The 55,762-nt window shown below is 67.8% G+C and carries 58 protein-coding genes and 1 pseudogene (1 of these 59 cut by a window edge); 36 read left to right on the top strand and 23 right to left on the bottom strand.

The window, feature by feature from the left end; translation table 11 throughout:
* The 3 genes in view from A5708_RS16590 to A5708_RS16580 are tightly spaced (at most 13 nt apart) and all read right to left on the bottom strand, a layout consistent with a single transcriptional unit that may run on beyond the window.
* Positions 1-331: the start of an alpha/beta hydrolase gene (locus A5708_RS16590; protein WP_065029672.1), read on the bottom strand. The gene continues 1,460 nt to the left of window position 1, outside the view; only the first 331 of its 1,791 coding nucleotides appear in the window; it begins with the start codon at positions 329-331; the stop codon falls past the left edge of the window.
* A gap of 9 nt (positions 332-340) precedes the next feature.
* Entirely contained in the window at positions 341-1,123 is a 783-nt protein-coding gene (locus tag A5708_RS16585) for an enoyl-CoA hydratase (RefSeq protein ID WP_065029671.1), read from the bottom strand.
* Positions 1,124-1,136: 13 nt separating this feature from the next.
* Positions 1,137-2,174 carry an enoyl-CoA hydratase/isomerase family protein gene (locus A5708_RS16580; protein WP_065029670.1) on the bottom strand — a complete coding sequence of 346 codons (1,038 nt, stop codon included), beginning with the start codon at positions 2,172-2,174 and terminating at the stop codon, positions 1,137-1,139.
* 225 nt (positions 2,175-2,399) lie between these two features.
* On the opposite strand from A5708_RS16580, the gene A5708_RS16575 reads away from it, so the two are divergent.
* On the top strand, positions 2,400-3,251 hold the full coding sequence (locus A5708_RS16575; protein ID WP_065029669.1) for a Bax inhibitor-1/YccA family membrane protein: 852 nt from the start codon (positions 2,400-2,402) through the stop codon (positions 3,249-3,251).
* A gap of 157 nt (positions 3,252-3,408) precedes the next feature.
* Here the strand turns inward: A5708_RS16575 and A5708_RS16570 are convergent, their stop codons facing one another.
* Positions 3,409-4,626, bottom strand: a complete 1,218-nt coding sequence (locus A5708_RS16570; protein ID WP_064953992.1) for an acetyl-CoA C-acetyltransferase — start codon at positions 4,624-4,626, stop codon at positions 3,409-3,411.
* A gap of 93 nt (positions 4,627-4,719) precedes the next feature.
* Entirely contained in the window at positions 4,720-5,682 is a 963-nt protein-coding gene (locus A5708_RS16565; protein ID WP_155766048.1) for an SGNH/GDSL hydrolase family protein, read from the bottom strand.
* A gap of 244 nt (positions 5,683-5,926) precedes the next feature.
* Between A5708_RS16565 and A5708_RS16560 the strand changes: the two genes are divergently transcribed.
* The 4 genes from A5708_RS16560 (at position 5,927) to A5708_RS16545 (ending at position 10,444) form a co-directional block, all read left to right on the top strand.
* On the top strand, positions 5,927-6,994 hold the full coding sequence (locus A5708_RS16560; RefSeq protein WP_065029667.1) for an alpha/beta hydrolase: 1,068 nt from the start codon (positions 5,927-5,929) through the stop codon (positions 6,992-6,994).
* Positions 6,995-7,056: 62 nt separating this feature from the next.
* The gene (locus tag A5708_RS16555) at positions 7,057-8,463 is read left to right on the top strand and encodes a cystathionine beta-synthase (RefSeq protein ID WP_065029666.1); all 1,407 of its coding nucleotides are present in this window, start codon (positions 7,057-7,059) and stop codon (positions 8,461-8,463) included.
* A 98-nt stretch (positions 8,464-8,561) separates the two neighbouring features.
* Positions 8,562-9,266, top strand: coding sequence for an RDD family protein (locus tag A5708_RS16550; RefSeq protein WP_065029665.1), 705 nt, complete (start codon positions 8,562-8,564; stop codon positions 9,264-9,266).
* 11 nt (positions 9,267-9,277) lie between these two features.
* On the top strand, positions 9,278-10,444 hold the full coding sequence (locus A5708_RS16545) for a cystathionine gamma-synthase (protein ID WP_065029664.1): 1,167 nt from the start codon (positions 9,278-9,280) through the stop codon (positions 10,442-10,444).
* A 60-nt stretch (positions 10,445-10,504) separates the two neighbouring features.
* Here A5708_RS16545 and greA read toward each other — a convergent pair whose 3' ends face one another.
* Both greA and A5708_RS16535 read right to left on the bottom strand, forming a co-directional pair.
* Positions 10,505-10,999, bottom strand: coding sequence for a transcription elongation factor GreA (gene greA / locus A5708_RS16540; RefSeq protein WP_064953998.1), 495 nt, complete (start codon positions 10,997-10,999; stop codon positions 10,505-10,507).
* Positions 11,000-11,220: 221 nt separating this feature from the next.
* Positions 11,221-11,655 carry a DUF4307 domain-containing protein gene (locus tag A5708_RS16535; RefSeq protein WP_065029663.1) on the bottom strand — a complete coding sequence of 145 codons (435 nt, stop codon included), beginning with the start codon at positions 11,653-11,655 and terminating at the stop codon, positions 11,221-11,223.
* Between the two features lie 122 nt (positions 11,656-11,777).
* Between A5708_RS16535 and mca the strand changes: the two genes are divergently transcribed.
* The 4 genes from mca (at position 11,778) to A5708_RS16515 (ending at position 15,533) form a co-directional block, all read left to right on the top strand.
* On the top strand, positions 11,778-12,650 hold the full coding sequence (gene mca, locus A5708_RS16530; RefSeq protein ID WP_065029662.1) for a mycothiol conjugate amidase Mca: 873 nt from the start codon (positions 11,778-11,780) through the stop codon (positions 12,648-12,650).
* Positions 12,647-12,958, top strand: a complete 312-nt coding sequence (locus A5708_RS16525) for a hypothetical protein (RefSeq protein WP_065029661.1) — start codon at positions 12,647-12,649, stop codon at positions 12,956-12,958. Before mca ends, A5708_RS16525 begins: the two co-directional genes overlap by 4 nt.
* Positions 12,945-14,960 (top strand): thioredoxin domain-containing protein, encoded by a 2,016-nt coding sequence (locus A5708_RS16520; protein WP_065029660.1) that lies wholly within the window; start codon positions 12,945-12,947, stop codon positions 14,958-14,960. The genes A5708_RS16525 and A5708_RS16520 overlap by 14 nt, the downstream gene beginning before the upstream one ends.
* A gap of 189 nt (positions 14,961-15,149) precedes the next feature.
* Positions 15,150-15,533, top strand: coding sequence for a nuclear transport factor 2 family protein (locus tag A5708_RS16515; protein ID WP_065029659.1), 384 nt, complete (start codon positions 15,150-15,152; stop codon positions 15,531-15,533).
* Here the strand turns inward: A5708_RS16515 and trhA are convergent.
* Positions 15,530-16,303, bottom strand: coding sequence for a PAQR family membrane homeostasis protein TrhA (trhA, locus tag A5708_RS16510; protein WP_065029658.1), 774 nt, complete (start codon positions 16,301-16,303; stop codon positions 15,530-15,532). The genes A5708_RS16515 and trhA overlap by 4 nt on opposite strands.
* 171 nt (positions 16,304-16,474) lie before the next feature.
* Here trhA and A5708_RS16505 point away from each other — a divergent pair, with 171 nt between their 5' ends.
* The 3 genes from A5708_RS16505 to A5708_RS16495 all read left to right on the top strand — a co-directional run bounded on the left by A5708_RS16505 (position 16,475) and on the right by A5708_RS16495 (position 19,354).
* Entirely contained in the window at positions 16,475-17,263 is a 789-nt protein-coding gene (locus A5708_RS16505) for a (2Z,6E)-farnesyl diphosphate synthase (protein ID WP_064882012.1), read from the top strand.
* A gap of 47 nt (positions 17,264-17,310) precedes the next feature.
* On the top strand, positions 17,311-18,681 hold the full coding sequence (locus A5708_RS16500) for a hypothetical protein (RefSeq protein ID WP_065029657.1): 1,371 nt from the start codon (positions 17,311-17,313) through the stop codon (positions 18,679-18,681).
* Positions 18,682-18,931: 250 nt separating this feature from the next.
* Positions 18,932-19,354: a hypothetical protein gene (locus tag A5708_RS16495; RefSeq protein ID WP_065029656.1), complete on the top strand. Its 423-nt coding sequence runs from the start codon at positions 18,932-18,934 to the stop codon at positions 19,352-19,354.
* A gap of 36 nt (positions 19,355-19,390) precedes the next feature.
* Here A5708_RS16495 and coaA read toward each other — a convergent pair whose 3' ends face one another.
* Positions 19,391-20,329 (bottom strand): type I pantothenate kinase, encoded by a 939-nt coding sequence (gene coaA, locus A5708_RS16490; RefSeq protein WP_064881943.1) that lies wholly within the window; start codon positions 20,327-20,329, stop codon positions 19,391-19,393.
* Between the two features lie 114 nt (positions 20,330-20,443).
* On the opposite strand from coaA, the gene A5708_RS16485 reads away from it, so the two are divergent.
* From A5708_RS16485 to A5708_RS16465, 5 genes are all read left to right on the top strand, one after another.
* Entirely contained in the window at positions 20,444-21,913 is a 1,470-nt protein-coding gene (locus A5708_RS16485) for a glycine hydroxymethyltransferase (protein WP_065029655.1), read from the top strand.
* A 123-nt stretch (positions 21,914-22,036) separates the two neighbouring features.
* Positions 22,037-22,864, top strand: coding sequence for an acyl-ACP desaturase (locus A5708_RS16480; protein ID WP_065029709.1), 828 nt, complete (start codon positions 22,037-22,039; stop codon positions 22,862-22,864).
* A 252-nt stretch (positions 22,865-23,116) separates the two neighbouring features.
* Positions 23,117-24,418 carry a PhoH family protein gene (locus A5708_RS16475; RefSeq protein ID WP_065029654.1) on the top strand — a complete coding sequence of 434 codons (1,302 nt, stop codon included), beginning with the start codon at positions 23,117-23,119 and terminating at the stop codon, positions 24,416-24,418.
* 57 nt (positions 24,419-24,475) lie between these two features.
* Complete coding sequence (locus A5708_RS16470; RefSeq protein ID WP_065029653.1) at positions 24,476-25,351, top strand: polysaccharide deacetylase family protein; 876 nt, start codon at positions 24,476-24,478, stop codon at positions 25,349-25,351.
* 150 nt (positions 25,352-25,501) lie between these two features.
* On the top strand, positions 25,502-26,944 hold the full coding sequence (locus A5708_RS16465) for an adenylate/guanylate cyclase domain-containing protein (RefSeq protein ID WP_081292985.1): 1,443 nt from the start codon (positions 25,502-25,504) through the stop codon (positions 26,942-26,944).
* Between the two features lie 16 nt (positions 26,945-26,960).
* Here the strand turns inward: A5708_RS16465 and A5708_RS16460 are convergent, their stop codons facing one another.
* From A5708_RS16460 to glpX, 3 genes are read right to left on the bottom strand one after another with little or no spacing between them, the layout of a single operon-like run.
* A complete protein-coding gene (locus tag A5708_RS16460) occupies positions 26,961-27,980 on the bottom strand; it encodes a hypothetical protein (RefSeq protein WP_065029651.1) in 1,020 nt (339 codons plus the stop codon).
* A gap of 52 nt (positions 27,981-28,032) precedes the next feature.
* Positions 28,033-29,439 carry a class II fumarate hydratase gene (locus A5708_RS16455; protein ID WP_065029650.1) on the bottom strand — a complete coding sequence of 469 codons (1,407 nt, stop codon included), beginning with the start codon at positions 29,437-29,439 and terminating at the stop codon, positions 28,033-28,035.
* Between the two features lie 33 nt (positions 29,440-29,472).
* Positions 29,473-30,552, bottom strand: a complete 1,080-nt coding sequence (gene glpX / locus A5708_RS16450) for a class II fructose-bisphosphatase (protein WP_155766043.1) — start codon at positions 30,550-30,552, stop codon at positions 29,473-29,475.
* Positions 30,553-30,606: 54 nt separating this feature from the next.
* Between glpX and A5708_RS16445 the strand changes: the two genes are divergently transcribed.
* The 3 genes from A5708_RS16445 to A5708_RS16435 are packed head-to-tail and all read left to right on the top strand — an operon-like array spanning position 30,607 to position 33,705.
* Positions 30,607-31,305 (top strand): DUF4245 domain-containing protein, encoded by a 699-nt coding sequence (locus tag A5708_RS16445; RefSeq protein WP_065029649.1) that lies wholly within the window; start codon positions 30,607-30,609, stop codon positions 31,303-31,305.
* 32 nt (positions 31,306-31,337) lie between these two features.
* Entirely contained in the window at positions 31,338-32,135 is a 798-nt protein-coding gene (locus A5708_RS16440; protein WP_065029648.1) for a dienelactone hydrolase family protein, read from the top strand.
* Positions 32,136-32,160: 25 nt separating this feature from the next.
* Positions 32,161-33,705, top strand: a complete 1,545-nt coding sequence (locus A5708_RS16435; protein WP_065029647.1) for a carboxylesterase/lipase family protein — start codon at positions 32,161-32,163, stop codon at positions 33,703-33,705.
* Here the strand turns inward: A5708_RS16435 and A5708_RS16430 are convergent.
* The 4 genes from A5708_RS16430 to A5708_RS16415 form a co-directional block, all read right to left on the bottom strand.
* The gene (locus A5708_RS16430) at positions 33,702-34,802 is read right to left on the bottom strand and encodes an NAD-dependent epimerase/dehydratase family protein (RefSeq protein ID WP_065029646.1); all 1,101 of its coding nucleotides are present in this window, start codon (positions 34,800-34,802) and stop codon (positions 33,702-33,704) included. The genes A5708_RS16435 and A5708_RS16430 overlap by 4 nt on opposite strands.
* Positions 34,803-34,863: 61 nt before the next feature.
* Positions 34,864-35,133 carry an exodeoxyribonuclease VII small subunit gene (locus tag A5708_RS16425; RefSeq protein WP_065029645.1) on the bottom strand — a complete coding sequence of 90 codons (270 nt, stop codon included), beginning with the start codon at positions 35,131-35,133 and terminating at the stop codon, positions 34,864-34,866.
* Positions 35,123-36,379, bottom strand: a complete 1,257-nt coding sequence (gene xseA / locus A5708_RS16420; RefSeq protein ID WP_065029644.1) for an exodeoxyribonuclease VII large subunit — start codon at positions 36,377-36,379, stop codon at positions 35,123-35,125. The genes A5708_RS16425 and xseA overlap by 11 nt, the downstream gene beginning before the upstream one ends.
* Positions 36,376-36,975 carry a lipid droplet-associated protein gene (locus A5708_RS16415; RefSeq protein ID WP_065029643.1) on the bottom strand — a complete coding sequence of 200 codons (600 nt, stop codon included), beginning with the start codon at positions 36,973-36,975 and terminating at the stop codon, positions 36,376-36,378. Before A5708_RS16415 ends, xseA begins: the two co-directional genes overlap by 4 nt.
* 89 nt (positions 36,976-37,064) lie before the next feature.
* Between A5708_RS16415 and A5708_RS16410 the strand changes: the two genes are divergently transcribed.
* Positions 37,065-38,075 (top strand): 4-hydroxy-3-methylbut-2-enyl diphosphate reductase, encoded by a 1,011-nt coding sequence (locus A5708_RS16410; RefSeq protein WP_065029642.1) that lies wholly within the window; start codon positions 37,065-37,067, stop codon positions 38,073-38,075.
* Here A5708_RS16410 and A5708_RS16405 read toward each other — a convergent pair.
* Entirely contained in the window at positions 38,072-39,304 is a 1,233-nt protein-coding gene (locus tag A5708_RS16405; protein ID WP_196772660.1) for a DUF6542 domain-containing protein, read from the bottom strand. The two genes, A5708_RS16410 and A5708_RS16405, sit on opposite strands and share 4 nt — an antisense overlap.
* A gap of 142 nt (positions 39,305-39,446) precedes the next feature.
* On the opposite strand from A5708_RS16405, the gene ychF reads away from it, so the two are divergent.
* The 8 genes and pseudogenes from ychF to A5708_RS16375 all read left to right on the top strand — a co-directional run bounded on the left by ychF (position 39,447) and on the right by A5708_RS16375 (position 44,307).
* On the top strand, positions 39,447-40,538 hold the full coding sequence (ychF, locus tag A5708_RS16400) for a redox-regulated ATPase YchF (protein ID WP_065029641.1): 1,092 nt from the start codon (positions 39,447-39,449) through the stop codon (positions 40,536-40,538).
* Between the two features lie 332 nt (positions 40,539-40,870).
* On the top strand, positions 40,871-41,218 hold the full coding sequence (locus A5708_RS16395) for a limonene-1,2-epoxide hydrolase family protein (RefSeq protein WP_065029640.1): 348 nt from the start codon (positions 40,871-40,873) through the stop codon (positions 41,216-41,218).
* Positions 41,219-41,301: 83 nt separating this feature from the next.
* Positions 41,302-41,614 (top strand): annotated as a pseudogene (locus A5708_RS27595) (VOC family protein); the annotation flags it as partial.
* 31 nt (positions 41,615-41,645) lie between these two features.
* Positions 41,646-42,044 (top strand): VOC family protein, encoded by a 399-nt coding sequence (locus A5708_RS16390; RefSeq protein ID WP_065029639.1) that lies wholly within the window; start codon positions 41,646-41,648, stop codon positions 42,042-42,044.
* A 61-nt stretch (positions 42,045-42,105) separates the two neighbouring features.
* Positions 42,106-42,489: a hypothetical protein gene (locus A5708_RS26890; RefSeq protein WP_196772659.1), complete on the top strand. Its 384-nt coding sequence runs from the start codon at positions 42,106-42,108 to the stop codon at positions 42,487-42,489.
* A gap of 82 nt (positions 42,490-42,571) precedes the next feature.
* A complete protein-coding gene (locus A5708_RS16385; RefSeq protein WP_065029638.1) occupies positions 42,572-42,931 on the top strand; it encodes a hypothetical protein in 360 nt (119 codons plus the stop codon).
* A 188-nt stretch (positions 42,932-43,119) separates the two neighbouring features.
* The gene (locus A5708_RS16380; RefSeq protein WP_065029637.1) at positions 43,120-43,608 is read left to right on the top strand and encodes a C40 family peptidase; all 489 of its coding nucleotides are present in this window, start codon (positions 43,120-43,122) and stop codon (positions 43,606-43,608) included.
* A 375-nt stretch (positions 43,609-43,983) separates the two neighbouring features.
* On the top strand, positions 43,984-44,307 hold the full coding sequence (locus A5708_RS16375) for a putative quinol monooxygenase (RefSeq protein WP_065029636.1): 324 nt from the start codon (positions 43,984-43,986) through the stop codon (positions 44,305-44,307).
* A 7-nt stretch (positions 44,308-44,314) separates the two neighbouring features.
* Here the strand turns inward: A5708_RS16375 and A5708_RS16370 are convergent, their stop codons facing one another.
* The gene (locus tag A5708_RS16370) at positions 44,315-44,995 is read right to left on the bottom strand and encodes a guanylate cyclase (RefSeq protein ID WP_065029635.1); all 681 of its coding nucleotides are present in this window, start codon (positions 44,993-44,995) and stop codon (positions 44,315-44,317) included.
* A gap of 152 nt (positions 44,996-45,147) precedes the next feature.
* Here A5708_RS16370 and A5708_RS16365 point away from each other — a divergent pair, with 152 nt between their 5' ends.
* Positions 45,148-45,357, top strand: coding sequence for a hypothetical protein (locus A5708_RS16365; RefSeq protein ID WP_065029634.1), 210 nt, complete (start codon positions 45,148-45,150; stop codon positions 45,355-45,357).
* On the opposite strand, the gene A5708_RS16360 is transcribed toward A5708_RS16365, so the two are convergent.
* Complete coding sequence (locus tag A5708_RS16360; protein ID WP_065029633.1) at positions 45,309-46,142, bottom strand: adenylate/guanylate cyclase domain-containing protein; 834 nt, start codon at positions 46,140-46,142, stop codon at positions 45,309-45,311. The two genes, A5708_RS16365 and A5708_RS16360, sit on opposite strands and share 49 nt — an antisense overlap.
* A gap of 121 nt (positions 46,143-46,263) precedes the next feature.
* Here A5708_RS16360 and A5708_RS16355 point away from each other — a divergent pair, with 121 nt between their 5' ends.
* A complete protein-coding gene (locus A5708_RS16355) occupies positions 46,264-47,673 on the top strand; it encodes a glucose-6-phosphate dehydrogenase (protein WP_065029632.1) in 1,410 nt (469 codons plus the stop codon).
* A gap of 13 nt (positions 47,674-47,686) precedes the next feature.
* On the top strand, positions 47,687-48,709 hold the full coding sequence (gene gnd / locus A5708_RS16350; protein WP_065029631.1) for a phosphogluconate dehydrogenase (NAD(+)-dependent, decarboxylating): 1,023 nt from the start codon (positions 47,687-47,689) through the stop codon (positions 48,707-48,709).
* Between the two features lie 91 nt (positions 48,710-48,800).
* Here the strand turns inward: gnd and A5708_RS16345 are convergent, their stop codons facing one another.
* Positions 48,801-49,664, bottom strand: coding sequence for an alpha/beta fold hydrolase (locus A5708_RS16345; RefSeq protein WP_065029630.1), 864 nt, complete (start codon positions 49,662-49,664; stop codon positions 48,801-48,803).
* 121 nt (positions 49,665-49,785) lie between these two features.
* Here A5708_RS16345 and A5708_RS16340 point away from each other — a divergent pair, with 121 nt between their 5' ends.
* The 3 genes from A5708_RS16340 to A5708_RS16330 all read left to right on the top strand — a co-directional run bounded on the left by A5708_RS16340 (position 49,786) and on the right by A5708_RS16330 (position 52,537).
* A complete protein-coding gene (locus A5708_RS16340; RefSeq protein ID WP_065029629.1) occupies positions 49,786-50,262 on the top strand; it encodes a VOC family protein in 477 nt (158 codons plus the stop codon).
* A 108-nt stretch (positions 50,263-50,370) separates the two neighbouring features.
* Positions 50,371-51,279, top strand: coding sequence for an alpha/beta fold hydrolase (locus tag A5708_RS16335; protein WP_065029628.1), 909 nt, complete (start codon positions 50,371-50,373; stop codon positions 51,277-51,279).
* A 16-nt stretch (positions 51,280-51,295) separates the two neighbouring features.
* Positions 51,296-52,537, top strand: a complete 1,242-nt coding sequence (locus A5708_RS16330; protein ID WP_065029627.1) for a WS/DGAT domain-containing protein — start codon at positions 51,296-51,298, stop codon at positions 52,535-52,537.
* Here the strand turns inward: A5708_RS16330 and A5708_RS16325 are convergent, their stop codons facing one another.
* Both A5708_RS16325 and A5708_RS16320 read right to left on the bottom strand, forming a co-directional pair.
* Positions 52,538-53,152 carry a hypothetical protein gene (locus A5708_RS16325; protein ID WP_065029626.1) on the bottom strand — a complete coding sequence of 205 codons (615 nt, stop codon included), beginning with the start codon at positions 53,150-53,152 and terminating at the stop codon, positions 52,538-52,540.
* Positions 53,149-54,723, bottom strand: coding sequence for a pyruvate, phosphate dikinase (locus tag A5708_RS16320; protein ID WP_065029625.1), 1,575 nt, complete (start codon positions 54,721-54,723; stop codon positions 53,149-53,151). The genes A5708_RS16325 and A5708_RS16320 overlap by 4 nt, the downstream gene beginning before the upstream one ends.
* Before the next feature lie 221 nt (positions 54,724-54,944).
* On the opposite strand from A5708_RS16320, the gene A5708_RS16315 reads away from it, so the two are divergent.
* Positions 54,945-55,466, top strand: a complete 522-nt coding sequence (locus A5708_RS16315) for a DoxX family protein (protein ID WP_065029624.1) — start codon at positions 54,945-54,947, stop codon at positions 55,464-55,466.
* Here the strand turns inward: A5708_RS16315 and A5708_RS27260 are convergent.
* A partial coding sequence (locus tag A5708_RS27260) for an HNH endonuclease signature motif containing protein (protein WP_231117934.1) occupies positions 55,467-55,762 on the bottom strand: 296 nt, incomplete at its 5' end.

Raw genomic sequence — 55,762 nt, 5'->3', positions numbered from 1 at the left:
ACCGCACCAGCCAGACCGAAAAGACTCCCAGCCCATAGCCGATGGCGCCGGAGAGTCCGCTGACCAGCCCCTGGAACAACGGGCCGCGAGGCAGCAGCGACGGTGTCAGCGACAGCCAGATGAAGATCACGCCGACCGCGGTGCCGGTGAACGTGTAATGCCGTACCCACCAAGGCCTTTCGGTCCATGGGAGGGTGGGGGCCGCGCGCCCGGCTCGCGGCGCGGGTGCCGGTCGCGGTGCGGCGTCCGGCTCGGGCGCCGCCGACCCCTCGACGACGTCCGCCGGCTCTTGCTCTGCCTCGGTGGGTGTCGCGGAAACCGGTTCGCTCATGCAAGCGTCCTAGCGGTGGGTGAAGTTCGGCGGGCGCTTCTCGACGAAGGCCGCCATCCCTTCGGACTGATCGTCGGTCGCGAACGTCGAGTGAAAGAGCCTGCGCTCGTACAGAAGTCCCTCGGCCAGGGTGGATTCGAACGCGCGGTTGACAGCCTCTTTGGCCATCCGGGCCGCCGAGCGCGACATCTGCGAAATGGTGGTCGCGACGGCCTTGGCCTCGGTCAGCAGGTCGTCGGCCGGCACCACTCGCGAGACCAGACCGCTTCGTTCGGCTTCTTCGGCGCCGATGGTGCGGCCGGTCAGGATGAGGTCCATCGCCTTGGCCTTGCCGATGGCTCGGGTCAGCCGCTGTGAGCCGCCCATCCCGGGCAGCACCCCGAGTTTGATCTCCGGCTGGCCGAATTTCGCGGTGTCGGCGGCGATCAGCACATCGCACATCATCGCGAGTTCGCAGCCGCCACCCAGCGCGTGCCCGGCCACCGCGGCGATCGTCGGGGTGCGGACCGCGGCGAGCTTGCTCCACGGCGCGAAGAAGTCGGCGCCGAAGGCGTCGGCGAACGTCAGCCCGGACATCTCCTTGATGTCGGCGCCGGCGGCGAACGCCTTGGCCGAGCCGGTGATGATGATCGCCCCGATACCGGGATCGTCATCGAAATCTGCTGCCGCGCTGGTGACTTCATTCATCACCTGGGTGTTCAAAGCGTTGAGGGCCTTCGGCCGGTTCAGGGTGATGATGCCGACACGCTCTTCGCGCTCGACGAGGATGGTCTCGTAATTCGTGTCCGTCATCCAAACCGCCTTTCTAGAAACTCAAGTCGTCGTCGACCGGGGCGAAATACGCCTCGACGTCGGCCTCGGTGACCGCCGGCAGCTGCCCCGGCGACCATTGCGGATTGCGATCCTTGTCGATCAGCTGCGCGCGGATGCCCTCGACCAGATCGTGCGAGCGCAGCGACGCCGATGACACCCGATAGTCCTGCACCAGAACGTCTTTCAGTGTCGCGAGCTTGGCGGCGCGGCGTACCGCCTCCAGGGTCACCGACAGCGCGATCGGGGAACGGGTGGCGATCAGGTTGGCGGCATCGTCGGCCGGACCCGCGTCGTGCCCGCGCAGGGCGGCGACGATGTCCGCGACGGTGTCGCCGGCATAGCATTCGTCGATCCAGTTGCGCTGCGCGGCAAGCTCACTGGCCGGCGGCTCGGTCGCGTACTTGGCGAGTGCGCCCTCCACGCCGTCGGAGACCACAGCGCGGCGGAACGCCTCGAGGTCGCCGTGCGCGACGTAGTGGTCGGCGAAACCCATGGCGATGGCGTCGGCTCCGGAGAACGGCGCCCCGGTCAGCGCGGCGTGCAGACCCAGCCCGCCGGGCGCGCGAGACAGCAGGTAGACACCGCCGACGTCGGGGATGAAGCCGATGCCGACCTCGGGCATGGCGATCTTGGAGGTATCGGTGACCACCCGGGTGTTCGCATGGGCGCTGACGCCGACGCCTCCGCCCATCACGATGCCGTCCATCAACGCGACATACGGCTTGGGGAACTCGGCGATCTGCGCGTTGAGCAGATACTCGTCGCGCCAGAAGCGTCGCGCGTCGACCCCGTCCTCGCGCGCGCTGTGATAGATCGAGACCACGTCGCCACCGGCGCACAGTCCGCGTTCGCCGGCGCCCGACAGCACCACCGCGCGCACCGCGTCGTCGCCCGCCCAGTCGGTGAGGATGGCGGTCAGCGCGTCGACCATCGGCTGATTCAGCGAGTTGATCGCCTTCGGCCGGTTGAGCGTGATCAGGCCGACGCTGCCCTCGACCTCGGTCAGAACCTCATCGGATTCGTCGGTCACGCCCTCGCCTCCCTTGAGCCGGTCCAGGCCGGTCCAGCCTCGAGGAAGAAATCTAGATCGTCACGACCGGCGCGGTGCCCGCGGGTAAGGGTTATCTTTAACGCGACGACAACTGCGGAGGCTGTATCCACCGGAAAACGCCCAGGTCCGCTGGGAACCAGGGTGCAACGCCGATCGTTGAGATTGTGTTCGCACAGCTCGAAGCCAATTAGAGAGGATCCGACGGTGCGGGAGACAAGCAACCCGGTATTTCGTTCGCTGCCTAAGCAGAGGGGCGGATACGCGCAATTCGGCACTGGCGCGCCCCCGATGCAGGGCTATGGAGCCGACCCCTACGCGGCTCCTTACCAGGCCCCTTACCAGGAGGCCAAAGCTTCGCGTCCGCTGACCATCGACGACGTCGTCACCAAGACCGGCATCACGCTGGCCGTGCTGGCGGTGTCCGCTGTGGTCTCCTACTTCCTGGTCGCCCGCGATGTCGCGCTGGCCATGCCGCTCGCCCTGGTCGGCGGGCTGGGCGGCCTGGTCCTGGTGCTGGTGGCCACCTTCGGCCGCAAGCAGGACAACCCCGGCATCGTGTTGAGCTACGCGGTGCTCGAGGGTCTGGTCCTGGGCGCCATCTCGTTCGTCTTCGCCAACTTCTCGGTGTCGAACGCCAACGCCGGGGCGCTGATCGGTGAGGCGGTGCTGGGCACCTTCGGGGTGTTCTTCGGCATGCTCGTCGTCTACAAGACCGGGGCCATCCGGGTGACGCCCAAGTTCACCCGCATGCTGGTCGCCGCGATGTTCGGCGTGCTGGCCCTGATGCTCGGCAACTTCGTGCTGGCGATGTTCCACGTCAACGGCGGCACCGGCCTGGGCCTGCGCAGCGGCGGCACGGTGGCGATCATCTTCTCGCTGGTGTGCATCGCGATTGCGGCGTTCAGCTTCCTGATCGACTTCGACGCGGCCGACCAGATGGTCCGCGCCGGCGCGCCGGAGAAGGCGGCATGGGGCATCGCGCTCGGCCTGACCGTGACGCTGGTCTGGCTGTACATCGAGATCCTGCGTCTGCTGAGTTATCTGCAGAACGACTAGCTCTGCCACAGAGAAAAACCGGCACGCCCGTTGGCGTGCCGGTTTTTTCGTGTGCCGGTTGTGAGCTGACGGCGTTGAGTGTGCGCTGAGGGCGGGATTGCTCGGCGTGTCACCGCCGCGGTTTCACACTCAACGCCGGGCTTCACGCCCGAGCGGCTTAGCTCAGCCGCTCGATCACCATCGCCATGCCCTGGCCGCCGCCGACGCACATGGTCTCCAGACCGAAGGTCTTGTCGTGCGTCTGCAGGTTGTTGAGCAGCGTCGTGGCGATGCGGGCGCCGGTCATGCCGAAGGGGTGGCCCAGCGCGATCGCACCGCCGGACACGTTCAGCTTGTCCTCGTCGATGCCCAGCTCGCGGGCCGATCCCAGCACCTGGACGGCGAACGCCTCGTTGATCTCGAACAGGTCGATGTCGCTGACTGACAGCTTGGCGCGCGCCAGCGCCTTCTTGGTCGCCTCGATCGGACCCAGGCCCATGATCTCCGGGGACAGGCCGCTGACCCCGGTGGACACGATGCGCGCCAGCGGCGTCAGGCCCAGTTCCTTGGCCTTGGTGTCGCTGGTGATCACCACCGCGGCGGCGCCGTCGTTGAGCGGGCACGCGTTGCCCGCCGTCACCGTGCCGTTGGGCCGGAACACCGGCTTGAGCTGGCTGATCTTCTCGTAGGTGGTGCCGGGACGCGGGCCGTCGTCGGTGCTCACGGTGGTGCCGTCGGGCAAGGTCACCGGGGTGATCTCGCGCTCGAAGAAGCCGCTCTTGATCGCCTCCTCGGCGCGGTTCTGGCTGCGCACCCCCCAGTGGTCCTGGTCCTCGCGGCTGATGCCGGTCAGCAGCGCCACGTTTTCGGCCGTCTGCCCCATCGCGATGTAGACGTCGGGGATGTTGTCGTCGGCGCGGGGGTCGTGCCACTCCTCGGCGCCCTCGGCCGCGGCGGCCGACCTCTCCTGGGCCTCACCGAACAGCGAGTTCTTGGTGTCCGGCCACGAGTCGGCGCTGCCCTTTGCGAAGCGGGACACGGTCTCCACACCAGCGGAGATGAAGGCGTCGCCCTCACCGGCCTTGATCGCGTGGAAGGCCATCCGCGAGGTCTGCAGCGACGATGAGCAGTACCGGTTGACGGTGGTGCCCGGCAGGAAGTCGAAGCCGAGTTCGACGGCGATGACCCGCGCCAGGTTGTAGCCGGACTCGCCGGCGGGTTGGCCGCAGCCCAGGATCAGGTCGTCGATCTGGTGCGGGTTCAGGGCGGGCACCTTGTCGAGCGCGGCGCGCACGATCTGGACGGTCAGGTCGTCGGGGCGCATGTTGACCAGCGACCCCTTCATCGCGCGGCCGATCGGCGAGCGAGCAGTTGAGACAATGACGGCTTCAGGCATGGTGGTTCCCTTCAGATCCCTGCAGATCCCACAGATGGGGCTGGCTCGCTTCACCTTCGGGCGGTAGGTCCACCCCGACGGGCGAGAACAAATCTAGTCGCTGCCGACCTCGGGGCACGAAGACGGGGCAGGTCCGGGCGCCGGACGCCGCCACAGCCGCGACATCACGCTGGTGCGGGTGTGCCGCTGACCGAGCACCGGCGTCGCCGCCGGCACCGGCGAACTCACCGGCGGACGCTCCACCTCCTCGCCCAGCGCGTCGCAGAGGGCGAGCAGCAGCGCGTCGGCCGCGAGCGCATAGGCCGGTGCCGAGGGGTGGTAGCCGTCGGCGGAGAACATCGCGTCGGGGGTGGCGCGGAATTGCGGCGCCATCAGCTGCGCCAACGGCACGGGCACGCCGCCCGCCGACCGGACCGCCGCGGTCTGGGCGCGCGCAAGCTGCAGGCAACGCTCGTGCGCCAGCGACCGCAGCGGCTGCGGAATGGCGCTGATGAACCCGAGGTCCGGGCAGGTGCCCACGATCACCACGGCGCCGCGGGCGCGCAACTTGCGGACGGTCAGCCCCAGCCGCTGCGCCGACTGGCTGATGCCGTTCAGCGCTGTCACGTCGTTGGCGCCGACCATGATCACCGCGATGTCCGGCGGCGGGCCGGCCACGAACATCGCGTCGACCTGACCGCACACCCCCTTGGAGGTGGCGCCCACGATCGCCTTGGTGCTCAACCGGATTCGTTTGCCGGTCTGCTCGGCGAGGCCGCGGGTGATGCGTACCCCGGGCACTTCGTCGGCGCTCATGCAGCCATATCCGGCGGCGGTCGAGTCACCGAAGATCATCAGGTGCTGGTCGACCGCCATACCGCGATGCCACCGTTCCACCGCGCCGCCGCCGCGCACGTACACGCCGTCCGCACGGGGCGGGATGTCCCAGGACTTGGGGATGATCGTGCGCGCGTGAGAGGCCTGGCCGACCAACAGACTGCGTGCCCCCAGGTAGGCGGTTCCTGTCGAGGCCAGCGCGCCCGCTGTGGCCAGGGCGATCGCCGAACGACGTGGCACCCGCATGGTCACGCATTCAAGTTTAAAGCCGCTGTGAGTTTCGCGCGGGTTGCTGGAAAACGAACTGATTACGGTGCGAAGCAAAACTGGTATCGAATCAGCTATTTCATACGTTGTACTAAGCAACGCCTGTCAAGCTGATGTCAAGGGGTTGGCTGAGCGCTTTGGCAAACGGCTGAACCAAGACGCTCGGTCGCCTCGTCACATGCTGTATCGCACTACAACGGCGTAGGAAGTGTTGAGCATGACTGCACCTAGCAAGGAATCGGGGTCACCGGCAACTACCGTCCGGCCCCATGACGTCCTGAGAGCGCGTCGAGCCCAGTCGCGCAAATTCGCCATCAGCGACGGGGCACCCGTCGAAGTCCTGGAATCCGGGCCCAGCGTCGCCGCGCGACTGGCGAACCTCACCTCGCGTCTGACGATCCGGCCGATCCTGTCCGTCGGCAGCCATGTCCCCAACCTGCCCTGGCCCTGGGGTCTCATCGACCTCACGGCACGGGTGCTCATCCCGGCGTCGGCCACCGTTCGCGAGACCATCAAGCTGCCCCACGCGTCGGCGCAGCTGGTCCGCGCGCCCGGGGTGCTGCCCGCCGACGGCACTCGCCGCGTGATCGTCTACCTCCACGGCGGCGCGTTTCTGACCTGTGGGGCGAACTCGCACGGCCGGCTCGTCGAGGCCCTCTCCAAGTTCGCCGACTCGCCCATCCTGGTGGTCAATTACCGTCTGCTGCCGAAGAATTCGGTCGGGATGGCGCTCGAGGACTGTCACGACGCGTACCGATGGCTGCGCCGGCGCGGGTACGAACCCGACCAGATCGTGTTGGCCGGTGACTCCGCGGGCGGCTACCTGGCGCTCACGCTGGCCCAGCGCCTGCAGGAGGAGGGTGAGGAGCCCGCTGCGCTGGTGGCGATCTCGCCCCTGCTGCAGCTGGCCAAGGAACCCAAGCAGGCCCACCCCAACATCGAGACGGATGCGATGTTCACGGCGGGGGCGTTCGATGCGCTCGCCGAGCTGGTGGCCGGCGCGGCCAGGAAGAACATCGTCGACGGGAAGCCCGAAGAGATCTACGAGCCGCTGGAGCACATCAAGCCGGGCCTGCCGCGCACGCTGATCCACGTGTCGGGCTCCGAGGTGCTGTTGCACGACGCGCGGCTGGCGGCGAGCAGGCTGGCAGCGGTGGGCGTGCCGGCCGAGGTGCGGGTGTGGCCCGGGCAGATCCACGACTTCCAGCTGGCCGCACCGATGGTCCCCGAGGCCGTCCGCTCGCTGCGGCAGATCGGCGACTATATCCGCGAGGCCACCGGCTAGACGCGACAGACCGCGCGGAGAGTAGTTGTGCGCCGTGCGAAACCGCCTGAGACGATGAACGCATGCGGATCGCGCAGCACATCAGTGACCTCATCGGCGGCACACCGCTGGTGCGTCTGAACTCCGTCGTCCCCGAGGGTGCCGGCATCGTGGCGGCCAAGGTCGAATACCTCAATCCCGGTGGCAGCTCGAAGGACCGGATCGCGGTGAAGATGATCGACGCCGCCGAGGCCAGCGGGCAGCTGCGGCCCGGCGGCACCATCGTCGAACCCACCTCGGGCAACACCGGCGTCGGGCTGGCCCTCGTCGCCCAGCACCGCGGCTACAAGTGCGTGTTCGTCTGCCCCGACAAGGTCAGCGAGGACAAGCGCAACGTGCTGATGGCCTACGGCGCCGAGGTCGTCGTGTGCCCGACCGCCGTTCCGCCCGAGCACCCGGACAGCTACTACAGCGTCTCCGACCGGCTGGTCACCGAGATCGACGGCGCATGGAAGCCCGACCAGTACGCCAACCCGGAAGGCCCGGCCAGCCACTACGCCACCACCGGCCCGGAGATCTGGGCCGACACCGACGGCAGGGTCACCCACTTCGTCGCCGGGATCGGCACCGGCGGAACGATCACCGGCGCGGGCCGCTACCTCAAAGAGGTGTCCAACGGTGCGGTGCGCATCATCGGCGCCGACCCCGAGGGATCGGTGTACTCCGGCGGCACCGGCAGGCCCTATCTGGTGGAGGGCGTCGGTGAGGACTTCTGGCCGCAGGCCTACGACCGCACGGTGCCCGACGAGATCATCGCCGTCTCCGACTCCGATTCGTTCGACATGACCCGGCGGCTGGCCCGCGAGGAAGCGATGCTGGTCGGCGGGTCGTGCGGGATGGCGGTGGTCGCCGCGCTCAAGGTCGCCGAGCAGGCCGGCCCGGACGCGATCGTGGTGGTGCTGCTGCCCGACGGCGGACGCGGCTACATGTCGAAGATCTTCAACGACGCCTGGATGTCGTCCTACGGTTTCCTGCGCAGCCGCCTCGACGGCTCGACCGATCAGTCCAGGGTCGGCGACGTGCTGCGCCGCAAGTCCGGCGAGTTGCCCGACCTGGTGCACACCCACCCGTCCGAGACCGTGCGCGACGCCATCGGCATCCTGCGTGAGTACGGGGTGTCGCAGATGCCGGTGGTCGGTGCCGAGCCGCCGGTGATGGCGGGGGAGGTCGCGGGCAGCGTCTCCGAGCGGGAACTGCTGTCGGCCGTCTTCGAGGGCCGGGCGAAGTTGGCCGACGCGGTAGCGCTGCACATGAGCCCGCCGCTGCCGATGATCGGCGCGGGGGAGTCGGTCAGCGCGGCCGGCAAGGCGCTGCGCGATTGGGACGCGCTGATGGTGGTCGAGGAAGGCAAACCGGTCGGCGTGATCACCCGCTATGACTTGCTGGGTTTCCTCTCCGACGGACCTCGCGGGCTGTCCGGGCGCCGCTAGTTCGCGGCCCCGCGCGTCTCGCCGGGGCGCGACGCGCTCGGGTACTCTTTCGGCTGTCCCAGCTAGGGGTCCAGCTGACCCGGAGTGGAAGGTTGCCCATGACCGATCAACCGCCGCCCGGCGGCGCTTACCCGCCACCTCCCTCGTCGCCCGGGCCACCGGGCGGTCAGCCGTCTCCGCAGGCGCCCGCCGGCGGTTCCTATCCGCCGCCCCCGCCGCCGCCCGGCGGGTCGTACCCGCCGCCCCCGCCGTCGGCCGGCGGATACGCGCCGCCGCCACCCGGGCCGGCGATCCGCACGCTGCCGACCGAGGACTACACGCCGTGGCTCACCCGCGCGCTGGCGTTCATCATCGACATCCTCCCGTACGTCGTGGTGCACGGGATCGGCACCGCGATCCTGGTCGCCACCCAGCAGACCGCCTGCATCACCGACGTCACGCAGTACGCCGTCAACCAGTACTGCGCCACCCAGAACTCGACCGTCGGCATGGTGGCGCAGTGGCTGGCGTCGATAATCGGGCTGTTCTATCTGATCTGGAATTACGGCTACCGGCAGGGCACCACCGGGTCGAGCGTCGGCAAGTCGGTGCTGAAGTGCAAGGTGGTCAGCGAGATCACCGGTCAACCCATCGGGTTCGGGTTGTCGGTGGTGCGCTCGCTGGCGCACTTCGTCGACGCGATCATCTGCTTCATCGGTTTCCTTTTCCCGCTGTGGGATTCGAAGCGTCAGACGCTGGCGGACAAGATCATGACGACGGTGTGCTTGCCGATCGACGGCGCTGAGAGGCCGGCCGTCACCTAGGCTGATCGTCGATGAGCGACGACCGCACCGGACACCCCGAGTTCACCGGGCTGGCCACCAAAGCGATTCACGCCGGTTACCGGCCGGATCCGGCGACCGGCGCGGTGAACGCCCCGATCTACGCCAGCAGCACCTTCGCCCAGGACGGTGTCGGCGCCCTGCGCGGCGGGTTCGAGTACGCGCGCACCGGCAACCCGACCCGCGCCGCGCTGGAGGCCGCGCTGGCCGCGGTCGAAGACGGCGCCTACGGCCGGGCCTTCGGTTCGGGCATGGCCGCCACCGACTGCGCCCTGCGTGCGGTGCTGCGCCCCGGCGACCATGTGGTCATCCCGAACGACGCCTACGGCGGCACCTTCCGGCTGATCGACAAGGTCTTCACCCGGTGGAACGTCGAGTACACGCCGGTGGCGCTGCACGAGCTGGACGCCGTCGCCGCCGCGATCACGCCGCGAACCCGGCTGATCTGGGCGGAAACCCCGACCAATCCGCTGCTGTCCATCGCCGACATCGCCGCGCTGGCCGAACTGGGCCAACAGAATTCGGCAAAGGTCTTGGTGGACAACACTTTTGCCTCGCCCGCGCTGCAACAGCCGTTGACGCTGGGCGCCGACATCGTGCTGCACTCGACCACCAAATACATCGGTGGGCACTCCGACGTGGTGGGCGGCGCGCTGGTCACCAACGATCAGGAGCTGGACGAGGCGTTCGCCTTCCTGCAGAACGGCGCTGGTGCGGTACCCGGCCCATTCGACGCCTACCTGACGATGCGCGGCCTGAAGACACTGGTGTTGCGCATGCAGCGACACAGCGAAAACGCTTCTGCGGTAGCGGAATTCCTTGAAGGCCACCCGGCGGTGAGCGCGGTGCTCTATCCCGGCCTGCCCTCTCACCCCGGCCATGAGATCGCCGCGCGGCAGATGAGTGCCTTCGGCGGCATGGTTTCGGTCCGCATGCGCGGCGGCCGCGAGGCCGCCCGCGATCTGTGCGCCAAGACCCGAGTGTTCATCCTGGCGGAATCGCTGGGTGGGGTGGAGTCGCTGATCGAGCACCCCAGCGCGATGACGCACGCCTCGACGGCCGGGTCGCAATTGGAGGTCCCCGACGATCTGGTGCGCCTGTCGGTCGGCATCGAAGACATCGCCGACCTGCTGGCCGATCTCGATCGCGCCTTGGGCTAGACGCCCCGATCAGGAGTGCGGATGCCCGGCTGGCCGGGCACTCGCGGAAGTGAGGCTAGATCAGGAGTGGTAGGGCTCCGCGCTGACCAGCGTGACCTCGACGGTGTTGCCGTTGGGCACCACGTAGGTGCGGGTCTCGCCTTCCTTGGCGTCGATCAGGGCGCCGCCCAGCGGTGAATTGGGCGAGTACACCTCGAGCTTGCCGTCGTTGACGCCCTCCTGGCGGGTGGCGATCAGGAAAGTCTCCGTGTCGGACTTGTCGCCGTTGTAGTAGACCTTCACCACCGAGCCGGGCAGTGCGACGCCGGACTGCTTGGGCGCCTCGCCGACCTTGGCGTTGTTGAGCAGATCCTGCAGCTGACGGATGCGGGCCTCCTGCTGACCCTGCTCTTCACGGGCGGCGTGGTAGCCGCCGTTCTCGCGCAGGTCACCCTCCTCGCGGCGGTCGTTGATCTCCGCGGCGATGACCGGACGATTCGCGATCAAGTGATCGAGCTCGGCCTTGAGTCGATCGTGTGACTCCTGGGTCAGCCAGGTCACGGAAGTGTCCGTCATCTCGTCGTGCTCCTCGTATGTTGTTTCGCGAGTTCGCGTTAAGTCCTGTTAGCTCCGCCGCCCCGGAGCGTGCGGGTCCCTCCCCGTGTGCTGCCGGCTCCGTTTTGCTCACGGTCGCTAATGCAGCAACACGGCCCCAACCGGAACCGTGCATTCATCCATGTTACCACCGCGCAAACATTTGATGACCCCATATTCGCAGTTCGCCGTGGATCGGGCGGTCACGCCGGGCGCAGGTAGGCGGGCACATCGGTGCCGCAACCATAGATGTCGGCCACCACCGGCGGTTCGAAGGATTTCACCGTCGTGGTCACCTGAACAGTAGCCGCGTCCGACGGCGGGACCAGCAGCTCACGTCGGCCCGTCTCGCTGCCGTCCTGCGCGCGGACCCGCACGATGCAGTCCACCGGCCGCGACGGATCCGATCGCGTCACGCTGATCGTTATCGAGGCCGTCTGGTCGTCGATCACCCGGTAGCCGGCCATCGTGCCCTTGACGTCGCTCGTGCCGAACCGGTGATAACCGATGACGGCGATGACGAGTCCCGCCGCGATCACCAACGCGCCCAGTGCGGCGATCACCCACCGCCGGGGGATACGCGACAGCCGGGAGCGTCCGTAGCGGGCCTCCGGACGAGAAATCGGGGTTTCGGTCATACCTGGTTGTGCCTGTTTTGCCTGGTTGTCGACCGCCGGGCACGAGCCGACGGCATGCGACGAAGTCGGAACTGGAATTATAGGGTCAGACCGGGCGACCACCAGAGGTGACAAGGGAGCACGTGAGCGAATTGCGGTTGATGGCGGTGCACGCCCACCCCGACGACGAGTCCAGCAAGGGCGCGGCCACCCTGGCCCGCTACGCCGACGAGGGCCACCGGGTGCTGGTGGTGACGTTGACCGGCGGCGAGCGCGGCGACATTCTCAACCCGGCGATGGACCTGCCCGAGGTGCATGGACACATCGCCGAAATCCGCCGTGACGAGATGGCCAAGGCCGCCGAGATACTCGGGGTTGAGCACACCTGGCTGGGTTTCGTCGACTCCGGGCTGCCCCAGGGTGACCCGCCGCCGCCGTTGCCCGAGGGCTGTTTCGCGCTGGTGCCGCTGGAGGAGTCGGTCGAGGCGCTGGTCCGCGTGGTCCGCGAGTTCCGTCCGCACGTGATGACCACGTACGACGAGAACGGCGGCTACCCCCACCCCGATCACATTCGCTGCCACCAGGTTTCGGTCGGCGCGTTCGAGGCGGCAGGCGATTACCGGCTCTTTCCGGACGCCGGTGAGCCGTGGACGGTGTCGAAGCTTTACTACAACCACGGGTTCCTGCGCGCCCGGATGCAGTTGCTGCACGACGAAGCCATCAAGCACGGTCAAGAACCCCCGTTCAAGAAGTGGCTCGAACACTGGGACGCCAAACACGACCCGTTCGAGTCGCGGGTCACCACGCGGGTCGAGTGCTCGGCGTACTTCAGTCAGCGCGACGACGCGCTGCGCGCGCACACCACCCAGATCGACCCCGACCACGACTTCTTTGCCGCTCCCATCGCGTGGCAGCAACGGCTTTGGCCCACCGAGGAATTCGAGTTGGCGCGATCGCGAGTCCCGGCCCGGCTGCCCGAGGACGACCTGTTCGCCGGAATCGAGAGCGACCAGTGAATCACCTCTATCTGCTTGTGACCGCCGCCGGCTGGCAGGCCGACGGCCCGCCGCACCACACCGGCCCCGATTTCGGCAAGGCCAGCCCGGTCGGGCTGCTAATCGTCGTGCTGCTCCTGATCAGCACGCTGTTTCTGCTGCGGTCGATGAACCGGCAGCTGAAGAAGGTGCCGGAATCGTTTGATCCCAAGCACCCCGAACCGGACCAGGCCGCCGACGAGGGCACCGACGCGGTCGACGGCGGCGCCGCCCCCGACCAGGCGGACGGCTCGCCGCGAGCCCCGGGACCCGGCGATGAGCCCGGCTGACCCCGCTTCGACGAATACCCTCGGGCTGGCGACCAGCCCGTATCTGCGCCAGCACGCCGACAATCCGGTGCATTGGCGGCAGTGGACGCCCGAGGCGCTGGCCGACGCCGCCGCCCGCGACGTGCCGATCCTGCTGTCGGTCGGCTACGCGGCCTGCCACTGGTGCCACGTCATGGCCCACGAATCGTTCGAGGACGACGAAGTAGCCGCCGCGATGAACGCGGGGTTCGTCTGCGTCAAGGTCGACCGTGAGGAACGCCCGGACATCGACGCGGTGTACATGAACGCCACGGTCGCGCTCACCGGGCACGGCGGCTGGCCGATGACATGTTTCCTCACGCCGGACGGGCGCCCCTTCTTCTGTGGTACGTACTATCCGAAAGAGGCCTTCCTGCAACTTCTTTCGGCCGTATCCGCCACCTGGCAGGAGCGTCGTGGTGAGGTGGAGGAGGCCTCCGACAACATCGCCGGTGAGCTACGCAAGATGGCTTCGGCTCTCCCGGGCGCCGGTCCGGCCGTGGCGCCCGAGCTGTGCGACCACGCCGTCGCCACGCTGCGCAAGGAACGCGACGCGGTGCACGGCGGGTTCGGCGGAGCGCCCAAATTCCCGCCGTCGGCGCTGCTCGAGGCGCTGCTGCGGCACGTCGAGCGCACCGGCTCGGCGGCGGCGCTCGCAGCGGTCGCGCACACCGGCAACGCAATGGCGCGCGGCGGCATCTACGACCAGCTCGGCGGCGGATTCGCCCGCTACAGCGTCGACAACGCTTGGGTGGTACCGCATTTCGAGAAGATGCTGTATGACAACGCGCTGCTGCTGCGCGCCTATGCGCACTGGGCGAGGCGCACCGGTGATCCGCTGGCGCGCCGCGTCACCGCCCAGACCGCCCGGTTCCTGCTCGACGATCTGGCCGACGGCGCCATGTTCACCTCGTCGCTGGACGCCGACGCCGACGGCCGCGAGGGTTCGACCTATGTCTGGACACCGACGCAGCTGAACGAGGTGCTCGGGCTCGACGACGGCCCCTGGGCGGCAGGTGTTTTCGCGGTCTCTCCGGGCGGCACGTTCGAGCACGGCACCTCGGTGCTGCAGCTGCCCGCCGATCCCGAGGATCCGCAACGACTGGACCGCGTGCGGTCCGCGCTGCTGGCCGCCCGGCATACCCGAATCCAGCCCGGGCGCGATGACAAGGTCGTCACGTCGTGGAACGGGCTGGCGATCACCGCGTTGGTCGAGGCCGGTGTGGCGCTCGACGAGCCCGAATTGATCGACGCCGCAAGGCGTTGCGCGCGGGCGCTGCTCGAGATGCATGTCGTCGACGGCCGGTTGCGACGCGCCAGCCTGGGCGGCGCGGTCGGCGACAGCGTTGCCATCCTCGAGGACCACGCGATGTTGGCCACCGGGCTGCTTGCGCTCTATCAGCTGAGCGCCGATGCGACCTGGCTGACCGCGGCCACCGACCTGCTGGACACCGCGCTGGCGCACTTCGCCGACCGGGCGCAACCCGGCCGCTGGTTCGACACCGCCGACGATGCCGAGCAGTTGGTGCTCCGGCCGGCCGACCCGCTGGACGGCGCGACTCCGTCGGGAGCGTCGTCCATCACCGAGGCCCTGCTGACCGCCGCGCACCTAACCGACGGCGACCGTGCCGAGCGGTATCTGCGGGCCGCGGCCGAATCGCTCGGCGCGCATTCGGTGCTGCTGGACCGCGCTCCGCGTTCGGCCGGGCATTGGCTGGCCGTCGCCGAAGCGGCGGTGCGTGGACCGCTGCAGATCGCGGTCGCCTGCGACCCGTCGGCCTCGGCGCTGCTGGCCTACGCGCGGCGACTGGCGCCCGGCGGGGCGATCGTTATGGGCGGGGAAGTCGATTCGTCGGCGCTGCTGGCCGGTCGGCCGCGGGTGGGCGGTGCGGACGCCGCCTACGTGTGCCGCGGCCAGGTCTGCGACCTGCCGGTGACGGCCGTGGCCGAACTGGCCGCCGCCCTGGGGGTTTCCGGTAACTGATGCCGATGGTGGTGACCCTCTGCGCCCGGCGGTGCCGTGCTGGCGATCACCACTGAAGCCGATGGTGGTGACCCGCTGCGCCCGGCGGTGCCGTGCTGGCGATCACCACTGAAGCCGATGGTGGTGACCCGCTGCGCCCGGCCGTGCCGTGCTGGCGATCACCACTGAAGCGGGGTTACCCTGCCTCCCATGCCGAATGCCGCCAAGACCGAAGCGATCAAAAGCACGGTCAACCGCTACATCGAGTTGGTCGCCAAGGGCAGCGCCGATGACTTGGTCGAGTTGTACGCCGACGACGCCACCGTCGAGGATCCTGTCGGCGGCGAGGTGCATATCGGCCGGCAGGCCATCCACGGCTTCTACTCCGCGGTCAACGACCTGCAGCGCGAATGCGAACTGCTGACGCTGCGTGTCGCCGGCAACGAGGCGGCCTTCCAATTCCGACTGACGGTGAAAGCGGGCGAGCACCGAATGGTGATCGAGCCGATCGACGTCATGGTCTTCGACGCCGAAGGCAAGATCGCCTCGATGAAGGCGTACTGGTCGCCGGAGGACGACGTCGCCCCGGCCTAGCGGCCCAGCAACCAGGCGTGGTCGCTGGTGTAGAAGACGGCGAACCACATGGCGATGTAGTGCAGGATCGCCGCGATCGCGGTGAAGGCGTGGAAGAACTCGTGGTAGCCGAACGTCTTCGGCCATGGGTCGGGCCAGCGCAGCCCGTAGAAGATGCCGCCGACGCTGTAGAACACGCCGCCCACCGCCAGCAGCACCATCGCGGCCACGCCGGCCTGGTGCAGGATCGTCGGGGCGAACCAGACGGCCACCCAACCCAGCAGCAGGTAGAGCGGCACGCCGACCCAACGCGGCGCCGTCGGCCAGCACATCTTCAGCGCGATGCCGGCCGCCGCGCCACCCCACACGATGCACTGCACCAGCACGCCGGTGTTCTGCGGCATGACCAGCCGCGCGAACGGGGTGTAGCTGCCGGCGATGAAGACGAAGATCATCGAGTGGTCGAGCCGCTTCATCCGGCTGCGCGCGACGTCCGACTTCCACTGCACCCGGTGATAGGTGGCGCTGACCGCGAACATCGCCACCGTCGCCGCCGCGTAGACCAGCGTCGAGTGGCCGGCGCGGGGGGAGGAGACCGCCCAGGACACCGACACCAGCGTGGCGCCGGTGATGATGGCCAGCCACGCCGAGACGAAGTGGATCCAGCCGCGCATCCGAGGCTTGCCCAAGAACTGGGCGGCACCCTCGACGAACTGCTCGACGGTGTTGCCCGGAACGATCGACTCGGGTTCGGGATCCGGCGTGGGGACGGTGCTGGTCTGGCTGCTCATGACTCCTGTGTCTTGTTCTCGCGACTTGGGATACCGGTGGGAAGGTCGCTGTGGGGCTGCTCAGGATCCACAGTAGCCAGGGATGGTTACGGCGCAGTCTCGACTTCTCAGCTGACCGGGCCGAAATGAGAACCGGTGAATAAATCACCGCTGGCAGTAGGGTGGATGTTCGTGGAAATTATCCCGCCGCGCCTCAAAGAGCCGCTGTATCGCGTCTACGAGCTGCGGCTGAGGCAGGGCCTGGCCGCCTCGAAGTCCCAGCTGCCGCGGCACATCGCCGTGCTGTGCGACGGGAACCGGCGGTGGGCCCGCGACGCGGGATACGAGGACGTCAGCTACGGCTACCGGATGGGCGCGTCCAAGATCGCCGAGATGCTGCGCTGGTGTCAGGAAGCCGGGGTCGAAATGACCACGGTGTACCTGCTGTCCACCGAGAACCTGCAACGCGATCCCGACGAGCTGGCCGGGCTGATCGAAATCATCACCGACGTCGTGGAGGAGATCTGCGCACCGGCCAACCGCTGGAGCGTGCGCACAGTGGGAGACCTGGAACTGCTCGGCGACGAGCCGGCCCGCCGGCTGCGCGGTGCGGTCGAGTCCACACCGAGCGTCGCGCCCTTTCACGTCAACGTGGCCGTCGGCTACGGCGGCCGGCAGGAGATCGTCGGCGCGGTGCGTGCGTTGCTGAACAAAGAACTCGCCAACGGCGCCACCGCCGAGGAGCTGGTCGACGCGGTGACCGTCGACGCCATCTCCGAAAACCTCTACACGTCCGGGCAACCCGACCCAGACCTGGTGATCCGCACCTCGGGCGAGCAACGGCTGTCCGGATTCCTGCTGTGGCAGAGCGCGTATTCGGAGATGTGGTTCTGCGAAACGCACTGGCCGGCCTTCCGCCGCGTCGACTTCTTGCGCGCGCTGCGTGACTACAGCCGGCGGGATCGCCGGCACGGCAAGTAGCCCCGAAGACCTTCAGCGCCCGCTCGCGCGCGTGCCACACTAGGGACATGGCTGCGCTGTCGGCGGTGGTATTCACGCTGAGCGCCTGGCTGGGCCTGTATCTGGCCGCCCGCGATCCGCGCAAACGCGTCCTCGCGCTGGCGGCGATCGGGCTGTGCGGATTCGCGCTCGTGGTGGGCCTGGACGCGGTTCGGACCGCCAACCCCGGGCATGCCCAGCTGCTGAGCCGAGTCGAGATCTACCTGACGGCCATCCCCGGCGTGGCGTGGTTCGCGGTGCTCGTCGAGCTGTCCCGGCCCAGCGACGGCTTCCGCTCACGCACCCGCGAGGTGCTACTCGTGGTCGGGATGGCCGCGCTGACCCTGTTCGGGGCGGCGCTGGCCGGCAGCGTCGACGGGCCGCTGCGCCCGGGTCACTGGCTGATGTTCGCGGTGATCTCGGTGTCGACGCTCGCCGCGATGGTCGTCGCGCTGCGCCGCCCGCGGCGCCCGAGGCCGGCCGTGGGACTCGCCGTCACCGCCACCCTGTTCTTCGCGCTGAGCAACGCAATCCTGGTCATCCCGCTGGGCCTGGTACCCAGTTGGGTTGCGCTGGCGTCGACGAGTTGCGACGTCCTTGGGCTCGGGGTCGCCGTCGCCCTGTGGGACGCGTTCGACGAGGGCCACGCGCTGCGCGCCGACATGCTGCGCTCGTTCGCCGGTTCGGTGGCGGTGGCGGTGCTGTTCGGCGGCCAGGCGCTGATCGGGTTGGCGGTGACCCACGACGAGCCCGGCGCGAAGACGGCGCTAACCGTGCTGCTGTTCACCAGCCTCGCGATCGCGATCACCGTGCAGGTGCTCGCCGATCCGCTGGCCGGGCTGCTCGACCGGCTGGCATTCTCGAAATCGCCTGCGCTGCGGGCGGATCGGGCCGCGCTGCGCCATACCGGGGCGGCGCTACCGCTGCGCCAGGAGCATCCGCTGGCCGGCGTCGACGACGTCACCTTCGCCAGACTCACCCGTCGTGCCCTGGGCCATTACGGCGACCTGACCAAGCTGGTCGCCAGCCCGCTGACCGCGTTGCCGGTGATCGACGAGCGGCTGGCCGCCCGAGGAGCAACCGACCAACCGATCGAGCGGGCCAACGAACTCAAGGCCGTGCTGGCCGACGGCATAGCGCGGCTCAAGCCGCGCGACGGCGGCGACTTCGGGACCACCGAGGAGTGGCGGTACTACAACTCGCTGTATTTCCCCTACGTGGTCGGGGTGCGCGCGTACGCGCAGAACGCCACCGCCTCGGGTCTGGACCCGATCGCCCGGCAGGCCTGGCAGTGGTTCGTCACCGAGGTTCCCCAGCGCTCGCTGCACAACTGGCAGAACGCCGCCGCCCGGCTGATCGCCGCCGACCTCCGCGGCCGGGTCCCGGTCCCCAGCGACTAGAACGGGTGCAGGAGTTACCGCGGTCGCCGACGGCCCAGAGCTGTGCCCCGTGTAGCTGTGACTCGTGGGGCCGCTGAGCCTTCGCGACTGGCGCGTGTCAAATATTCACCCGCCGACGGGAATAGTCGGGTGAACCCCCTCGTCGTTGTATCCGTGGCAGTAGTTGGCAGCGCCACGAGTCGATATGGCAGTGCACTGGCGGCACCCTCAAAGCTGTTCGACCCAACCCGCCATCGCGAGGAGTAAACACATGAGCTCGATTACCGGTGTTTCAAGCATCCCGACCCGGCCCCTCTACGACTCGACGGACTCGCTGTTGCGTTTTGCCGTGCGTGCCGACGCGACCCTGACGGGGTTGTGCGGGTTGGCCATCGCCTTTTTCGCCGACCCGATCTCGTCGCTGACCGGCCTGACGTCCTTCCAGGAATACACCGTGGGCGTGGTGTTCGTGATCGCCGGCCTGCTGGTGTTCAGTCTCGGGGCGCTGCCGGAGCTGCGGCGTCTCGGTATCAGTGTCGTGACGGTCAACGTCGCGTTCACGCTGGCCGCGATCGTGGCCGCCGAAGCGCTGCCGCTGACCGGCACCGGCGTCGCGTTGACTCTGGCCAGCGGCGTGTACACGGCGGCGTTCGCGGGCCTGCAATACCTGGGGTTGCGTCGCCTCGAGGCGTGATCGGCCGCCCGGGCCGGTGCGGGCTGCGTCAAAGCGTCAGAGCTTGCGCAGCCGCAACCGGTTGATGGAGTGGTCGGCGTCCTTGCGCAGCACCAGGGTGGCGCGCGGCCGGGTCGGAAGGATGTTCTCGACCAGGTTGGGGCGGTTGATCGACCGCCAGATCTCGCGAGCGGCGGCGACCGCCTTGGTGTCATTGAGGGCCGAGTAGTGGTGGAAGTGCGATTCGGGATCCGCGAAGGCGGTGCTGCGCATGGCCAGGAATCGCGATACGTACCACTGCTCGATGTCTTCGATCCGGGCGTCGACGTACACGCCGAAGTCGAACAGGTCCGACACCATCAGGGTCGGACCGGTCTGCAGAACGTTGAGGCCCTCCAGGATCAAGATGTCGGGATGACGGACCACATGCTTGGCCCCGGGGATGACGTCGTATTTCAGATGCGAATACACCGGCGCGCACGCGTAGTCCGAACCGGATTTGACCGAGGTCACGAACCGCATCAGCGCGCGACGGTTGTAGCTTTCGGGAAACCCCTTGCGGTGCATCAGATTCCGCCGGTCCAGCTCGGCGTTCGGGTACAGGAAGCCGTCGGTGGTGACCAGGTCGACCCGCGGGTGGTGATCCCACCGCGCCAACAGGGCCTGCAGCACACGGGCAGTTGTCGACTTACCGACCGCCACGCTGCCGGCCACCCCGATGATGAACGGCACCGGCCGGTCCGGGTTCTGCTGAGGTTCGCCGAGGAATTCGGCGGTGGCGGCGAACAATCGCTGGCGCGCCGCGACCTGCAGGTGAATGAGCCGGGCCAGCGGCAGGTAGACCTCTTCGACTTCGAGCAAGTCGATTTGTTCACCCAAACCGCGCAGCCCGACGAGTTCTTCCTCGGTGAGGGCCAGCGGCGTCGACATACGAAGCGCACGCCATTGCTTTCGGTCGAACTCCACATATGGGCTCGGCTCGCTAAGCCGCGGCATAGTGCAAGTGTTGCAGGGGCGCCGAAAAGCCCGACGGCTGGGCTGGCGAAAAGTCGACGCTGGGAGCGCGAGCGCCCTCGCTGTGGGGTCAGTCGGCCGACTAGTCTCGTTCTCATGTCAGCCGACTTGACCCGCACCGCCAACTCGACCACATCACCGGGCGCCGAATACGCCGACACAGCGAGCGCTGCCTACCGCGCCGCACTGCAGGTGGTCGAGTCCGTCGAACCTCGCATCGCCGCGGCGACCCGCAAAGAGCTCGCCGACCAACGTGATTCGCTCAAGTTGATCGCCAGCGAGAACTACGCGTCGCCCGCGGTGCTGCTGACCATGGGGACCTGGCTGTCGGACAAGTACGCCGAGGGCACCATCGGACACCGCTTCTACGCGGGCTGCCAGAACGTCGACACCGTCGAAAGCGTCGCCGCCGAGCACGCCCGTGAGCTGTTCGGGGCGCCGCACGCCTACGTCCAGCCGCACTCGGGAATCGACGCCAACCTCGTTGCGTACTGGGCGATCTTGGCGACCCGGGTCGAGGCGCCGGGCCTGGCCGACGCAGGCGCCAAGCACGTCAACGACTTGTCCGAAGCGGACTGGGAGAAGCTGCGCGCCAAGTTAGGCAACCAGCGGCTGCTGGGCATGTCGCTGGATGCCGGCGGCCACCTCACCCACGGCTTCCGGCCCAACATCTCCGGCAAGATGTTCCACCAGCGCAGCTACGGCACCGACCCCGACACCGGGTTCGTCGACTACGGCGCCGTCGCGGCCGCCGCGCGTGAGTTCAAGCCGCTGATCATCGTGGCCGGCTACTCCGCCTACCCGCGCCGCATCAACTTCGCGACGATGCGTGAGATCGCCGACGAGGTCGGTGCCACCCTGATGGTGGACATGGCGCATTTCGCCGGCCTGGTGGCGGGCAAGGTGTTCACCGGCGACGAGGATCCGGTGCCGCACGCCCATGTCACGACCACGACGACGCACAAGTCGCTGCGCGGTCCCCGCGGCGGCCTCATCCTGTGCCAACCCGAATACGCCGACGCCGTCGACAAGGGCTGCCCAATGGTGCTCGGCGGGCCACTGTCGCACGTGATGGCGGCCAAGGCCGTCGCGCTCGCCGAGGCGCGGCAGCCGTCGTTCCAGGCCTATGCCCAGCGGATCGCCGACAACGCCCAGGCCCTGGCGGACGGCTTCCTCAAGCGCGATGCCCACCTGATCACCGGGGGCACCGACAACCACCTCGTGCTGCTCGACGTCACCTCGTTCGGCTTGACCGGGCGCCAGGCCGAGTCGGCGTTGCTGGACGCCGGCGTCGTCACCAACCGCAACGCCATCCCCGCCGACCCCAACGGCGCCTGGTACACCAGCGGCATCCGGCTCGGCAGCCCGGCGCTCACCACCCGCGGCTTCGGTCCGGCCGAATTCGACCGGGTGGCCGAGCTGATGGTCGACGTTCTGGCCAACACGAAGCCGGAAGGCACCTCCAAGGCCAAGTACTCGCTGGCCGAAGGCACCGCGGAACGGGTCAGCGCGGCCGCGGCCGAACTGTTGGACGCCAACCCGCTCTACCCGGGCCTCGCGCTCTAGGTTTCCGCCGTACGAGGGGCTCTAGAGTGCCCGGCAATGCGGCTCTGAGGACCAAAGTCACCAGTTGCCGCGACACGACCCGGTCGATTTCATGAACCTGTGTACGCGGGTTACAGTTATCTCATGGCCGAAAGACCTGTCGCTAACGCGCTGACCCTCGAACTCGAGCCGGTCGTCGAAGCAAACATCGACCGTCACCTGTCCACCGAAGAGCTCTGGTTCGCGCACGATTACGTGCCGTTCGACCGGGGCGAGAACTTCGCCTTCCTCGGTGGGCGCGACTGGGATCCGGCGTCGATGACGCTGCCCAGGCCTTTGACGGACGCCTGCGAGATCATGCTGCTGCTCAAGGACAACCTGGCCGCCCACCACCGCGAGCTGGTCGAGCACTTCATCTTGGAGGACTACTGGGGCCGCTGGCTGGGCCGGTGGACGGCCGAGGAGCACCTGCACGCCATCGCGCTGCGCGAGTACCTCGTGGTGACCCGCGAGGTCGACCCGACCGCCAACGAAGAGGCCCGCGTCCAGTACGTCATGAAGGGCTACCGGGCCGATACCTACTCGCAGGTGGAAACGCTGGTGCACATGGCGTTCGTCGAACGCACGCACGCCGTGTTCTGTGAAAACCTGGCCGCCAAGCTCGAGGAGCCCATCCTGGCCGGCCTGGTCGACCGGATCGCCCGCGACGAGCGCCGCCACGAGGTCTTCTTCTCCAACCTTGTCGCGCACTGCCTCGAGTACACCCGCGACGAGACCATCGCGGCGATCGCCGCGCGCGCGGCCGACCTGAAGGTGCCCGGCGCCGACATCGACGCGTACGCGGACAAGGTGCAGAACGTCGACGAGGCAGGCATTTTCGGTCCGGAGCAGCTGCGTCAGGCGATCTCCGACCGCATCACCGCATGGGGGCTCGCGGACGAGCCTGAACTGCGGCAATTGATCGTCGGCTAAGCCGGCCTGCACGCGCCCCTCAACATCGGCCGCCCACGGAAGGTGGTCGCGGCTCGCCACGTCGGCGCGCCTGCACAGCGCGCATGCGGGCACGGGAGTAGCGTCGATCCCGATGGTCAGCGTCATGCTCTGCTGCCAGGGCGGCACCTCCCGTCACCACAACGGAAGGACCGGCCCCGGTCCTGGTGCTGCGGTTCCCGTCGACATGCCTGTGCGGGTCCGCGCGGGCTCATCCCGCTCGAGGAGCGCTACGTGACCGAAATCCGGACCTACGTGATCGACACTTCCGTGCTGCTGTCCGACCCCTGGGCGTGCAGCCGGTTCGCCGAACACGAGGTGGTTGTTCCGTTGGTGGTGATCAGCGAGCTGGAGGCCAAACGCCACCACCACGAGCTGGGATGGTTCGCCCGCCAGTCCTTGCGGCTGTTCGACGATCTCCGGCTGTTGCACGGACGACTGGATCAGCCCATTCCCGTTGGGACGCAGGGCGGTTCGCTGCATGTCGAGCTCAACCACACGGACCCGTCGGTGCTGCCGGCGGGTTTCCGCAGCGACAGCAACGACTCCCGGATCCTGAGCTGTGCCGCCAACCTCGCCGCCGAAGGCAAGCGAGTTACGTTGGTCAGCAAGGACATTCCGCTTCGTGTCAAGGCCGCTGCGGTGGGTCTTGCCGCCGACGAGTACCACGCCCAGGACGTGGTGGCCTCCGGGTGGTCGGGGATGCGCGAGATCGAGACCGCCACCGAGGACATCGACGCGCTGTTCGCCGATGGCGAGATCGATCTGGTGGAAGCGCGAGACCTGCCCTGCCACACCGGTGTTCGGTTGCTCGGTGGAAGCTCTCACGCGCTGGGCCGGGTCAACGCGGACAAGCGCGTCCAGCTGGTGCGCGGCGACCGCGAGGTGTTCGGGCTGCGCGGCCGCTCGGCCGAGCAGCGCGTGGCGCTCGACCTGCTGCTCGACGAGTCGGTGGGCATCGTGTCGATGGGCGGCAAGGCGGGCACCGGCAAGTCGGCCCTCGCCTTGTGCGCCGGCCTAGAGGCGGTGCTGGAGCGGCGCACCCAGCGCAAGGTGGTGGTCTTCCGGCCGCTCTATGCCGTCGGCGGTCAGGAGCTCGGATACCTGCCCGGCAGCGAGAGCGAAAAGATGGGGCCGTGGGCGCAGGCCGTCTTCGACACCCTCGAGGGTCTCGCCAGCCCGGCGGTGCTCGAGGAAGTGCTGTCCCGCGGCATGCTCGAGGTGCTGCCCCTGACTCACATCCGGGGCCGGTCGCTGCACGACTCGTTCGTGATCGTCGACGAGGCGCAGTCGCTGGAACGCAACGTCCTGCTGACCGTGCTGTCCAGGCTGGGCACCGGATCGCGCGTGGTATTGACACACGACATCGCGCAGCGGGACAACTTGCGGGTGGGCCGCCACGACGGGGTCGCGGCGGTGATCGAGAAGCTCAAGGGCCATCCGCTGTTCGCCCACATCACCCTGTTGCGCAGCGAGCGGTCCCCGATTGCCGCCCTGGTCACCGAGATGCTCGAGGAGATCGCCGGCCCGCAGTGAGGGCGCCTGACCAGCGCGCTCGACCCCGGGTAGGTCTCCCTTCGATAAACTTCGACGGTGGCGAAACGACCCGACACCCAAGCCTGGCGCTACTGGCGCACGGTTGTCGGTGTGGCGGCCGCCGCCGCGGTGCTGGTGATCGGCGGGCTCACGGGTCACGTGACGCGCGCCGACGACCTCAGCTGCTCGGTCATCAAGTGCGTCGCCTTGACGTTCGACGACGGGCCGGGGCCGTTCGACGAGCGGCTGCTGCAAATCCTGAAGGAGAACGACGCCAAGGCCACCTTCTTCCTGATCGGCAACAAGGTGGCCGCCAACCCGGCCGGGGCCAAGCGCATCGCCGACGCGGGGATGGAGATCGGCAGCCACACCTGGGAACACCCCAACATGACCACGATCCCGCGCGACGACATCGCCGCCCAGTTCTCCAAGGCCAACGACGCTATCACCGCCGCGACCGGCCGCACACCCAACCTGTATCGCCCCGCGGGCGGGTTGTCCGACCCGGTGGTGCGCCAGGCCGCCGGGCAATTCGGTCTGGCCGAAATCCTTTGGGACGTGATCCCTTTCGACTGGGCGAACGATGCGAACACGGCGGCGACGCGCTACATGCTGATGACCTACATCAAGCCGGGCTCGGTGGTGCTGCTGCACAGCACCTACTCGAGCACCGTCGACCTGGTGTATCAGTTCATCCCGGTGCTCAAGGCCAACGGCTACCGGTTGGTGACGGTCAGCGACCTGCTGGGATCACGTTCTCCCGGCAGCAGTTACGGCAGCCGGGAGAACGGCCCGCCCGTCAACGGCCTGCACGACATTCCGCCCGGCGACATCCCCACGCTGCCCAACACGCCCTCACCGAAGCCGATGCCGAATTTCCCGATCACCGACATCCCAGGGCAGAACTCCGGCGGGCCGAACAACGGTGCGTAGAGCAAATTTCGGACCAGACGCGGCTACTTTTATAGGGTGATCACCGTGGGCTGGCTTCGGGATCGGCTTCCGCCATCATGGCGTGGTTCGGCGCGTCAGCCCGGTCAACGAAAGTCCTTTCGCCGGTGGTTGTTTCAATACGGGTTCGATATGAGCCTGTCCTATGTGCTGGCCGTCGTCGAAGCGGCGGCCATCCTGATTCCGTTGCGGGGCCACACCTCCGTCGGCGCCAACGCGGACTTCGCGCGGCAGAACACCGCGCCCGTGGTGCTGCTCATCGCGCTGGGCATCGTCAGCGTCGCGGTGGCCGGCGCGGTCAGCCTGGCGCCCACCGTGCGCTGGTTCGTCGCTGGTGACGAACCCACCCCGCAACAACGCGAAGCCGTGATGAGGCTGGCCGGGCGCCAGTCGGCGATCCTGGTGACGTCCTGGGCGATGACCGGCGGGATCTTCATCCTGCTGAATCTGACTGGCGGGCCGCAGCTTCTGCTGCCCATCGTGCTCGGCGTGCTGCTCGGCGGATCGGCCGCCGCCGGCACCGGGATGCTGCTCGCGCAACGCACTCTGCGGCCCATCATGCGCGCCGCCACGCTGGGCGCCGAGCCGCGGCTGGCGGTGCCGAGCGTGTACGCCCGGCTGGTTCTGCTGTGGTTCTTGTGCAGCGCCTTTCCTATCGCCATCATCGCGACGCTGGTCGTTCTCCGTTCGTATGGCTGGCTGATCGAGAAATCGGCGTCGCTGGACGTGCCGATTCTGGTGGTGTCGCTGGCGGCGCTCGTGCTGGGGCTGCCCACGATGATCCTGACCTCGCGGTCGATCTCGGATCCGGTCGGCGAGGTCGTCGACGCGATGGCCGAGGTCGAGCATGGTCGCATGGAAACGTATGTCGGCGCCTATGAAAGATCCCAAATCGGGCGCCTGCAAACGGGATTCAACCGAATGGTGACAGGTCTCGCCGAGCGTGACCGGCTGCGTGACCTGTTCGGCCGCCATGTCGGCGCCGACGTCGCACAACGCGCCCTCACCGAGGGGGCATCGCTGTCGGGCGACGTGGTCGAAGCGGCGGTGCTTTTCATCGACCTGGTGGGGTCCACCCAGATTGCCGAAAGCCGCCCCCCGCAAGAGGTCGCGGAGGTGCTCAACGACTTCTTCCGGATCGTCGTGCACGCAGTCGACGAACACCACGGGCTGATCAACAAATTCGCCGGCGATGCCGCACTCGCCGTCTTCGGGGTGCCGTTGCCCATCAGTGAGCCCGCGTCGTCGGCCTTGGCGACCGCCCGTGCGCTCGGCTCCCAACTGCGGAGGCTGCCGGTCGATTTCGGCATCGGTGTGTCGGCGGGTCGAGTGTTCGCCGGCAACGTCGGCGCCGAAAACCGGTACGAATACACCGTGATCGGTGACGCCGTCAACGAAGCCGCGCGGCTGGCCGACCTCGCGAAAACCTCCGACAGGCGGATCCTGTGCTCGGCGGGTGCCGTCGATGCCGCGGGTGAGGCCGAGCGCGCGCAGTGGGCCGAATGCTATTCCACCGTGCTGCGCGGGCGATCCGAGGCCACCCACGTCTCGGCGCCGACCGGCCCGGCCGGCTAGCCGGGCCTGACCCGCATCAGGACTTCGAGACCTTCAGCGCGGCAATGATTTTGCCGACGAGGCCCGCCGAGGCGGCATCACCGATGGGTGTGCTGCCGATGAAGACCGTGACCGGCTTGGTGTCGACGGCGATGATGGTGACGGAGTCGCCCTTGACGTTGCGGCTGGGATCGGCGATCGTGACGTCGGCATCGACCCGGGCGGCCTTGGTGCCGTCGACGGTGATCGACGACGACTTCGTCGGTCCGAGCGTGGGCTGGGCGTTCGCGTAGCCGGGGCCCGCGACGATGCACTGCATCAACTTCGTGGCTTGCGCCGTAAGGTCCATGCTGGAAACGAAATTGGTGACGCCGACCTCGGCCGTCATCATCCACTGATTGGCTCCGGGCACGTCCTGGGCGACCCCCAGCGCGCCGATCAGGTTCGGGCCCTGATCGTCGGAGAACACCGTCCACCCGCCCGGCGCCGCACTGGCGGGGAACGAAAGCTTGCCCGCGGAGATCGAATCGCCCCGCGGCATCTCACCGCCGGACACGTTCGGGGTGCAGTCGGTTGCGTTCTGCGCGGAGTTCTTCGGCTGCGAGACCGAGGTGCTCGTTGTCGAGGGCGCGGTGGCCGGCTTGTTGTCATGGCCGCCCCGCATCACCAGCAACGTCGCCACCAGCGCGATAATCGCCAGCACCACCAGACCGGCGACGATCAGCCACGGCAGCTTCGATCCGGACCCACCCGGCGGCGGCCCCGGAGGGTAGGGCCCGCCCGGGCCACCCGGCGGAAACTGTTGTCCGGGTTGGGGATAGTGCTGATACGGATACGGGCCACCCGGCGGCGGGTAGGCGTACTGGCCGCCCTGCGGATAGGGCCCTGGACCGCCCTGCGGGTAAGGACCGGGACCGCCCTGCGGGTAAGGACCGGGACCGCCCTGCGGGTAGGGGCCTGGACCGCCCTGCGGCTGGGCGCCCCAATTCGGGTCCTGCCCATACGGATTGCTTCCGTAGGGCCCCTGACCGTAGGGACCACCGGGAGGAGCCGTCATCGAAAACCACCCTTACTCTCGTCGACCACCGCCGTCACCCCCGACGTCCGGCTCAGTCTCCAGGCTTGACCTTGGCCATCGCCAGCACGTCGAGCCGCCGGTCGAGTTCCTCGATCGACAACTTGTCGCCGATCAGGCCGCGATCGATCACGGTCTGACGAATCGTCTTGCGCTCCTTGAGCGCTTGCTTGGCCACCGCGGCGGCCTCCTCGTAGCCGATCGCCGAGTTCAGCGGCGTCACGATGGATGGCGACGACTCGGCCAGCTCGCGCAGGTGCTCCACATTGGCGGCCAGCCCGGTGATGCAGCGCTCGGCGAACAGCTTGGACACGTTGGTCAGCAGCTTGAAGGACTCGAGGATATTGCGCGCCATCATCGGGATGTAGACGTTGAGCTCGAACGCACCGTTTCCACCGCCCCACGCGACCGCCGCGTCGTTACCGATCACCTGCGCGGCGACCTGCGTGACCGCTTCGGGCAGAACGGGATTGACCTTGCCCGGCATGATCGAGCTGCCGGGCTGCAGGTCGGGCAGCTGGATCTCGGCAAGGCCGGTCAGCGGGCCCGACCCCATCCAGCGCACGTCGTTGGCGATCTTGGTCAGCGACACCGCGATGGTGCGCAGCGCGCCGGAAGCCTCGACCAGCCCGTCGCGCGCCGCCTGCGCCTCGAACGAGTTTGCCGCCGTGCGCAATTCACTCAGGCCGGTGGAGGCGACCAACGTCTCGACCACCTTGGCGCCGAAGCCGTCGGGAGCGTTCAGGCCGGTACCGACCGCGGTGCCGCCGATAGCCAGCTCGCCGAGCCGGGGCAGCGTCGCGCGTACCCGCTCGATGCCCGCCTCGATCTGCCGGGCGTATCCGCTGAACTCCTGGCCGAGCGTCACCGGGACGGCGTCCATCAGGTGGGTTCGGCCCGACTTGACCACGGTGTGCCACTCGCGGGCCTTGCCGGCCAGGGCGGCGTGCAGCACCTCGAGGGCGGGGATGAGATGACGCACGGCGGCCTCGGTGGCCGCGATGTGGGTTGCGGTGGGGAAGGTGTCATTCGACGACTGCGACATGTTGACGTCGTCGTTGGGGTGCACCGTCACACCGTTGGCGGCCGCAATGCTGGCGATCACCTCGTTGGTGTTCATGTTGGAGCTGGTGCCCGAACCGGTCTGGAAGACGTCGATGGGGAACTGGTCGTCGTGCTGGCCGTCGGCGATCTCGGCCGCCGCGGCGATGATCGCGTCCGCCTTCTCCGGGGCCAGCAGCCCGAGATCCTTGTTGACCTGCGCGCAGGCGCCCTTCAGCAGGCCCAGCGCGCGGATCTGCGTGCGTTCCAGGCCGCGGCCCGAAATCGGGAAGTTCTCGACCGCGCGCTGGGTCTGCGCGCGCCACAACGCTTTTGCGGGTACGCGCACCTCGCCCATGGTGTCGTGCTCGATGCGGTACTCGGTATCCTCAGTGGCCATAAAGCGGCGTCCTCGTCCTTTGGATCGGTCTGGTCAGGGCAGGGGATAGGCGGCAGAGCTGTCGCCGGTGAAATCGATGGCGGAGTACTCGTTGAGCTTCGAAAGCCGGTGGTAGGCCTCGATCATCCGGACGGTGCCCGACTTCGACCGCATCACGATCGACTGCGTGGTGCAGCCACCGGGGTAGTACTGCACGCCCTTGAGCAGGTCACCGCTGGTGACCCCGGTGGCGCAGAAGAAGACGTTCTCGCCGGAGACCAGGTCCTCGGTGGTCAGTACCTTGTCCAGGTCATAGCCGGCGTCGATGGCCTTCTGACGTTCCTCGTCGTCGGTGGGCGACAGCTGCGCCTGGATGGCGCCACCCATGCAGCGGATTGCGGCGGCGGCGATGATGCCCTCCGGCGTGCCGCCGATCCCGGCCAGCATGTCGGTGCCCGAGTGCGGGCGGCACGCCGAGATGGCGCCGGCGACGTCGCCGTCGGTGATCAGCCGGATCCGGGCCCCGGTGGCCCGCACGTCCTCGATCAGCTTGGCGTGGCGCGGCCGGTCCAGAATGCACACCGTCATGTCGCGCACCGACAGCGCCTTGACCTTGGCGACGGCCTTGATGTTCTCGGCGATCGGGGCGGTGATGTCGAGCACGTGCGCGGCCTCGGGCCCGACGGCGATCTTGTTCATGTAGAACACCGCGGACGGGTCGAACATCGCGCCGCGGTCCGCCACCGCCAGCACGGAGATGGCGTTGGGCATGCCCTTGCTCATCAGCGTGGTGCCGTCGATCGGGTCGACGGCGAAGTCGCACTCCGCGCCGTCGCCGTTGCCGACCTCCTCGCCGTTGTAGAGCATCGGCGCGTGGTCCTTCTCACCCTCGCCGATGACGACCACACCGCGCATCGACACCGTGTTGACCAGCTCACGCATCGCGTCGACGGCCGCCCCGTCGCCGCCCTCTTTGTCGCCGCGGCCGACCCAGCGACCTGCGGCCATGGCACCGGCCTCGGTGACGCGTACCAGTTCCAAAGCCAGGTTGCGGTCAGGAGCCTCACCGCGCGGTCGCCCCTGCGCTGGGGCCCGGCCGGTGGTGGCGGTCGAGCGGTCGCCCTCAACTGTCATGGCTGCGATTGTCCCAGAAGCGGATCGGTCCGCTGGAACTGGGATACTTGGGGGATGACGGAGGAGCCGCCGCTGAATGCCCAGCTTGATGGGAGCGAAGCCGCTGTGCCGTCTCCGCAAGCAGGACCGGCGCCCAGGCCGGCGAAACCTCGGCTGTTGCAGGACGGCCGGGACATGTTCTGGTCCCTGATTCCGCTGGTCATCGGGTGCATCGTGCTGGCCGGGATGCTGGGCATGTGCTCGTTTCAGCTCGGCAACCACGAGGGCCCCGTCCCGTCCTATGACGCCGGCGCGGCCCTGCGTGCCGACGCTTCCGCGCTCGGCTTTCCCATCCGTGAACCCCGGCTGCCCGCGGGCTGGCAGGCCAACTCCGGCCACCGCGGCGGCATCCAGGGCGGGCACACCGACCCGGCGAGCGGCCAGCGGGTGAACGCGCCCATCTCGGTCGTCGGCTACATCAGTCCGACCGGGATGTATCTGAGCCTGACCCAGAGCGACGCCGACGAGGACAAGCTCGTCAACTCGATCCATCCGTCGGCCTTCCCGACCGGGGCGGTCGACGTCGCCGGAACCAGCTGGGTGGTCTATCAGGGCGCCGGTCAGGAGGGGGCCGACGCGGAGCCGGTATGGACGACCCGGCTCAGCGGCCCACGCGGTGTCACCCAAATTGCGATAACCGGCGCCGGAAACACCGATCAGTTCCGTACGCTGGCGTCGGCGACGCAATCGCAACCGCCTTTGCCGAGCCGCTGACTCACCCGCGCAAGCAAAGGGACCCTGTCGACGTGACTGCACCAGAGGCTGATCTGTCCGGATGGTCGGCGGCATCGTTCAGCGGTGGCGGCTACACCCATGACGTCTACCGCAAGGGCGGCGGCCCCGGGGTGGTGCTCATTCCCGAGATTCCCGGGATCCATCCCGGCGTGCTTGCCCTGGGTAATCACCTGGTGGACAACGGCTTCACCGTCGCGATGCCCTCGCTGTTCGGCGAGCCGGGCAAGGCCAAGACGGCGGGTTACATCGTCGGCACCATCGGGCGGGCTTGCGTGGCAAGGGAATTCGCGGCGCTCGCACTGAACAAGCAGCGGCCGGTGTCGCTGTTCCTGCGTGCGCTGGCGCGTGACCTCAACGCGTCGACGCCGGGCAAGGGCGTCGGCGTGATCGGCCAGTGCTTCACCGGCGGGTTCGCGCTGGCCGCCGCGGTCGACGACAGCGTGTTGGCGCCGGTGCTGTCGCAGCCGTCGGTCCCGTTCCCGCTGGGCGCCGCGCGGCGCCGCGATCCCGGGCTGAGCGAATCCGAACTGGCCACGGTGGCCGACCGGTGCGCCAATGACGGTCTGTGCGCCATGGGCCTGCGGTTCAGCGAGGACAAGACGGCGCCCGGCGAGCGGTTCGCGACGCTCAAGCAGCGCCTCGGCGACGCCTTCGAGGTGATCGACATCGACTCGGGCCCAAACAATCAGCACGGCTTCGGCAAGATGGCGCACTCGGTGCTCACCGACGAGGTCCGCGAGGTCGACGGCCACCCCGCCTACGAGGCCCGCAAGCGTGTGGTCGAGTTCCTCACGCAACGCCTGTTCTAGGTTCCTCAGGAGATTTCGCACGCGCATGGCAATCGACGACCTGGTGGTCGAAACCAGCTACGGCCCGGTCCGGGGCATCGCAGAGGACAACGTCAAGGCGTGGAAGGGCATTCGGTACGCGGCGGCCCCCATCGGCGAGCTGCGTTTCCGGGCGCCCCAGCCGCCCGCGCGCAGCACCGCGGTCGCCGACGCCACCGCATTCGGACCGGCGTGCCCGCAGCCCGTATTTCCCAACATGCCATTGGATCTGGGCGCACCACAGGGCGAAGACTGCTTGCGGCTCAACGTCTGGGCGTCTGCTGACACCCGGCCCGGCGACGCCAAGCCGGTGATGGTCTGGCTGCACGGCGGCGCCTACGTCCTGGGGTCGAGCAGCCAGACGCTGTACGACGGCCGCAGGCTGGTCAGCCACGGCGACGTCGTCGTGGTGACCGTCAACTATCGGCTCGGGGTGCTCGGCTTTCTCGACCTGTCGTCGTTCAATCACGCGGGCCGGAACTTCGACTCGAACGTCGGCTTGCGCGACGTGCTGGCGGCGCTGGAGTGGGTGCGCGACAACATCGCTGCCTTCGGCGGCGATCCCCGGCGGGTCACGCTGTTCGGCGAGTCCGCCGGGGCCGGGATCGTCACCACCCTGCTGGCCAGCCCGGCGGCCGAGGGTCTGTTCGGCGCGGCGATTGCGCAAAGTTCGCCGGCCACTTCGGTTTACGATCGCGAGCGGGCCGCGCTCGTGGCCCAGGCCTTCCTCGACCGGCTGGGAATCACCCCGTCGGAATCGCAACGGCTGGTCGAGCTGCCCATGGCGACGATCCTGGCCGCGTCGCAACAGGTGTTCGACGAGGTGCCGGTGCGTAACCCGGGAAGGCTGGCGTTCGTCCCGATCGTCGACGGCGACGTGCTGACCGACTACCCGGTCAAGCTGACGCAGGAGGGCCGCTCACATCCGGTCCCGCTGATCATCGGCACCAACAAGCATGAGGCGGCGCTGTTTCGCTTGATGCGCTCGCCACTGATGCCGATCACACCGAGCGCGATCACGTCGATGTTCAACCAGATCGCCGCCGAACAACCGGACCTGCAGTTGCCCACCGAAGAGGTGATCGGCTCGGCGTATTCGCGAATGCGGCGCAAGGCAAGGAGTTTGAGCATTGCGACCGACGTCGGCTTCCGGATGCCGTCGGTGTGGCTTGCCGAGGGCCACAGCCGGGTGGCGCCGGTCTATCTGTACCGCTTCGACTACGCCACCCCGTTGCTGAGGATGCTGATGGTCAAGGCCGCGCATGCCACCGAATTGCCCTACGTCTGGGGCACTCTCGGTGCGCCCAAGGATCCCACCCTGAAGCTCGGCGGCAGCAAGACCGCCAAGGCGGTATCCAAGAGGGTGCGCGCCCGCTGGGTCAACTTCGCCGCGCACGGCACGCCCGCGGGTCCCGCCGGTGAGCCGGAGTGGACGCCGTATGCAGAAGACGACCGGTCCTGCCTGATCATCGGTCGCAGCGACGCCCTCGCACACGACGTCGATGCCGGCATACGCGCGGCCTGGGGTAGCGAGATGGTGAGCTTCCGCTAGGCGGATGCCTTGCCCGCCAGGACTTGTCGTTTCATCTGGTCAAACATCTCGACGTAGTACGACAGACATTCCGACAGCGCCTGCTCGGTGTTGAACAGGGGCTGATACCCGAGATCGCGCGTCGCCTTGGCGATCGAGAAAAAGTTGTCCAGATACAGCCGCTCGACGGCGAGCGGCTCGAGCAGCGGTGCCGGTATCCCGAACCGGAAGTGCAGCCGCTGCCAACCCGTCATCGCCGCGCGCACGATGGGGCCGTTCACCCGGACCCGCGGCCACTTCTCCCCGCAGGCCTCGACGACCGGCCTGGCGAACTCGAACATGTTGATCGGCTCGGCGTCGTTGATGAAGTACGCCTGGCCGGGCGCGGTGCCGCCCGGCGTCAGGTGCTCGGCCGCCAAGATGAAACCGTGAATCAGGTTGTGCACGTAGGAATTATCCAGTCGGGCCGATTTGCGCCCGATCAGCACCTTGACGTGGCCGGCGATCACGCTTTCGAACAGCTTGCGGAACATCGTCTGATCGCCGCGGCCCCAGATCCCGCTGGGCCGGATCGCGCACGTCAACAGGCCGTCAACCCCGTTCTGGCCCAGGACGAATCGCTCGGCGATCACCTTGGTCTCGGTGTACAGGTCGTTGAACCGGTTGGTGTAGGGCAGCGTCTCGTCGCCGCCGGCGATGTTCTGGCCACCCATGACGACACTGTTGGACGAGGTGTAGACGAAGCGCTGCACCCCGGCGGCCTGTCCGGCGCGGACCAGGTTCTCGGTGCCCCCGACGTTGACCCCGAAGCTGCGCTGCCGGTACTCGTCGGTGACCGACGCGCCGCCCATCAGGTCGATGATCGCCGCGGTGTGGATGACGGTGTCGATGCCGTCGACCGCCTGCGCGCACACGGCCGTGTCGGTGATATCGCCCTGCAGCACCTCCAGCCGCGGGTGGGGCGGCAGCGGTGAGGGCGCACGGTCGAAGGAGCGGACCTGATGCCCGCGGTCGAGCAAGGTGGTCACCAGGTTGGCGCCGACGAATCCGGACCCCCCGGTGACCAGGACGCGGCCGAGTTCGGCCGTCAGTGATGCATCACCCATGGACGAGAGCATAACTGAAACGTGTTCCAGTTTGAAAAAAAGTCTTCAACAAAGCCCTCCAATATCCCCGAATTCAGGCATCCTCGGCCTCGCCTGCCGCGAGCGCATCTTCGATTCTCTTTCGGGCGCCAGCTAAGTGTGCTTCACAGTGTTTAGCCAGTTGTTCGCCTCTTTCCCACAATTTCAGCGACTCATCCAGGTCCAAACCGCCCTGCTCCAGCACGCGGACGACTTCGATCAATTCGTCCCGGCACGCTTCGTAGGCCAGGTGACTAATAGGTGTAATGGATTCGCCCTGTTCCGGGGTCGCGGCGTTGTCTCCGCCGTCGTTTTTACGCGCCATCGGTCGGTCCTTCGCTCACCGCGGCGACGGCGCCGTCGGCCACCCGCACCCGCAGCCGCGTGCCCGCCGGCGCGTCATCGACCGAGCGGAGCACCCGGTTCGTCGGCCCGGTGGTTTGCACGGTGGTTTGCACGATGGCGTAACCGCGGGCCAGCGTCGCGGCCGGCCCCAGCGTCGCCAGCCGCGCGCTCAGGTGGCCGACACGCTCGCTCTCGGTGGCGGCCATTCGGGTGATGTCGCGGCGAATCGCCGATCGGGCGCGATGCACCTCCTCGGCGCGCGCGGTCAGCGCCGCCAACGGCTCGGCCAGCACCGGACGGCTGCGTATCTGGGCCAGCGCCCGTTGCTCGCGGGACACCCAGTTGCGCAGCGCCTGTGCGCTGCGCCGGCGCAGGTCCTCGATCAGGCGCTGCTCGGCGGCGGTGTCGGGCACCACCTTCTTGGCCGCGTCGGTGGGAGTGGCCGCACGTAGATCGGCGACCAGGTCGCAGAGCGGATTGTCGGGCTCGTGGCCGACCGCACTGATCACGGGGGTGCGGCAGGCCGCGATGGCGCGGCACAGCGTCTCATCGGAGAACGGCAGCAGGTCCTCCACGCTGCCGCCGCCGCGGGCGATCACGATGACGTCGACCTCGGCGTCGCGGTCGAGTTCGCCCAGCGCCTCGACGATCTGGGCGACCGCGTTGGGCCCCTGCACCGCGGTGTTGCGCACCGCGAAGCGCACCCCGGGCCAGCGTGCGGCCGCCACGGTTGTCACGTCGCGTTCGGCGGCGCTGGCCCGGCCGGTAATCAAGCCGATCATGTTGGGCAAGAAGGGGATTGGTCGTTTGAGCCGAGAATCGAACAGCCCTTCGGCGTCCAGCAGCCGGCGCAGCCGCTCGATGCGGGCCAGCAGCTCGCCCACTCCGACGGCGCGAATCTCGGTGAGCCGCAACGAGAATGTGCCCCTGCCGGTGTAGAAGGACGGCTTACCGCGCACCACCACCTGCGTGCCTTCGGCCAGCTTCACCGGCGCGTTCAGCACCAGGTCGCGCGGGCACGTCACACTCAGGGACATGTCGGCGGCCGGGTCACGCAGCACCATGAACACGGTTTTGGAGTCCTGTCGCATCGAGATCTGGGCGAGCTGGCCCTCGACCCAGACGGTGCCCAGCTTGTCGATCCAGCCGGCGACCCGGATGGCCACCGCGCGCACCGGAAACGGGTTCTCGGCGGAATTCGGTTCGGAGGTAACGGCCGGTGTCACTTCGCGTTCGCGCGGGTGATCCTGTTGGCGAGCAGCGTCTGGAACGGTGCGCGGCCCTTGGTGGCCTGCTCGTAGGCGAGCAGGGCTTCGAGTTCGTCCACGCTCAGCGATTGCAGGCGGGCCCGCAGCTGCGCCAGCGTCAGCGCCGAGTAGTCCAGCTCGGTGACCACCGCCGGCTGCGGAACCGAGGCGTCGGCGGCCGGCTTCTTGGATTGCCGGGCGGGCTTGGTCAGGGCGCTGGCGTCTTCGTGCGCGTCGGCCACCGAGTACAGCGCGAACCGGCCCTCGGCCCGGCGCTCGCCCTCACCTCCGTCCTGCACCGGGCTGAAGCCGCCGTCGATCGCGTCGTTCAGGTCCTCGTCGAAGGTGGCCCATTCCGGCTTCTCATCCCGGGGCGGGAAGATCGATTCCAGGGTGCTGTCGCCCTTGATCGCCAGCTCGGCGAGGTTCTGCTGAAAGCGCATCACGATGTGCGCAGCCTGGCTGGCCAGCGTCATCGGGTACATCAGGATGGTTTTCGGCAGCCTGATGGTTTCCTCGACAGCGACTGTTGCCGCGCCGACCAGCAGCCGAACGCCATACGGTGCAGTGCCCATGGGTCCAAGATTGCCCTAAGCGGCGGCTAACTCCAAGCCCACCGGCGCGAGCTGGCAAGCCCGTGTCGGCGGTAAGTACCCTGGACGACATGCCGCCGACTATCGACATGGGGATTCCCGGCCGTGTGGGAGGACCAGCGCGATCGGTAGCCAGCGACCCAACCCGTAAGCGAGTGCTCCTGGCCGAACCGCGCGGGTACTGCGCGGGCGTGGACAGGGCCGTGGAGACCGTGGAACGCGCGCTGGAAAAGCACGGCCCACCGGTCTACGTGCGTCACGAGATCGTGCACAACCGGCACGTCGTCACCACCCTGGAAAAGGCCGGTGCGGTGTTCGTCGAGGAGACCGACGAGGTGCCCGAAGGTGCGATCGTGGTGTTCTCCGCCCACGGCGTCGCACCCACGGTGCACGCCGCGGCCGCCGACCGGAACCTGCACACCATCGACGCCACCTGCCCCCTGGTGACCAAGGTGCACAACGAGGCCAGGCGATTCGCCCGCAACGACTACGACATCCTGCTCATCGGCCACGAGGGCCACGAGGAGGTCGTCGGGACCGCCGGGGAGGCGCCCGACCACGTGCAGTTGGTCGACGGGGTCGCCGCCGTGGACAACGTGACGGTGCGCGACGAGAACAAGGTGGTGTGGCTCTCGCAGACGACGCTGTCGGTCGACGAGACCATGGAGATCGTTGAGCGGTTGCGGCTGCGGTTCCCGAAGCTGCAGGATCCGCCCAGCGACGACATCTGCTACGCGACCCAGAACCGGCAGGTCGCGGTCAAGGCGATGGCCCCGGAGTGCGAGCTGGTGATCGTCGTCGGATCCCGCAATTCGTCGAATTCGGTGCGGCTGGTCGAGGTGGCGCTGGGCGGCGGGGCCGCCGCCGCGTACCTGGTCGACTGGGCCGACGACATCGACCCGGCGTGGCTGGAGGGCGTCACCACGGTGGGCGTCACCTCGGGGGCGTCGGTTCCCGAGGTCCTGGTCGAAGGCGTCCTGGCACGGCTGGCCGAGTGCGGCTACGACGTGGTTCAGCCGGTCACGACCGCGCAGGAGACCCTGGTGTTCGCGTTGCCGCGCGAGATCCGGTCAGACCGCTAGACGTCGTACTCCCAGGATTCCGCCGGCGACCGTCCGTGCGAGTGTCCCGGTGTCCGCGAGCGGCTGCGGCGCTCGGTGTGCGGCTCGCGCGGCGGGTCTTGCGAACCGGCGCCGCGGTAGCGCACCTGCGAGATGGGGTGATGCGTCCCGCTGGAACCGTTCGACGGGGGCCGCCGCCTCCTCGGTTCATAGGAAGGTTCGTACGGCTCGCGGCTCTCGTAGCGGCTTTCATACCGGCTCGCGGAAGTGGGGCCGCTCGGCGGGTCATACCGGTCGCCGTAGGACTCGAGGCCGTCGAAACGGCTGCTCCGCGGGGTGGGCCGCTCGTAGGGACTGCGGCGGGTGCGCGGTTCGCGACGGGCTTCCCGGGGCGATTGGCCACGCGGATCGGCATCGGCGTCCGGCCGCGGCCGACGGCGTGCCCGCCGGGCCGGGTCGGCGGCGTCATAGTCGCGAGCCGACGCTGCGCTGCGGCGCGTACTGGTGCGCCTCGGGCGTTCGGGCCGCTCAGGCCGCTCGACCGGTTCGGACCCATCGCCCAGCGGCTCGCGTGAATGCCGGGAGCGGGCGCGCGCCGACCGGGTGGAGGAGCGGGTGGTCCGGGTCGTGCGTCGCGTCCTCGACGACGAGCCCGACCTGCGTGCGCGACGCGAATCGGTGGTGTCGTCCGCCTCGTCCTCGTCGGCACCGGACTGCAGCACCGACTGCGCTTTGGCGACGATGCCGTTGAAGAAGGACTTGACGTCGACGCTCGGGGCCTCGGCAGCGTCCTCGGAGGCGTTCGCCGCAACGCTTGTCTTGTAGGCGTTTCCGAAGTACCAGCGGGCCAGCCCGATCGCCAGCACGGCGCCGGCGGTGCCCAGCATCAGCGGGAACCGCTCGATCAGCGGGTAGCCGCAGTTGATCAGCAGGTCCTTGAGTCGGCCGACCTTGGCGTCGTGGAACAGCCAATAGGCGCCGGGGACCGCGCCGAACAGGATCAGCGGCGGCTGGATGATCGTGGTGAAGATGCCGTCCTGGCGCACCGCCAGGACCGCCGCCACGCAGCCGGCTATATAGAAGCCGGCGAAGACGTGGGTCAGTTCCTTGTGACCAGCGTCGATTCCGTAGCCGATGGCAGTCGCTGTGACGGCGATGAGCAGGGCTGCGTACCAGGGGACACCTGGGATATTTGGGTGGATCGAACGGTGAGCACCCTCCACCGTCGAACTTGCCCGCTGTGCTGACACATGTAGACCGTACCGGGAATGGGCCGAAAGGCCCGTAAATACCTCGTTGCGATCCTGCGCGTGCCCTGCCGGCGTGCAGTATCGGCGGTGATCAACGGTCCCCGGCGCCCGTCGACGCTTGCACCCCTAGACTTGGTTCCCCGTGAGCCTGAGCCTGGGAATAGTCGGTCTGCCCAACGTCGGCAAGTCGACCTTGTTCAACGCGTTGACCCGGAACAACGTGGTGGCGGCCAACTATCCGTTCGCGACGATCGAGCCCAACGAGGGCGTCGTCCCACTGCCCGATCCGCGGCTGGACAAGCTGGCCGAGATGTTCGATTCCGAGAAGATCGTGCCGGCGCCGGTGACGTTCGTCGACATCGCCGGGATCGTGAAGGGCGCGTCCGAGGGCGCCGGGCTGGGCAACAAGTTCCTGGCCAACATCCGCGAATGCGACGCGATCTGTCAGGTGGTGCGGGTGTTCGCCGACGACGACGTCGTGCACGTCGACGGCAAGGTCGATCCGGCCTCCGACATCGAGGTGATCGAGACCGAGCTGATCCTCGCCGACATGCAGACGCTGGAGAGGGCCGTCCCTCGGCTGGAGAAGGAAGCCCGCAACAATAAGGACCGCAAGCCGGTGCACGAGGCGGCAGTCGCCGCGGAGGCGGTCCTGAACTCGGGCAAGACGCTGTTTGCGGCCGGTCTCGACAGGTCACTGCTGCGCGAGCTGAACCTGATGACCACCAAGCCGTTCCTCTACGTGTTCAACGCCGACGAGTCCGTGCTGACCGACGACGCCCGCAAGGCCGAGCTGTGCGCGATGGTCGCGCCCGCCGACGCGGTGTTCCTGGACGCGAAGATAGAGGCCGAACTGCAGGAGCTGGACGACGAGTCGGCGGCGGAGCTGCTGGAGTCGATCGGACAGACCGAGCGTGGGCTGGATGCGTTGGCGCGGGCCGGTTTTCACACCCTGAAGCTGCAGACCTATCTGACTGCGGGCCCAAAAGAGGCGCGCGCGTGGGTGATTCACCAGGGTGACACCGCACCGAAGGCCGCCGGGGTGATTCACACCGACTTCGAGAAGGGCTTCATCAAGGCCGAGATCGTCTCCTACGACGACCTGATCGCCGCTGGGTCGATGGCGGCGGCCAAGGCGGCCGGCAAGGTTCGCATGGAGGGCAAGGACTACGTCATGGCCGACGGCGACGTCGTCGAGTTCCGGTTCGGATCAACGTCTACGTCAAAGCATTAGCATCCTCCCATGGCGGAGGTCACGTTCCTGAGTCAGAACGAACCCGTTGATGAGTACGGACGGGCGCTGGACGCTTCTTCTGGCTCGATTCGGTTCTCGCACTTGCCATAGCGGTTTTCTTCGCCGTGCCGGCGATGACGCTGTGCGTCAAGGCCGCTGCCGCCGTACGGGGGAGGGCAGCCGATTTCACCGATGGCTAGGGCCGGCCACATGGTGGAATCCGCTGCACCGTATGGGGGCGAAGCGGCCGCATTTTGTTCAAACTGCGGTGGTCATCGCGGACTCGACGTAGCTTGAGCAGCAATCGATCGTCCATATGTGTTGGAGGTGCGATGAAGCCTGAGGATGTAGTTCGCGCAGAACTGGACGCCTGGCATGGCCTCGACGTCGATGAGATCGTCGGCCATTTCCACCCAGATGCAGTTTGGGACAACGTTGCGCTGGGCGTGCACCGCGGCCATGCCGAGATTCGAGAGGCGGTCAAAGGCTACGTCCAGCGCATGGAGTCGGCCGAGTTGGAGCTGCTCAACATCGCGGTCAACGGCAACATCGTGATGGTTGAACGTATCGATCACTTTGTCTATGACGGCAACAAGATCGCCGCGCGGTGCATGGGCGCATTCGAAGTGGCCGGAGACAAGATCACCGCCTGGCGCGACTATTTCGACGTCCCGCGCTGACCTTCGGACACGACCCCATGCGTCCCGGACGTCCGAGCGGCACCGCGGCATGTCCGTGACGGCACTGCCTGAGCTCGAGGGCCCAGCTGACGCACACCGACCAGCCGGTCGGCATCAACCACATTGCTCTCTGGGCGCGTAGCAGGTCAGAGGTCGACCGATTCCATTGCGAATTCCTGGTCGCGCGCGGCATCCCGGTCACCGACGAACCCACGGACTACCCGCAGTACCGGGCCGGCCAATACGCGGTGTTCTGCGATGACCCGATTAACGGAATGGGTACCGAAAGTCCCTACTCCTCACCAGCTTTGGTCGTTGTGTCGCGCGATTCGTGCTTTCGCCAGGAGTCGCGCCATCCAAGGTCAGCCCGGTTTGTCAGAGGCGCCGCCTAGCATTCGGTGCTCATACACCGAGAGGAACCGACCGCATGAAGTTCATTTCGACCCGAATCATCACGGCCGACGTCAGGCGGCTCGTCGATTTCTACGAGATGGTCACCGGGGTCTCGGCGATCTGGGGCAACGAGTTATTCGCCGAGATCCCGACGCCGATCGGAACGCTCGCCATCGGCAGCGATAAGACCGTCCCGCTGTTCGGAGGCGGATCCGCCGAACCCGCCGCCAACCGCAGCGCCATCCTGGAGTTCATCGTCGAGGATGTGGATGCCGAGTACGAGCGGCTTCGCGAACGGGTGGACGAGGTGGTGACGACGCCGACCACGATGCCCTGGGGAAACCGCGCGTTGCTGTTCCGGGATCCGGACGGAAACCTGGTCAACCTCTTCACTCCGGTAACTGAGGATGCGCGGGCCAAGTTCGGAGTGTGAGCGGAGACTTGACTCCGGATTACCACTTGCCCGGATCCGCGCCGAGGGAAATTCTTAGGAGATGGCGACGGTAGAGCGGATGGTGCGACGGTCCGCGAGCGTGGTGGTCGGCGGCGCGGTGACGCTGTCCGCTCTGGGTCTGGCCGGCGGCGCCTTCGCGCAGGCGGCCCCGCCCCCGGCACCCACCGGCCATTGGTGCCCGGGCGATCCATGGAACCCGGCTTGGGGCAACGTGGCGGACTGGGATTGGAATCACTGCCACGACTGGCAACACCCGGGAGGCCCGACCGGCCCGGCGGGATGGGGGCCCTGGGGACCGCCGCCGGCGTGGGCGCCGCCGCAGCCACCTCAACCGGCCTGGGCGCCCGGGGCGCAAATGATGTGGAACCCCACCGGCGCCGGCAACTGGGGAATCTGGAACAACGGAATATGGACCCCCATCTGATGGAACAAGCCTGTCATCGGAGGCTTGGGTCACCCGGCCCCTGGCGGGTCGATTGGCCAGCCACCCCGCGTTAGGGTGAGCTGTGGCCGTCGAGGACCGTGTCGATGGGCCCGCGGAGCAGGAGCGCCGGGCTCACGAACTCGATGAGCGCGAAAAGACCCTGATCCAGCGCGAAGCCGACCTCAGATTCCGGGAATTCCAGGCGGGCAGAAGAGACCGTGTCGCCGACCAGCGCGACCAAATCGCGGACGACCGCGAGCGGGCGGCAGACGAACGCGAACGGCGCGCGGACGAACGCGAGGGCACCTCCGCGCAGCGCGAACGCGAGCGGCTGAAACGCGTGGACGAGCGCGGCAAGCGCGCGCGGGCCCGGGCAAGGCGAGAGCAAGCCGATGTCGACCGTGAGACGGCGCAGTCCGAACGGGGGCGCGACGACGCCTAGTCGGTAGCCGCCGCGGAAGCGCCCAAGGGAACCCGGCAGAGCCGCTGCCCCACATATATTAGCTGCGGAAAATATACCGATGTGTAATAAGTTTGCTCTAGCTGCGGCGCACATCATTGTCCGCGCAGCGAATGACCTGTGCCACAAATTTTGGTTCGCGATAATTGTTATTGCTAACCTCCCTGGCCATGGTCGTTATTGCAACATTGATGTCGTTGATCGGTCAGGTCTCCGGCACGCCGTATATTTCGGGCGGCGATTCGCCCGCCGGGACGGATTGTTCGGGACTTGCTTCGTGGATTGCGAATGCAGCAACTGACAGGCCCGTTTTCGGGGATCGATTCAACACCGGAAACGAAGAGGGTGCATTGCTGGCGCGCGGCTTCCAATATGGAACCGCTCCCAACGCCGTGGTCATTGGCTGGAACGGTGGCCACACCGCGGTGACGCTGCCGGACGGAACGTCCGTGTCCAGCGGTGAGCGTGGCGGGGTGCACGTGGGTGGTCCGGGCGCCTACCAGGCCGGATTCACTCACCACATGTTCCTCCCGATGCCACCGGAAGACGGTGGCGCGCCGCCGCCACTGTTCGCGCCGCCGCCCCCGCCGGACGCTCCGCCGCCGCCGGCCGTTCTGATCGACGCTCCGGCACCTATTCCGCCTCCGCCGGGGCCCTGATTCCCTTCATCCGGGCACGCAGGAATTGCGAATTAATAACAAATAGGACGCGGTACGCCCAGGCATAAAAGATCGGATTTTCGGCGCCGTGAGTGAGTGCAGTTCTGCCGTTACGCGGAATAGTGAAATGCCGCCGTAGCGGGCTAATTTGTGAGCTGCACCACTGACGACGATAACGGTTGCCTGCGGCAAAAGTGTGCTCATGTGTCACGTGTGACGCATGAGCACACTTTGCTCTAACCATTTCCCAAGCAAACTACGTCGGGCGTTCAGCCGCCGACGCCGCCGTAGCGCCACCCGCGGGCGGATAGGCTGGCGCTGCCCCCGGGAGACCGGGCGGGCGTAACCGGAACAGCGAACCGAGGCGGGGCCGCAGTGATCTTCATCGTTGTCAAGTTCGAGACCAAGCCCGAGTGGACCGACCGCTGGCCCGAATTCGTCGCGTCGTTCACCGCGGCGACGCGGGCCGAAGACGGCAATCTCTGGTTCGACTGGTCGCGCAGCCTGGACAACCCGGCGGAGTACGTCTTGGTGGAGGCCTTCCGCGACGATGAGGCGGGCGGGGCCCACGTCAACAGCGACCACTTCAAGCGCTTCATCCAAGAGGTCCCGCAGGCGCTGACGTCGACGCCCAAAATCATCAACCAGACCATCGACGCCACGGACTGGTCGGAGATGGGCGAGATGGCGGTCGAGTAGTCCTCGACTAGCCGACCGCGATCTCGATTTCGTCGCCCAGGGTGTAGCCCGGTGTGAGCGGAAGCCTGTCACCACTCCAGAACGAGCCGGGATCGAAGTAGTTGGAGTACTTCTCGGTAGTGAGCAACCCCATTTCCTCGTAGGTGATCGCCACCGTCTCCGCGCAGTAGGCCACCTCCAGGCCGAGCTTTTGGCGCTCCTTGCGTCGCCGGGTCGATTCGCGAATCTTCTTGTCCACGAGGGGGATTCCGCGCGTCCAGTCGTAAGCGTTCGGCAGCCGGCCGCGCAGCCACCGGCCGGTCAGCCGCATGGTGGTGGGAAAGGCGGTCCCGTCCATCCGGGCGATCACGCGCAGCAGCGTGTTCTCTTGCTCCCGGTCGGCCGGCGGGGTCAGCTGGCGCAGCCAGCACCGCTGGTGGTAGCGCTGCGACCACTGCAACACCGACTGCGCAAGGTCGTTGAGTTGCACGCCACGATGATTCGTCCCGGTCCACAGGTCGACGAGCTTGTCACCGAGTTCGGCGTGCCAGATCAACGGCGGCAGGTCGTCGATGGCCACCGCCATCCCCACGTGGTTCACCGGGCTGTTTGTCAGCGTCTGGATGGCGCGGTCGGGTCCCGAACCGCCGCGAAACAGCCAAAGATCGCCGGTGCGGGTCTGTTCGAGTGCTTGGTCCAAAGTGAGCATCTTCGTGTAAGCCCGTCCGCCGCTGCGACTTTCGCCGCTGTCGTCGCCAATATGAGCCCACCGTACGTCACGCGGGATGCGTTGCCGAATGTTGCGGGCACACAAGTCAATCACAACCGGCCATAACGACCCGGCTGGCATAGCCTGGTGACATGCGCAATGTGTGGAAGTGGCTGGGATTGGCCGGTGCCGCCGGTGTCGTCGCAGGGGGCGCGCTGGTCGTCCGGGACCAACGCAAGCGGCGCGCGTACACGGCCGACGAGGTTCGCGACCGTCTGCATCAGCGGTTGGCCGAATACAACGGGGACGGTGTTCAGTCGGGCTCGGAGTCGGACGGAGACTCGACGGCGAATAATCGGTAGGTGCCCGAAAAGCCCTTCAGCTCCACATTGCGGCCGTCGTCGAACCGGATGCCGTCGGAATCTGAAAGCGCGTCTCGCACCGGCTGACTCACCAGAATCTGGCCGCCGACCGCCTGCGCGGCAACCCGTGCCGCCATCGCGACGTTGCGGCCGAACAGATCATCGCCGCGGCGCACCGAACGGCCCATGTGGATGCCGATCCGCACGCGAATCTCCTCGCGCCGCTTGCGATTCGCGTCCCTTCGCAATGCGCTCTGCAAATCGATACCGCATCGGACCGCCTCCTCGGCGCGAGCGAACGCGATCATGAACCCGTCGCCCTGGCTTTTCACCACGTGACCGGACCGTCGCCGCACCAGATCCGAGACCAGCTTGTCGTGCGAGCTGATCAGCTTGACCCACGCCCGGTCGCCGATGCGCTCGTTGAGTGCCGTGGATTCCTCGATGTCGGAGAACAAGATCACCACCCGGCCGTCCGGGGTGACGCGGGCAAGATCGGGTCGCTCTACTTCGGCCCAGTCCGCGAGGTCCTCGATGCTGCTGCGCACCGCCGCGCCGAAGCCCTCCTTGCGCATCAGGTTGGCGGTGTTCCACACCCTTTTGACGGCCTCGCGACCGCCCGACAGCAGCTGAGTGCGGGCGTCGGTCCGCTGGCGCAACTCGTCGAGCTCCTGCTGACTGCGCACCAGCAATCGCCACAGCACGATCAGCGCAACGCCCTCGATCGCGGCAATCCCGGCCAGGAGGTAGACCGTGACGTGCAGCGCGTCAGCCATGGCGGTCATCCTTTCAAGGCCGCGGGCCACCCAGGTTGTCGGCCCTATCTGCAGTGTCTAGTGTTGATTCCGCCAGCCGCGGGTAGTGATCTCAAGGGAGCCGATCGGGTGACTTTCGGGAGGAGCGGTCTTGGCCGAGGACGACACTAACCCATCTGACCTGCTGGTGATCTTCGGAATCACCGGTGATTTGGCGCGCAAGATGACGTTCCGGGCGCTGTACCGGCTCGAGCGCCGCGACATGCTGAACCACCCGGTCGTGGGTGTGGCCAGTGACGACATCACCATCGAGCAGCTTCGGGATCGGGCGCGCGACGCGATCAAGGCGTCGGGCGAGGTGTTCGACGACGCCGTGTTCGACCGGCTGGCGGACCGGCTGTCCTACCTGCACGGCGACGTCACCGACGACGGTCTCTACAAGCAACTCGCCAAGAAGATCCCCTCGGACTCCCATCCGCTTTTCTACCTGGAAATGCCGCCGTCCCTGTTCGCGCCGATCGTGGAGAACCTGGCGAAGGCCGACCTGCTGGAGCGGGCCAGGGTGGCGGTGGAAAAACCGTTCGGCCACGACTTGGACTCGGCGCGTGAACTCAACGAGCGGCTGCGCGCGGTGCTCGACGAAGACCAAATCCTGCGCGTGGACCACTTTTTGGGTAAGCAGCCGGTCGAAGAACTGCAATACCTGCGGTTCGCCAACAACGGCCTGGCCAAGGTGTGGGACCGCGACAGCATCTCCGAGATTCACATCACCATGGCCGAGGACTTCGGCATCGAGGACCGCGGCAAGTTCTACGACGCGGTGGGCGCCCTTCGCGATGTCGTGCAAAACCACCTGCTGCAGGTGCTCGCCCTGGTCGCCATGGAACCCCCGGTCGGGGCGAGCGCCGACGACCTGAACGACAAGAAGGCCGAGGTGTTCCGGGCGATGCCGGCGCTTGATCCGGAGCGTTGCGTCCGCGGGCAGTACCGGGGCTACACCGACGTCGCCGGTGTGGCAGAGGATTCCACCACCGAGACCTACATCGCGCTGCGCACCGAGATCGACAATTGGCGCTGGGCCGGGGTGCCGATTTTCCTGCGCGCCGGAAAAGCGTTGCCGGAGAAGGTGACCGAGGTGCGGATGTTCCTGCACCACGTCCCCGGGTTCTCGTTCCTGCCGAACCGCCGGCCGCCCGAGTGCAACCAGATCGTGCTGCGCATCGACCCCGACCCCGGGATGCGGCTGCAGTTGTCCGCCCAGGCCGGCGATTCGTGGCATGACGTTCACCTGGACTCGTCGTTCGCCGAGGATCTCGGCGAACCGGTGCGGCCCTACGAGCGGTTGCTCTACGCCGCGTTCAACGGAGATCGCCAGTTGTTCGCCCGCGAAGATGCCATCGAAGAGACGTGGCGAATCGTGCAGCCCGTGCTGGACAAGCCCGGCCGCATCCACCATTACGACCAGGACTCGTGGGGACCCGAGGCCGCACAGGCGCTGCTGCGGGGTCACCACAGCTGGCAAGAGCCGTGGCTGCCGCGTAGCAAGCCCACCCAACAGTAAGGAGACACCCACGATGCAGCTTGGGATGATCGGCCTCGGCAGGATGGGCGCGAACATCGTCCGCCGCGTGGTCACGGACGGACACGAGTGCGTGGTCTACGACCACAACCCCGACGCGGTCAAGGCGATGGCGGGGGAGGACAAGACCACCGGGGTGTCCTCGCTGCAGGAGCTCGCCGAGAAGCTGACGGCCCCGCGGCTGGTCTGGGTGATGGTCCCGGCCGGGACCATCACCACGGGCGTGATCGACGAACTGGCCAAGACGCTCGACTCCGGGGACATCGTCATCGACGGCGGCAACTCCTACTACCGCGACGACATTCGCCACGCGAAGACTTTGTCGGAGAAGGGTATTCACTTCCTGGACTGCGGGACCAGCGGCGGCGTGTGGGGCCGGGAACGCGGCTACTGCCTGATGATCGGCGGCGACGACGAGGCCTTCCTGCACGCCGAGCCGATCTTCGCCACCGTCGCACCGGGCGTCGACGCCGCGCCCCGCACGCCGGGCCGCGATGGCGAGGTTGCGCGGTCGGAGCAGGGCTATCTCCACTGCGGACCGGCCGGCGCCGGGCACTTCGTGAAGATGGTGCACAACGGAATCGAGTACGGCATGATGGCCTCGCTCGCCGAGGGGCTGAACATCTTGCGCAATGCCGACATCGGCAAGCACATGCAGGAGGGTGACGCCGAAACGGCGCCGCTGTCGAACCCGGAGTTCTACCAGTACGACTTCGACATCCCCGAGGTGGCCGAGGTATGGCGGCGCGGCAGCGTCATCGGCTCCTGGCTGCTGGACCTGACGGCGATCGCGCTGCACGAGTCGCCCGACCTCAAGGAGTTCTCCGGCCGGGTCTCCGACTCCGGGGAGGGCCGGTGGACCGCCATCGCGGCGATCGACGAGGGCGTCCCCTCGCCGGTGCTGACCACCGCGCTGCAGTCGCGGTTCGCCTCGCGCCAGCTCGACGACTTCGCCAACAAGGCTCTCTCGGCGATGCGCAAGCAATTCGGAGGGCACGCGGAGAAGCCGGCGAACTAGCGGCGTGGCCGGGTGATGCGGGTCGCCGCCATCGAACTAGCGGCGATCGCGAGCGCGGCGTGGCCGGGTGATGCGGGTCGCCGCCATCGAACTAGCGGCGATTGACGAAGGCCACCACCGCGTCGCTGAACGCGTCGTTGTCGTCGCCGGCCGCGGTGTGCCCGGCGTTGGACAGCTCGACGAACTCGGCGCGCGGCACGGTGGCCAGGAAGTGCCGAACCCCCTCGGGACTCACCACGTCGGACAGCTTGCCGCGGATCAGCAAGACGGGGATCGTCAGGTTTTTGGCGGCCTGCTCGAAGCTCTCGGTGCGCAGTTCGGGATCGTCGCCGGGCTTGGTCATGAAGGCGGGGTCCCAGTGCCAATACCAGCGGCCGTCGCGCAGCCGCAGGTTCTTCTTCAATCCCTCGGGGCTGCGCGGCTTACTGCGGTACGGCAGGTAGGCGGCGACGGCGTCGGCGGCCTGCTCCAGCGAGTCGAAGCCGTCGAGGCCGCTGAACATGAAGTCGCGGATGCGGGCGCTGCCGCCCTTTTCGAAACGGGGGACCACGTCGACGAGCACCAACCGGGTGACCTTCGCGGGTCCGGCCCGGTGAGCGGCGAGGATGCCGGTCAGCCCACCCATGCTGGCTCCGATGATCGTCACCGGCCGGCCGATCTCGTCCAGCACTCGCATGACGTCGCCGGTGAGCGTCTCGATCTCGTAGTCGGCGTCGGGGGAGCGTGCGCTGTCGCCGTGTCCGCGGGAATCCAGCGCCACCACGTGCAGTCCCTCGTCGGCCAGCGTCTGGCCGGTGTTTTTCCAGGAAAACCGGTTCTGGCCGCCACCGTGCAGCATCAGGATGCTCGGTCGCCCGGCACCGCCGGAGCCGCGATTCCATTCGTCGGCGACCAGGGAAATCCCGTCGACGCCGGCAAACTCCACCGTCTCGGGACTGCTGCTGACGGTACTCATGCGACCTGACGTTACATAGGCCGGTTAAGCACTGTTGCGCGGGTGGACGACGCGATGACTTTTCGTCGCCGACCGGGTCTATAACGGCAGAGACCAACGAGCCGTCAAGGAGGCCCCGGACATGCCATCGATCACCCCGTCGTTATGGTTCGACGACAACCTGGAGGAGGCCGCCAGTTTCTACACCTCGGTGTTTTCCAACTCCCACATCGAGGGCTTCAACCAGACCACCGACGCCGGGCCGGGCGAGCCCGGCACGGTCCTGTCCGGCAGCTTCGTGCTGGACGGCACCCGGTTCATCGGGATCAACGCCGGTCCGCACTTCCACTTCACCGAGGCGGTCTCGTTCACGATCCATTGCAAGGACCAGGACGAGGTGGACTACTACTGGGACCGGCTGAGCGACGGCGGCGAGGAATCGCAATGCGGCTGGCTCAAAGACCGCTTCGGGATGAGCTGGCAAATCGTCCCGGACCGGCTCTACGAACTGATCGGCGACCCGGACCGCACGCGGGCGGCGGCGGCCACCAAGGCGATGTACGGCATGCGCAAGATCATCGTCGCCGAGTTGGAGCGGGCCGCCGCGCTGCAACACTGAAAACTTCTGGTAGAGCGACGGTTTGACCCTCAGTCGAGCAGGGTCGGTGCGTCGCGCGACCGCACAGGTTAGGTTGATCCCTGCGGAGACGTCGAGCAGGGAGTGAACATGGCTGAACCAGGCTGGATCGACGTGACCGGCCATGCGGGGGACCTCAAGGCCCTCACCTGGGGGCCGGCAGACGGTCCCATCGCGCTATGCCTGCACGGCTTCCCCGACACCCCCTACGGCTGGCGCAAGGTCGCCCCCCGCCTCGCACAGGCGGGATGGCGGGTGATCGCGCCCTTTATGCGCGGATACGCGCCGTCGTCGATCCCGGTCGACGGCGGCTATCAGGTGGGCGCGCTGATGGACGACGCCCTGCGGGTGCGCTCGGCCGCGGGCGGCACCGAGAACGACGTGATCATCGGCCACGACTGGGGCGCGATCGCCGGTACCGGCCTGGCCGCCATGCCCGACAGCCCGTTCACCAAGGCGGTGATCATGTCGGTCCCGCCGTCGGCGGCGTTCCGGCGGCGCGGCGGTGGCGCGGCCGAGCGGGGCCGGCTGGCCGCCCATCTGGCGCGCCAGGTGTTTCGCAGCTGGTACATCATGTACTTCCAATTGCCTTGGCTGCCTGAACGTTCCGCGTCCTGGGTGTTGCCGCTGTTATGGCGCCGGTGGTCGCCCGGTTATCGCGCCGACGAGGACTTGCGTCACGTCGACGCCGCGATCGGCGCGCCGGAAAGCTGGCGCGCGGCGCTGGGCCCCTACCGCGCCACCATTCGCAACACCCGGCCGTCGGCGCGGTATGCCGCATTGAACCAGTTGTGGACCGAAGAACCCGTGCTGCCGTGCCTGTACCTGCACGGTCGCGACGACGGTTGCATGACACCGGCTTTCGCGCGGTGGGCCGAAAAGGTGCTGCCCGCGGGCAGCGAGATCGGCATCGTCGAACACGCCGGCCATTTCCTGCAGCTCGAGCAGCCCGACAAGGTCGCCGACCTGGTGCTCGGGTTCATCGGCTCACCCGGCTGACATCATGGCTCGGGCCATGTCGGGGCACCGGATGGCTGCCGTCGACGCGCAGTTCTACTGGATGTCGGCCAAGATCCCCAGCGACGAGTTCCTGCTCTACGCGTTCGGCGGTGAGCCCGCCGACTACGCGCTCGCCGTCGAGCAACTCTGCTTGCGGGCCAACGCCGAGCCGGCGCTGACGATGCGGGTGCGGGACCGAGGCCGGTGGCGCTACCCGCAATGGGTGCCGGCGGCCGTCGCGGCCGAACAGGTGGTCCGCCACGACCTTGCGGAGCAGAACTGGAATGGCGTCCTGGCGGCCGTCGCCGGCCTCGCCGATGACCAGCTGGACGTTCGGCGAATGGCCTGGCGGCTGCACGTCTTCACCCCGGTGCGTGGCATTCCCGGCGTCATCGGATCGGGCGCCGTCGCGGTGTTGCAGGTCGCGCACGCGCTGGCCGACGGCGCCCGCTCCGCTGCCATGGCGGCGTGGCTGTTCGGGCGGCCCGACCCGGTGCCCGAGGTGCCCACGCCGCGGCCGGGCTTTCTGCCCTGGCGAGCCGTCCAGGCGGCACGCGCCCATCGCCTGCTGGAGCGCGACATCCGCGCGGGACTGCTGACCCCCGGCGCGGGGTCGCGTCCGTTGCTGCCGACGAATGCGCGTCCCGAGGGCCCCCGCGCGGTGCGGACCTTGGTGCGACACCGTTCGCAGCTGCCCGGCCCCACGATCACCGTCGGCGTGCTGAGTGCGGTATCGCAGGCCCTGTCCAATCTGCTTGACGGGCAATGCGATTCGCTGGGCGCCGAGGTTCCCATGGCCAAACCCGGCGCGGCGCGGGCGCACAACCACTTCGGCAACATCGTGGTGGGGCTCTACCCGAAGCTCGGGTCGGATGCCCGCGCCGAGCGGATCGCGGCCGACCTGGCCAACGGCCGGCGCCGCTTCGAGCATCCGGCCACCCGGGCCGCCGACCGTGCGTTCGCGGCGGTGCCAGCCGGGCTACTGCGTTGGGGCATCGGGCAATTCGATGTCCAAGAGCGCGCGACGCAGGTGTCCGGCAACACCGTGGTGTCCAGCGTCAACCGCGGGGCTGCCGATCTGAGTTTCGGCGGCGCGCCGGTGGTGCTGACGTCGGGATATCCGGCGCTGTCGCCGATGATGGGGCTGACGCACGGCGTGCACGGCATCGGCGACACCATCGCGATCAGCGTGCACGCGGCGGCCTCGGCCGTGCCCGACGTCGACGCCTACCTGGCGCTGCTCGACGCGGCGCTCTAGCTATTGCGCGTCGCCGGATCTGGCCGCCTCTTCGCGGGTCAAGCCGGCGGCGACGATCAGCTCCTCGTGCAGTTCGAACCACACCGTGTGGTAGGAGTCGATCAACGGCCGGGTCAGCCAGGTGGTCTCCCCGGCCTTGACTTTGTCCAGTGCCGCAACCAGTTTGGCCGCGTAGGCGGTCAGCCGCGGCAGTTGTGCCGCGGCGGCCTCGATGATCGGCATCGTGCGGGCGTGGACGTCGTCGAGGCGGGCCAGTACCGCCTCGTCGTAGGCGGGGTCGTCGTGGGCGTTGGGAACGCCGTCGGGTCCGCCCTTGAGCTGCCAATCCGTCACAAGTCCCTTGAGGTCGGCGTTGACAGCGCGGAAGTCGTCGTAGGCGGCGGCCATCGCACCGGGATCGATGTCCTTGCGTTCCTCGGCGAGCAGCGTTGTGAGCCTGTCGGTCCCGCTGAGGGTGATCCGCAACGTCGGACCTTCGGTCAGCAGCCCCGCTGCGGTCAGCCGCTCGACAACGGGAGTGATGTCGGCAAGATCTGCACCCAGCGTCGCGGCCAGGTCGGCTGGACTCACCCGTCCTTTGAGCCGAACCCCTTGCAGCACAGCCAATTCGGTCACGATGCGGATCCCGTTGTCAGGCGCAGCGCGATCAGCATCACGATCAACGGCGTCGCCGACACCACGTCGCCCTGCCCGCTGTTCAGGGCGGCGCGCACCGCGGCCTCGGAGCTGTCGTCCAGTCGCACGTGGTCGCCCGCGGCGTGGGCGCGCAGCGGGCTGATCCGCCGTGCGATGTCGGCCAGTTCGCGCAGTTCCGGCGTGTCGTCTTCCGACCACGCGGACAGGCTCAGATTGCCTTCGCGCACTTCGCCTTCGGCGCCGTCGACGGTGATGTGCTTGCCGGCCAGCGCTGCCGCGACCCCGTGGCCGCACCCCACCACCGCCACCCGGCCCAGTTCGCGGCTGACTACCGCCGCATGGCTGGAGGCGCCGCCGACCTCGGTGACGATGCCCTGCGCGGCCAGCATGCCCGACACGTCTTCGGGCCGGGTGTGATCGCGCACCAGGATCACCCGCTCGCCGCGATCGACGGCGCGCAGCGCCTCGTCGACGTCGGTGTACGCCTTGCCCGACGCTACGCCCGGGCACGCCGGTAATCCCTTGGCCAATAGCGGTGCTGCCAAACGTATTTCGGGCTGAAGCGCCGGTTGCACCAGTGTTTGCACGTGCGCCGGGGTCACGCGGCGCAATGTCTCCGCGTCATCGATGAGTCCCTCGTGCCGCAGCTGCAGCGCCGTGCGCACCGCCGCCTGCGCCGACCGTTCCGCCGCTCGCGTCTGCAACAGCCACAGCTTGCCGTCCTCGACGGTGAACTCGATCTCCTGGATGTCGGAGTCCAGCCGTTCCAAGGTGCGGGCGGCACCGATCAGTTCGTCGTAGACGGACGGCTGTTCATCACGAAGCGCTACGATCGGTTCGACGTCGACCGATCCCGACACCACGTCGTCGCCCTGGCCGCCGGGCAGCCATTCGCCGAACGGTTCGTTGTCGCCGGTGATCGGATTGCGGGAAAAGAACGCTCCGGCACCGGAATTGGAGCCGTGGTTGCCGAATACCATCGCCTGCACGACCACGGCGGTGCCCTGCTGATCGTCGATTCCGTAGTGGGCGCGATAGGCGACCGCGCGGGGTGAATTCCACGAGGCGAATACCGCCTCGATTCCGGCGCGCAACTGCGCGTACGGGTCGGAGGGCACGTGGTCGGCGACGCCGACGATGCGCCGATACATGTCCGAGAACCGCCGGTGGGTGTCTCGGGCGAACGCTTGGTCACCGGTTGCCGCCAGCGCCCGCTCGACGTCCTCGTTGATGCCGAGGTCCAGGATGGTGTCCATCATGCCCGGCATGGACTGGGTGGCTCCGGAGCGCACGCTGACCAACAGGGGACGCGAGCCCCGGCCGAACGTGCGGGAGGTCTGCGCCTCCAGCCAGCGCATCCGGTCGAGCACGTCGTCCCAGACGGCATCCATGGTTGCTGCGGGGTCGGCGAGATACCGCAGGCCCACCGCGGTGGTGATACAGAACGCCGGCGGCACCGGCAGGTTGTGCCGGCGCATCGCCTCGATGCCGTGCCCCTTGTTGCCCAGCAGCTCCCGTGGGTGGTTCGATGTGCCGTCCAGCACCACCACGGAGTGCTCGGTAGGCGCAGACCCACGGCCGCTTGACGCATTGCGGTGGGCGCCGCTGCCTCGTGCGGTGCCAGCCGTGGTGCACCCCCTTGGTGGTGTGGCTACTGATCGGGCCGACGTCGGAACGCCCGCTATGTTCCCACACGGACCAGCGGATTAAGCGACGTAGCGGCTCGGCGGCTCTTGTGGTGCCACCCGGCCGATGCTCTAGGTTTACAGTTATGACTTCATATGACACGTTCCATGACGTCGGAGTACTGATCCTGCGGCTGGTGTTGGGCGTGACGCTGGCCGCGCATGGCTACAACAAGTTCTTCGGCGGTGGCCGCATCCCGGGCACCGCGCGCTGGTTCGAGAGCATCGGCATGAAGCCCGGTAAGTTTCACGCCACCGTGGCGGCGACCACGGAAATGGCCGCCGGTCTGGGCCTGGCCGCCGGATTTCTCACCCCGATCCCGGCGGCGGGTTTTGTCTCGCTGATGCTGGTCGCGGCCTGGACGGTGCACCGCGCGAACGGCTTCTTCATCGTCAAGGAGGGCTGGGAGTACAACCTGGTGCTGGCGGTCAGCGCCGTGGGCGTGGCCACGCTGGGCGCGGGCAAGTACAGCCTGGACTACCTGGTCTTCGGGAAGAACTGGTTCGACGGCTGGCAGGGCCTGGTGATTTCGGCGGGGTTGGGCCTGGCCGGCGCCATCGGTCAGCTGGCGATCTTTTACCGCCCGCCGGCTAAGCAAGCCGGTTAGTTACGGGCCGTCGTCTTCCTCGCCCCCCAACAGCTTCTCCGGGTGGTGAAAGGTGTTGGTGCGGGGTTGGCCGCGATCGAGGTGCGCGGGTGGGATCCATTCGGTGTCGCCGCTGGCACGCTTTCGGGTGATCCAGCCCTTGTCGAGGAGCCGGTGGTGGGGTCCGCAGGCCAGCGTGAGCTGGTCGATATCGGTGGTATGCGTATGTGCCCAGTCTTGGACGTGGTGGACTTTGGGCTTACCCCGGTTTAGCGGACACCGGATTGCGGCGGTATGGCCGTTGCGGAAAGGTCCTC

This window comes from Mycobacterium colombiense (assembly GCF_001672755.1).
Lineage (GTDB): Bacteria > Actinomycetota > Actinomycetes > Mycobacteriales > Mycobacteriaceae > Mycobacterium > Mycobacterium colombiense_C.
Note: the sequence above shows the minus strand (reverse complement) of the source record. Positions and strands in the feature narration are given on the sequence as shown.

What these genes read in the sequence shown, in the direction of transcription:
- A5708_RS16380 (WP_065029637.1), top strand. Translation starts at nt 43,120, where the DNA reads ATGGTCGTTATTGCAACATTGATGTCGTTGATCGGTCAGGTCTCCGGC.
- A5708_RS16435 (WP_065029647.1), top strand. Translation starts at nt 32,161, where the DNA reads ATGGCAATCGACGACCTGGTGGTCGAAACCAGCTACGGCCCGGTCCGG.
- coaA (WP_064881943.1), bottom strand. Translation starts at nt 20,329, where the DNA reads ATGCCGCGGCTTAGCGAGCCGAGCCCATATGTGGAGTTCGACCGAAAG.
- A5708_RS16550 (WP_065029665.1), top strand. Translation starts at nt 8,562, where the DNA reads ATGACCGATCAACCGCCGCCCGGCGGCGCTTACCCGCCACCTCCCTCG.
- A5708_RS16410 (WP_065029642.1), top strand. Translation starts at nt 37,065, where the DNA reads ATGCCGCCGACTATCGACATGGGGATTCCCGGCCGTGTGGGAGGACCA.
- A5708_RS16480 (WP_065029709.1), top strand. Translation starts at nt 22,037, where the DNA reads ATGGCCGAAAGACCTGTCGCTAACGCGCTGACCCTCGAACTCGAGCCG.
- glpX (WP_155766043.1), bottom strand. Translation starts at nt 30,552, where the DNA reads ATGACAGTTGAGGGCGACCGCTCGACCGCCACCACCGGCCGGGCCCCA.
- A5708_RS16430 (WP_065029646.1), bottom strand. Translation starts at nt 34,802, where the DNA reads ATGCTCTCGTCCATGGGTGATGCATCACTGACGGCCGAACTCGGCCGC.
- A5708_RS16535 (WP_065029663.1), bottom strand. Translation starts at nt 11,655, where the DNA reads ATGACCGAAACCCCGATTTCTCGTCCGGAGGCCCGCTACGGACGCTCC.
- A5708_RS16390 (WP_065029639.1), top strand. Translation starts at nt 41,646, where the DNA reads ATGAAGTTCATTTCGACCCGAATCATCACGGCCGACGTCAGGCGGCTC.
- A5708_RS16370 (WP_065029635.1), bottom strand. Translation starts at nt 44,995, where the DNA reads ATGCTCACTTTGGACCAAGCACTCGAACAGACCCGCACCGGCGATCTT.
- A5708_RS16520 (WP_065029660.1), top strand. Translation starts at nt 12,945, where the DNA reads ATGAGCCCGGCTGACCCCGCTTCGACGAATACCCTCGGGCTGGCGACC.
- A5708_RS16415 (WP_065029643.1), bottom strand. Translation starts at nt 36,975, where the DNA reads ATGGGCACTGCACCGTATGGCGTTCGGCTGCTGGTCGGCGCGGCAACA.
- A5708_RS16315 (WP_065029624.1), top strand. Translation starts at nt 54,945, where the DNA reads ATGACTTCATATGACACGTTCCATGACGTCGGAGTACTGATCCTGCGG.
- A5708_RS16465 (WP_081292985.1), top strand. Translation starts at nt 25,502, where the DNA reads ATGAGCCTGTCCTATGTGCTGGCCGTCGTCGAAGCGGCGGCCATCCTG.
- A5708_RS16500 (WP_065029657.1), top strand. Translation starts at nt 17,311, where the DNA reads ATGGCTGCGCTGTCGGCGGTGGTATTCACGCTGAGCGCCTGGCTGGGC.
- A5708_RS16335 (WP_065029628.1), top strand. Translation starts at nt 50,371, where the DNA reads ATGGCTGAACCAGGCTGGATCGACGTGACCGGCCATGCGGGGGACCTC.
- A5708_RS16365 (WP_065029634.1), top strand. Translation starts at nt 45,148, where the DNA reads ATGCGCAATGTGTGGAAGTGGCTGGGATTGGCCGGTGCCGCCGGTGTC.
- A5708_RS16445 (WP_065029649.1), top strand. Translation starts at nt 30,607, where the DNA reads ATGACGGAGGAGCCGCCGCTGAATGCCCAGCTTGATGGGAGCGAAGCC.
- greA (WP_064953998.1), bottom strand. Translation starts at nt 10,999, where the DNA reads ATGACGGACACTTCCGTGACCTGGCTGACCCAGGAGTCACACGATCGA.
- A5708_RS26890 (WP_196772659.1), top strand. Translation starts at nt 42,106, where the DNA reads ATGGCGACGGTAGAGCGGATGGTGCGACGGTCCGCGAGCGTGGTGGTC.
- gnd (WP_065029631.1), top strand. Translation starts at nt 47,687, where the DNA reads ATGCAGCTTGGGATGATCGGCCTCGGCAGGATGGGCGCGAACATCGTC.
- A5708_RS16495 (WP_065029656.1), top strand. Translation starts at nt 18,932, where the DNA reads ATGAGCTCGATTACCGGTGTTTCAAGCATCCCGACCCGGCCCCTCTAC.
- A5708_RS16560 (WP_065029667.1), top strand. Translation starts at nt 5,927, where the DNA reads ATGACTGCACCTAGCAAGGAATCGGGGTCACCGGCAACTACCGTCCGG.
- A5708_RS16515 (WP_065029659.1), top strand. Translation starts at nt 15,150, where the DNA reads ATGCCGAATGCCGCCAAGACCGAAGCGATCAAAAGCACGGTCAACCGC.
- A5708_RS16455 (WP_065029650.1), bottom strand. Translation starts at nt 29,439, where the DNA reads ATGGCCACTGAGGATACCGAGTACCGCATCGAGCACGACACCATGGGC.
- A5708_RS16330 (WP_065029627.1), top strand. Translation starts at nt 51,296, where the DNA reads ATGTCGGGGCACCGGATGGCTGCCGTCGACGCGCAGTTCTACTGGATG.
- A5708_RS16425 (WP_065029645.1), bottom strand. Translation starts at nt 35,133, where the DNA reads ATGGCGCGTAAAAACGACGGCGGAGACAACGCCGCGACCCCGGAACAG.
- A5708_RS16345 (WP_065029630.1), bottom strand. Translation starts at nt 49,664, where the DNA reads ATGAGTACCGTCAGCAGCAGTCCCGAGACGGTGGAGTTTGCCGGCGTC.
- A5708_RS16340 (WP_065029629.1), top strand. Translation starts at nt 49,786, where the DNA reads ATGCCATCGATCACCCCGTCGTTATGGTTCGACGACAACCTGGAGGAG.
- A5708_RS16585 (WP_065029671.1), bottom strand. Translation starts at nt 1,123, where the DNA reads ATGACGGACACGAATTACGAGACCATCCTCGTCGAGCGCGAAGAGCGT.
- A5708_RS16570 (WP_064953992.1), bottom strand. Translation starts at nt 4,626, where the DNA reads ATGCCTGAAGCCGTCATTGTCTCAACTGCTCGCTCGCCGATCGGCCGC.
- trhA (WP_065029658.1), bottom strand. Translation starts at nt 16,303, where the DNA reads ATGAGCAGCCAGACCAGCACCGTCCCCACGCCGGATCCCGAACCCGAG.
- A5708_RS16555 (WP_065029666.1), top strand. Translation starts at nt 7,057, where the DNA reads ATGCGGATCGCGCAGCACATCAGTGACCTCATCGGCGGCACACCGCTG.
- A5708_RS16485 (WP_065029655.1), top strand. Translation starts at nt 20,444, where the DNA reads ATGTCAGCCGACTTGACCCGCACCGCCAACTCGACCACATCACCGGGC.
- A5708_RS16545 (WP_065029664.1), top strand. Translation starts at nt 9,278, where the DNA reads ATGAGCGACGACCGCACCGGACACCCCGAGTTCACCGGGCTGGCCACC.
- A5708_RS16360 (WP_065029633.1), bottom strand. Translation starts at nt 46,142, where the DNA reads ATGACCGCCATGGCTGACGCGCTGCACGTCACGGTCTACCTCCTGGCC.
- A5708_RS16395 (WP_065029640.1), top strand. Translation starts at nt 40,871, where the DNA reads ATGAAGCCTGAGGATGTAGTTCGCGCAGAACTGGACGCCTGGCATGGC.
- A5708_RS16460 (WP_065029651.1), bottom strand. Translation starts at nt 27,980, where the DNA reads ATGACGGCTCCTCCCGGTGGTCCCTACGGTCAGGGGCCCTACGGAAGC.